The following is a 51,754-nucleotide window of genomic DNA, read 5'->3' as shown; positions in this document are numbered from 1 at the left end:
CCCCCGGTCCCGAACCCCCCGACCTGGTGGATGTGCGCGGCCAGCCCCAGGGCCGCCGCGCCCTGGAGGCGGCCGCCAGTGGCGGACATCACCTGCTGATGATCGGCCCCCCCGGCACCGGCAAGACCCTGCTGGCCAGCCGCCTGCCGGGGCTGCTGCCCCCCATGGCGGAGACGGAGGCCCTGGAGACGGCGGCCCTGCACGCCATCGGCGGCCAGGGGGTCGACCCCGAGCGCTGGCGCATGCGTCCCTTCCGCGCCCCGCACCACACCGCCTCCGGGGTGGCCCTGGTGGGCGGGGGGGCCCGGCCGCGTCCCGGGGAGATCTCCCTGGCCCACAACGGCGTGCTCTTTCTGGACGAACTGACGGAATTCGACCGCCGTGCCCTGGACGTGCTGCGCGAGCCCCTGGAGACCGGACGCATCAGCATCTCCCGGGCGGCCCACCAGGCGGAATTCCCCGCCCGGTTCCAGCTGGTGGCGGCCATGAACCCCTGCCCCCAGGGCTACGACTGCGATCTCGGGCCCCGCTGCACCTGCACACCGGAACAGCGCCGGCGCCACCGGGGGCGGATCTCGGCCCCGCTGCTGGACCGCATCGACCTGTGCATCGAGATGCCGCGGCTGCCCCGGGAGGTCCTCATGGGCGATGCCCCGGCCCCGGAATCCAGCGCGGCGGTGCGGGAACGGGTGGCCCGCTGCCGCGCCCTGCAGATGGAACGCCAGGGAGACCTCAACGCCGCCCTTCCGGGCCGGGAGCTGGAACGGCTGGCCCCCCTGGCACCGGCACAGCGGGGCCTGCTGGAGGCCGCCATGGACCGCTTCCGGCTCTCCGCCCGCTCCTACCACCGCATCCTGCGGGTGGCCCGCACCCTGGCGGACATGGCCGGGCGCGAGGCCATCGCCCGGGAAGACCTCATGGAAGCCCTGGGCTATCGCGCCATGGACCGCTGGCGGGAGCGGGACGGCGGCTGACCCGGGCTTGCACCCCGTGCCCCGGAGCCCGAAACTGGCGCCCCCATCCACCCGGTCGCCGAATCCCCATGCGCATCCCCCGCTGCTTCCTGCCCCATCCCCTGACCCCGGGCGAAGAGATCCCCCTGGACGAGCGCGCCCACCGCCACGTGATCCAGGTGCTGCGGCTCCGGCCCGGTGCCCCCCTGGTGCTGTTCAACGGCGGGGGCGGGGAATACGAGGCCACCCTCTGTGCGGCCGGACGCCGGGACTCCCGCGTGCGGGTGGAACGTTACCACCCCAGGGACACCCGCCCCGCCCTGCCGGTGACCCTGGTGCAGGGGGTGGCCAAGGGGGACCGCATGGACTACAGCCTGCAAAAGGCCACGGAACTGGGGGTGACGCGGATCCAGCCGGTGATCACCCGGCGCAGCGTCACCAGTGACGACCCCCGGCGCCTGGAGAAACGCACGGCCCACTGGCGCGGCGTGGTCCTCAGCGCCTGTGAACAGAGCGGGCGCAACGACCTGCCGACCGTGGAAGAGCCGATGCCCCTGACCCAGTGGCTGGAAGGACAGACCGCGCCCTCGGGGGATACCCTGCATATCGTCCTCTCCCCCGAGGCCCCCAGCGGCCTGCGGGGACTGGACCCACGGCCCACGGCAGTGACCCTGCTCATCGGCCCGGAAGGGGGGCTGGAAGCGGCGGAGATCGGCCAGGCGGTGCATACCGGCTTCATGCCCATACGCCTGGGCCCCCGGGTGCTGCGCACGGAAACCGCTGGCGTGGCCGCCCTGGCCGTGATCCAGGCCCTGTGGGGGGACCTGGGGAATTAGGGGGAGGGTTCTCACGGCGGCCGCTGGGGGAACGACCGCAATCAGTCCCGGGGCGGTCTTCCCTCCAGCGGCCGCCGTGAATCCCTCCCTGGAGGCTTGCGGGAAGACCGCCCCGGGCCTACCTACCCCACATCACAGCCTCTCCAGCACCTCCCGCAGCCGGCCCTCGATGCGCTCGAAGGCGGGGATGATGCACAGCACACCGCTGGCGCGCACCCGCACGGCCACCTCCGGCGGATCCTCCTCCCGCAGGGGCTCGGTCTCCAGATCCCCGGGGGTGAGATGCACCGGATGGGGGATGCCCCGCACCTGCAGCCCGTAGTATTCCAGGCCGGTATGCCGCTCCACGCCGTGCATCACCACAAAACGGTTGACCCGGGTCTGACGCTCCGCAGGCACCCCCAGCAGGGTGTCCAGGGAGACGATGGGCACCTGCGCCTGCCGCCACTCGAACACCCCGCGCATCCAGTCCGGGGCCCCCGGCACCTCCCGCACCACCTGCTGCGTCACCACCTCCACGGCGGCGGACTGGGGCAACAGCAGATTCTGTTCCTGCAGGGCGATGATGAAGGCGTTGACGCTGCGCACCTGCTCAGTCACGGGCCCCCTCCAGCAGGTCATGGATATGGGCCAGCAGATCCGCCTCCTGATAGGGCTTGCCGATGTAGCGGTCCACGCCGATCTCCTCGGCCCGGCGGCGGTGTTTCTCCCCGCTGCGGGAGGTGATCATGATGATGGGTACGGCCTGCAACCGCAGATCGTTACGCACATGGGCCGCCAGCTCGAAGCCGTCCATGCGCGGCATCTCGATATCCAGCAGGATCAGATCCGGCACCGTTTCCTGCAACAGGGCCAGGGCATCGAGCCCGTCCTTGGCCGTCAGGGCATGGAAGTGATGGCGCTCCAGCAAGCGGGCGGTCACCTTGCGGATGGTGATGGAATCATCCACCACCAGGACCGTGGCGCGGTCGGCCTCCGCCCCGCCGGCCTCCTCCCCGCCGGCATGGTAGGCCAGTTGCACCCCGGCCCCCGCCCGCACCAGGGCGGGGATATCCAGGATCATCACCACCCGGCCATCGCCGAGGATGGTGGCCCCGGAGATCCCCTTCACCTTCGCCACCTGCGGCCCCACGGACTTGATGACCACCTCGCGGCTGCCCATGAGGGCATCCACCTGCAGGGCGATGCGGGCGTTCCCGGAACGCACCAGCAGAACGGGGAACATGGCATCGGGGACCTCCAGGCGGGGCTGGGCCACATCCAGCAGGGCCCCCAGGTGCTTCACCTCGTAGTCGTTGCCGGCATAGGCATAATGGGGATCCCCGTCGGCATACATGCGCGCCAGCTCGCCGGCGCGCACCCGCACGATCCCCTCGATGCTGGACAGGGGCACGGCATAGAGCTCCTCCCCCGTCTGCACCAGCAGGGCCTGGCTGATGGCCAGGGTGAACGGCAGACGCACCGTGAAGGTGGTCCCCCGGCCGTGGGTGCTGTCGATGGAGAGGACGCCCCCCAGCTGCTTGATCTCGCTGTTGACCACATCCATGCCCACACCCCGGCCGGAGATCTGGTTCACCCGGTCGGCGGTGGAGAACCCGGACTCCAGGATGTACTGCATGAGTTCGTGGTCGGTGAGGGCCTCGGTATCCGGGACCAGCCCCAGGCGGGCCACCTTCTCCCGCACCCGTTCCAGGGGGATACCGGCCCCGTCGTCGGCCACCTGCAGCACCACCTCCGCCCCCTCGCGGGCGATGCGCATGCGGATTCGGCCGGTTTCCGGCTTGTCCGCCGCCAGGCGCTGCGGCGGGGGCTCGATGCCATGGGCGATGGCATTGCGCAGCATGTGCTCCAGGGGGGGCAGCATGCGCTCCAGCACCGAGCGGTCCAGCTCGCTCTCCTCCCCCTCCATCTCCAGTTCCACCCGCCGGTCCAGTTCCGTGGCGGTCTGGCGCACCACCCGCCGCAGCCGCGGCACCATGGTGGCGAACTGCACCATGCGGGTGTGCATGAGCCCCTCCTGGAGCTCGGTGGAGACCCGGCTCTGCTGCTGCAGCAGGGTCTCGGCATCCCGCACCTGGTTGTAGAGCAGTTCATGGATGCTGGCCAGGTCATTGACGCTTTCGGCCAGGGCGCGGGAGTACTGCTGGATGTTGGAATAGCGGTCCAGTTCCAGCGGATCGAATTCCTCCTCCCGGTCCCGGCCATCCTGGGGGGCCTGGCGCTCATCCTGGTGGCGATGGATGATCTGCGCCTCGGTCTCCATCTCCAGCCGGCGCAGCTGATCCCGCAGGCGGGCGATGGTCTGCTCCAGCTCCCCCAGGTTGAAGCCAAAGCCGGTGATCTCCTGCTCCATGCGGGCGTGGTAGATGTTCACCTCGCCGGCGTGGTTCACCAGATCGTCCAGCACATCCGAGCGCACCCGCACCATCTCCTGGGGCGCGGGGCGCGCCGCCGGTTGCACCTCTTCCACGGTGCGTGAGGGCGGGGGCGATGCAACGCCCGGGGTGGATGGCGCCTCCGGCTCCGCTTCGGCCTGGGCGGTGTCCGCCGGAGCCGCTTGCGCGGGGGGGGTATCCGGCCGCTCCGGCTCCGGCGAGGGGACGGCGGCGGACACGGGTCCGGGAATCGCGGAACCCCCGCCGTCCCCGCTGCGGATCGCATGCAGATGGCGCACCAGGTCCGGATCGGCAGGGATAGCCGCACCGCGGCGGGCACAATCCACCATCTGGGTGAGCCGGTCCAGACCCGCCTGCACCGGGGTGAGCATCTCCTTGTGGGGACGCTTCTGCCCCTCGGAGAGGGCGATCATCAGGCTCTCCAGGGCGTGGCTCAGGTCGGCGATGGGGGTGAGGGCGGCCATGCGCGCCCCCCCCTTGAGGGTGTGCAGCTGACGCTGGAAGGCATGGACCACCTCCCGGTCGTCCAGGTCCTCCCCCCAGGACTGCAGGCTGGCGTCCATCGCGTCCAGCAGATCGCTGGCCTCCTCCAGGAAGATCTCCAGCAGTTCCGGATCCGGCGCCTCCGCCGGTTCCCCGGCTTCTGCCGCCGCTGCGGTCTCCCCCTCCGGCTCCGGCGGTTCCCCTGGTTGCGTTGCCGGCGCGGCGGCCTCCTCCGTCCCCGGCCCCTGCTCTGCCCCCGGGGTGGCCTCTTCCTCCAGCACCGGCGCGGACCCTTCCCCTACCGCCGACACGGCCTCTTCCTGGCCCGGGGGTGCGGCCCCGATCTGCTGCTGCGTCCCGGACTCCACCGCCTCCCGCAACCCCTGGAAACGGTTCTCCAGTTCCGGGGCCTGGGGCACTTCGCTCCCCGGTGCCTCCAGGGCGGCCAGCACGGCCCGGACATGGATGGCCAGATCCTCCAGGGCGGCGATTCCCGGGGCATCGGCCCGGGGCGGATGGTGTTCGGCGCAGGCCTGCAGATAGCCCTCGCAGGCCTTGCAGACCTGCGCCGTCTCCGGGACACCCGCAGTGCGGGCGCTGCCGTTGAGGGTGTGCACGGCGCGCTGGAGTTCCGGGTTGACCCGAAGCCCCCCGGGGTCCTCCCGGGCCACGGCCAGGGCCGCCTCCAGCACCTGCAGGTGCTGGAGGGTCTCACCGCGATAGATGTCCAGCAGCACCGGATCCAGCCGGCCCCGGGCCGCCCCGCCCGCAGGGGGCTCGCCGGTGGCCCCCTGCGGGGATGAAGGCGGGGCCACCTCCGGTGCCGGTTCTGCGGCAGGGGACTCCCCCCCGCCGCGGGCCAGATCCCGGGCCCGCTGCATCAGGGCGGGGATGTCCATGGGCGGCGCGTCGCCGCCCCGGATCTGCGCCACCAGGTGCGGCAGGGCCTCCAGGGCCTCCCGCGCCAGGGCCTGTACCCGGGCATCGGCGGCCACGGTGCCGTCGAGGACCCGGTTGAGCAGATCCTCATTGACCCAGGCGAACTCCCCCAGCAGCTCGGCCCCCACCAGGCGACCGCTGCCCTTGAGGGTGTGGTAGGCGCGGCGCACCGTGGTCAGGGCATCGCCGTCTTGCGCATCATCCAGCCAGCAGGGAAGGTGTTCGCGGATGCGTTCCAGTTCCTCGTCGGCCTCCTCCAGGAAGACCTCCAGGATATCCGGATCGGCCTCCCCGGCGAGTACGGCCCAGGGGGTCTGTGGTGCGGCGGGCGGCGCCTCCTCCGGGACAACCTCCGATGCCGCCGCACCATCGTCTGCGGGCGGGGGCTCGCCATCGCCGGTGGTGTCGAAGGACGCGGGCCAGGCCCCCTCCCCCTCCTCCGGCAACCGCTCGGGGGTGACCAGGATCCGTGCCTGCGCATCGGCGACGGTGGCCCCGGCCTCCGGCATGGGGGGGTGGAGTGTGCTCTCCCCGGCAAAAGGGGGCTCTTCGGCAGTGGATCCTTCCGGGGCCGGGGCCGCATCGGGAGATGCCGCCTCCGGCATGGGGAAGCCCAGGCGTTGCAGGGCCCCGGCGCCAATATCCAGCAGGGTCTGTGCATCCCCGACGCCGGAATCCAGGGCCTCCAGATAACACTCCGCCGCGGTGATGGCCTCCGCCAGATCCGCCAGGGTCGCGGGATCCGCCCGTTCCCCCCGGGGCAGGATCGCCCCCAGGGCCTGTCCGATCCCCTCCATGAGGGCCGTCCCCCGGCTCAGTTCCAGCATGGCGAGTCCACCACGGATGGCCTCCACCCGTGCGGGGATATCCCCGGGATCGCCGCCCCCCTCGCCGGCGCCGGTGGCCTCCAGCACGGCCCCCTTGATGCGCTGCATGTCCTCCAGGGCGGCATGGAAGAGGGCCTTCAGGACGGCCCGGGATTCCCCCGGCGCCAGACCAGCCAGGGTGGCGGGCAGGCCGGTATCCCCTTCCCCTTGCGGGCCCGGTCCGGCGACGGCGGCGTCCAGGGCCGATTCCACATGCAGCAGTTCCGCCGCCGCCTGCATGAGCCGCTGCTCATCCGCCGCCTGCTGCCCCCCGGCCATGGCCTCCAGGAGCCCGGCCTCCTTCAGGGCGGTCTCCCGGGCCTCGCCCATGCCCAGCATGGAGAGGGTGTCGGCCATGCCCCGCAGCCGCTCCACCAGGGGGGAGAGTTCCTCCGGGTTGCGGCCGCCGGTGTGCATGAACACATCCAGGCGGTCCTTGATCTCCGCCAGTTCCTCCCGCAGGGCCTTGCTGACGCTGCCCATGAGTGCGGAATCGGGGGCACCCAGTGTCTCCCGGGCCGTGTCCGCGTCCTCCCCGGCGGGCAGGAGCCGGTCCAGGTGAAAGGCCCGGCGCACCTCATCGACCCGGGGATCCCCCCCGCGGGCGCGACCCACGTAGTACAGGAGATTGCGCACCAGTTCCTCGGGGATGCCCCCGGCCAGGTCCGTCTCCCCGGCGTCGACGAGGCGGCGGATCTGCCGGTCCAGCTGGCCCAGGAGCTGCTTCACGGCGGCCCCCGCCTCCAGACCGCCCCCGGCCAGGGCCCGGGTGAGGGCGGAGGCGATCCAGAACAGGCGGCGCAGCCGCGGTTCCCGGGTGCGGCGGTAGAGTCCGTCCATCACCCGGTCCATGCGCCGCAGGGCGTTGCCGGGGTCCTGCCCCCGCAACACCCCCAGCAGGCCGAGTTGATAGTGCTGGCGATGGGCACGGGCCCAGGTGCGCACATCCTCCGCCGCACCGGAAGGGGCCTCCGGGGGCAGCGGGGCCCGTTCCAGATCGGGCAGGAAGAGGACACTCTCGCTCAGCAGGTCCGCCTGGCGCATGGTGCGCAGGTCGTTGAGCAGGGGCAGGAGGACGATGGGGAAATCCCCGTGACCGGTACGCACATGCTCCAGGTAGTCCGGCAGTTGCAGGATAGCCCGCATGAGGACCTCCGCCGCTTCCTCGGTTTCCGTGACCTGGCCGTCCCGCAGGGCATCCACCAGGGCGGCGGATTCCTGCAGGAGCAGGACGGCGCCGTGCAGCTCCACCATCTCCAGGGTCCACCGGGCCTGGTCCAGGTGCTGGCGCAGGGTCTCCAGGTGCGCGGGATCGCGGCCTTCCTCCAGATAGGCCTCCAGGGCGATGCGGGCCTCCCCCAGCAGGGCCTCCAGCCCCTGCCGGAGCCAGCGCAGGGCGTTGTAATCGCGATGCTCTTGTCTCATGACACACCCTGTCCCCATGGCGCCCGCACTTCGGGACCGGCCGCGGCCACCGGCAGGCAGGGGTTCGGCCAACGGGAGCGATGGGCCCGCCGGGACGGCCGCGTCACTTCAGGCCCCGGTGCCATCATCCCGTTCCTCCTTGCCGTCCGCAGCGGCCAGTGGCCGTTCCGCCTCCCCGGCAGGGGCCGGGTCCACCACATCCGCCCCTTCGGGCAGCTTGAAACCGGAGACCGAGCGGCGCAGTTCCGAGGCCAGGCTGGCCAGGTTGCCGATGGAGACCGCCGTCTCGTTGGTGCCGTCGGAGGTCTGCATGGTGATCTCCTGGATCACGTTCATGGTACTGGAGATATTCTGGGCCACTTCCGACTGCTGGCGGGCCGCCGTGGAGATGGTGTCGATGAGCTCCGCCAGCTGGTGGGAGACCCCCTCGATCTCCGCCAGGGCATCGCCGGCATCGAAGGCCAGGCGGGCACCGCTGACCACATTGGCCGTGGACTGTTCCATGGAGGCCACCGCCTCGCGGGTATCCGCCTGGATGGTCTTCACCAGGGCCTCGATGCGCTTGCTGGCATTGGAGGAACGTTCCGCCAGGCGCTGCACCTCGTCGGCCACCACGGCGAAACCGCGCCCGGCCTCGCCGGCGGAGGAGGCCTGGATGGCGGCGTTGAGGGCCAGGATGTTGGTCTGGTCGGCGATGTCGGTGATGAGGCTGACGATGTCACCGATCTCCTGGGAGGATTCCCCCAGGCGCTTGATGCGCTTGGAGGTCTCCTGGATCTGCTCACGGATGGTGTCCATGCCGTCGATGGTCTTGCGCACGGTGAGGGCCCCCTTGGAGGCGATCTGCACCGATTTCTGCGCCACCTCGGCGGAGGTGTCGGCGGAGCGGGACACCTGCTCGATGGAATCGGCCATGTCGATGACCGCGGAGGAGGCGGAGGTGATCTCGCTGGCCTGGCGGTTGGAGGCATCCGCCAGGCGCAGTGCCGTGGCCTGGGTCTTCACCGCGGCGTTGGAGATCTGCAGGGCCGTCTGGTTGATGGTGGTCACCAGGCTCCTGAGGGCGTCGATGGCATAGTTGACCGCGTCGGCGATGGCCCCGGTGATGTCCTCGGTGACGGTGGCGTGGACCGTGAGATCCCCCTCCGCCAGGTTGGTCATCTCGTCCAGCAGGCGCAGGATGGCCCGCTGGTTGCGCCGGTTCTGCTCCCCGGTGACCGCCAGGCGACGCTGGGCGTCCCGGTGGAAGAGATAGGCCAGCAGGCCCACGGTGGCCACGGCCAGGGCGGCCAGGACATAACCCAGGATCACCCAGAGGTTAAGGCCCGCGGCGCGGGCGTCCACGGCCTCGCGCAAGGCATCCACCGCATCCAGCAGCCCTTCGCCCCCCGCCTCCAGACGTTCCTGTGCCGCCCCCACCGGGGTGAGGCGCGGCGCCAGTTCCAGGATCCCCTCCAGCGGCGGGGTCAGGGCCTGCATGCGCCCCTGAATGCGCTCCAGACCCTGGCCTGCGGCCGAATCCCCCCCACGGCGCGCCGGGGGCACGACCTGCAGCAGGGTATCCAGGTCCTCCGTGGCGTTCTCCAGACCGCCGCGCAGGCGGCGCGCCGCCTCCGGCATCCCCTCCCCCGCCGTCACCAGGGACAGGTCCCGGCGCAGATCCCGGGCCGTGAGGGCCAGCCGGCTGGCGCGGTGGACGGCCGTGGAGCCGGCATTGGCGTCGGCCAGGGCCCGGGCGGTGGCCGAGGCGGCCTCTTCCAGGTCCCGCAGGTCCTCCTGGGCCGGCACGGCCAGACGGCGGGCCTCTTCCAGCCAGGCACCGGCATCGACGATCTCGTCCAGGGCCGGACGCATCCCCTGCCAGGTGGCCTCCACCGAGGCCAGGGGCCTGCGCAGCTTCGCCGGGACCCCGGCGTCCAGACGCTGCAGGGCGGCGTCGAACCGGTCCCTCAGGGTGCGCATCCGCTGCGGGGAGGCACCCGCCTCCAGCAGCGCCAGTTCCTGGGCCACCCGGGTCTGCTCCCCCACCAGGGCGGCATGACGGCGGGTTTCCCCCACCTGCAGGGTGTAGTAGATCAGGGTGGTGACCGTAAGCAGGATGAACACCCCCAGGAGGGCGGTGAGGATCCCGGTTCCGCGACCCAGCCCCCGCTGGACGGCCCCTTCGCTGGAAGGCGGATTCATCGTCTCTCCTCGATGCCTCTGCGTCGTCAACTCGGCCCGCCTTGGCCGGCCCGCCCGGGGCCGCAATGCCTCAGGCGGAGATGTTCATGAAGGTCTCGTCATCCACCAGTTCGTGCAGGCTGAACACCGGCAGGTACTCCTCCCCGCGCCGGTAGGCCCCGATGACATGGGGCTGGAGGGGGGGCTCCACGGGGGGCGGCTGATCCATCCACTCCTCCCGCCAGAAGTGCTTCATGCCCACCACCGACTCCACCAGGAGCCCGGCGTGAACCCCCCGGTGGTTCATCACCAGCACCCGCCGCCGGCGCGGATCGAAGGCCTGGTTCTCGCCGAACAGCCACCCCTGCAGGTCCATGAGGGGCAGGAGATTGCCGCGCATGTTGGCCATGCCCAGGGCCCAGGGCTTGACCCCGGGGATGCGGGTGCAGGGGGGCGGGGTGATGATCTCCGCCACCTGGTCCATGGGGGCCAGCAGGGGCTGTCCGCGCAGGTGGAACAGCACGCCCTTCCAGGCACCACGCAGTTCGTCCTGGAGGGGCATCTGCCCCCCCAGGGCCCGGCCCCGGCGCTCCACCGAGACCAGATAGGCGAACGGATCGCTGACGGCCTGGTGGTGTGCCCGCGTCGCCGCCATTCATCGCCCCAGCACGTCGTCCAGCCGCGCCAGCAGGTCCCGCTCCGAGACCGGCTTGACGATGTAGTCCCGGGCCCCCTGACGCAGGGCCCAGACCCGGTCCGTCTCCTGGTCCTTGGTGGTGACGACGATGACGGGTATGGCGGCGGTGGCCTCGTCCTGGGCCAGCTGGCGCGTGGCCTGGAAGCCGTTCAGGCCCGGCATGACCACGTCCATGAGGATCACGTCGGGCCGTCCCGAGCGCGCCTGGGCCAGGCCCTCCTCGCCGCTGGTGGCGGTGAGGACCTCGTGGCCGTGCCGCTCCAGCAGGGTCTTGAGGACGTGCACCTCGGTGGGTGAATCATCAACCACCAGGATACGGCTCATGGGCGGATCCCCCTTGGCAGGCATGATCCCGCGGCCGGGGCCGCGGCGAGGATGGCGTCAGTCCCGGTGCACGTGGGCACGGATGGCCCCCAGCAGGTCGTCCCGGGTGAACGGTTTGGTCAGGTACTGCTCCGAGCCCACGATGCGCCCCCGGGCCTTGTCGAAGATGCTGTCCTTGCTGGAGAGCATGATCACCGGGGTGGAGCGGAACAGGCGGTTGTGCTTGATCAGGGCGCAGGTCTGGTAGCCGTCCAGGCGGGGCATCATGATGTCCACGAAGATGATCTCCGGCCGGTGCTCGGCGATCTTGGCCAGGGCCTCGAAACCGTCGGTGGCGGTGATCACCTGGCAGCCATGGCGCTTGAGCAGTGTCTCGGCGGTGCGCCGGATGGTCTTGCTGTCATCGATGACCATCACCTTGAGGCCGTCCAGGCCCTCGGCGTCAACGGCATCCGTGGTGTCTGCATCCCGGGTGTCTTCGCTCACGGCGCCCCCATCGGGCCCGGGAATCGGTAGGGCCCTGGAATCTGTGGACAGAGTCTCGAATCTACTGCAAGCTCCCGCAGCCCGCAAACGCCGGTGCCACGGTGTGTGAAATCGTCGACAGTGGGTTATCTTGTGGTGATGTCCGATCCAATCTACCCATTTCCCCTGCTGTCATGCGCGAGGACCCGATGAACGGCCCGCGAATCCGCCTCGGCGTGGTCATGGACCCGATCCGGGATATCCACTTCGCCAAGGACTCCACCCTGGCCCTGCTCCTGGCCGCCCAGGCCCGGGGCTGGTCCCTGCACTACATGGAACAGGGGGACCTGTTCCTGGAGGACGGCCGGGCCCGGGCCCGTTCCCGCCCCCTGGAGGTGCGCAACGACCCGGACGACTGGTTCACCCTGGGTCCCCCCGGGACCCATCCCCTGGCGGAACTGCAGGTGATCCTCATGCGCAAGGACCCGCCCTTCGACATGGAATACGTCTACAGCACCTATCTGCTGGAACAGGCCATGGCGGAGGGCTGCCTTGTGGTGAACCACCCCGCCGCCCTGCGGGACGCCAACGAGAAGCTGTTCACCGCCTGGTTCCCCCAGTGCTGCCCGCCGACCCTGGTGACCCGCGACCCGGCGCGGATCCGGGCGTTCCTGGCCCGGGAACGGGACCTGGTGGTCAAGCCCCTGGACGGCATGGGCGGAGCCTCGGTGTTCCGCCTGGCCCCCGGGGACAGCAACACCGGCGTCATCCTGGAGACGGTGACCGACCGCGGCCGGCGCACGGTCATGGCGCAGCGCTTCCTGCCCGAATTCACCCAGGGGGACAAGCGCATCCTGCTCATCGACGGGGAACCCGTGCCCTACGCCCTGGCGCGCATCCCCGCCGCCGGGGAGGGCCGGGCCAACCTGGCCGCCGGCGGCCGGGGCGAGGGGGTGGAACTGACCGATCATGACCGCTGGATCTGCACCCAGGTGGGCCCCAGACTCAAGGAAAAAGGTCTCCTGTTCGTGGGGTTGGACGTCATCGGCCGGTATCTCACCGAGATCAACGTCACCAGCCCCACCTGCATCCGCGAACTGGACACCCTCTACGGCCTGGACATCGGAGGGGAACTGATGGCCGCCATCGCCCGGCGCCTGGGGGAACCGGCATGACGGGGATCCGCCGCGGACGGCCATGGACCGCGGTGCTGCTGCTGGCCGCCCTGCTTCTGCTGGCGGGCTGTGACCGTCCGGAGATCCATCGCGAGCGCTTCTTCGCCTTCGGCACCCTGGTGGAGCTGAACGTCTACACCCGGGACGCGGCCCTGGCCCGGGCCGGGGCCGATGCAGTGCGCGCGGACCTGACCCGCATGCACCGAAACTGGCACGCCTGGGAACCCGGTCCCCTGCAGGAGGTCAACCAGGCCCTGGCCCGGGGCGAGGCCATCCGGCCGGACCCCGCGGTACTGGCCCCGATCCTGGAGGCCCGGGCCCTGTCGCAACGCACCGAGGGGCTGTTCAACCCGGCCATGGGCCGGCTCTTCGCCCTGTGGGGCTTCCAGTCGGACCAGGCGGCAGGTCCGCCCCCACCCCCGGAGGCGGTGGCGGCCCTGCTGGCCCGGGACCCGGACATGGCGGACCTGCAGCTGGAGGACGGGCGTCTGTCCACGCAGAACCCGGCGGTACAGCTGGACCTGGGGGCCTTCGCCAAGGGCTACGGGGTGCACCGGGCGGTGGATCACCTGCAGGCCCTGGGGATCGAGAACGCCATCCTCAACGCCGGCGGCGACCTGCGGGCCATCGGCCGCCCCGGCGACCGCCCCTGGCGCATCGGCATCCGCGACCCGGACGGCCAGGGGGTGCTGGCGGGGATCGAGATCCGGGGGGACGAGGCGGTGTTCACCTCCGGCGACTATGAACGCTATTTCACCCACAAGGAGACGCGCTATCACCACATCCTGGACCCGCGCACCGGCTATCCCGCCCGGGGCAGCCGCTCCGTGACCGTGATCCACGAGGACGCCGGGCTGGCGGATGCCGCCAGCACCGCCCTGTTCATCGCCGGCCCCGGACACTGGCCGCGCATCGCCGCCCGCCTGGGGGTGGACAAGGTCCTGCTGCTGGACGCGAAGGGGGTGGCCCACATGACCCCGGCCATGGCGGAGCGGGTGGCCTTCCGGGAGGCCCCGGCCGGGCAGCGCATCCATCCCCTGCCCGGCACACCGGCTGCGGTGGGAGGGCCATGACCCGCGGGGACGCCCTGGTGATCCTGCTGGCGGCGGCCCTGGTGGGCGGGGCCTACGTCCTGCTCTGGTCCCCCGCCGCCCCCGCCACCCAGGTGCGCATCGTCTCCGGCGAACGCGAGATCGCACGCCTGCCCCTGGACGAGCCCCGGCGCCTGGAGGTGCCCGGCCCGGCCGGGATCACTGTGGTGGAGATCCGCGACGGCGCCGCCCGCTGCGCCGCCTCCCCCGGCTCCCGCGGCATCTGCCAGCGGGCGGGCTGGCTGCGCCAGGCCGGGGACATGGCGGTGAGCCTGCCCAACCACGTCCTCATCGAGGTGCTGGGGGATAGCGGACGCTTCGACAGCATCAACTACTGACGCCCCCGGCGACATGGACCCCACCCCCCTGACCCCCACCCGGGAGGATCACCGCATCGCCTGGCTCTCGGCCCTGGCCATCGCCGTGCACCTCCTGGAGACCGCCCTGCCCAGCCCCCTGCCCGGGGTGAAGCCGGGCATGGCCAACGTGATCACCGTGCTGGTGCTGGTGTGGCTGGGCTGGCGCGCGGCCCTGTGGGTCACGGCCCTGCGGGTGCTGGCGGGCAGCCTGGTCCTCGGCACCTTCCTCAGCCCCACCTTCTGGCTCAGCGCCGCCGGCGCCACCTGCGGCCTGCTGGTCCTGGGGGCGGCCCACCGCCTGGCGGGCCGCTTCCTGAGCCCCTTGGGGCTCTCCGTCCTCGCCGCCCTGGCGCACATGCAGGGCCAGTTCCTCCTGGCCTGGTGGCTGTTCATCCCCCATCCGGCCCTGCTCACCCTGCTGCCGGTGTTGCTCTCCTTCGCCCTGGCCTTCGGCCTGCTAAGCGGTACAATGGCGACCATGATGCATCGACGGCTTCTGCCTGCCCGGTGAGCGCCCCGCCCCCACCCCACCCTGCAAGCCCCGGCGACCGCCTGGGTGTGACCCTCCTGCTGGCGGCGGCCGTGCACGGCCTGCTGATCTTTGGCCTGGGCTTTGACCTGCTGCCGGAACGCCCCGATGACTCCACTGCCGGGGTGGAGGTGGTGCTGGTGCAGATGCACTCCGAGACCCCGCCGCAGCACGCCGAGCGCATCGCCCAGGTGGACCAGGCCGCCGTCGGCCAGGGCCCCGAGGACGCCCGCCCCGGCAGCCCGGTGACCGGTCCGGAACCGGGCCGGGGGCAGGCCCCGCGGGACCTGCCCGAGCGCCGCCTCGGGGCTGCTGAGCACCTTCGCCGCCCCCCGATACCTCGACGCTGGTGCAGCGCAGCCTGCGCATGGCCCGCCTCAGCCCCCAGATCACGGCCCGGGACAGCCTCCGGGCCCCGCGGGCCGACACCCTCTACCTGGATGCCCTGAGCGCCCGCTCCGCCGTGGAGGCCGCCTATCTGGAGGCCTGGGTGCGCAAGGTGGAGCGGGTGGGCAACCTCAACTACCCGGACGAGGCCCGCCGCCGCCGGCTCACGGGCTCGCTGGTGCTGAGCGTGCTGCTGGACCGGGAGGGCCGGGTCCTGGAGATGGAACTGGCGGCCAGTTCCGGGGAACGGGTCCTGGACGACGCCGCCCGGCGCATCGTGGAACTGGCCGCCCCCTTCGCCCCCTTCCCGCCGGAACTGCGCCGGGAGCACGACCGGATCATGATCACGCGCACCTGGGTCTTCAAGGGGGACCAGGCCCTGCATACCCGCTGATCCCCCGGCGGATGCGGCGGCATGAAGCAAGCGTGTAAACTGGGACTCACCACCCTGATGCATGCCCGGGACCGATGGAAAACGCCAACTTCACAGATCAGTTCCTGATCGCGATGCCCTCCCTGGAGGATCCGAACTTCTTCCATTCGGTGGCCTACGTCTGCGAACACAGCGACGAGGGCGCCATGGGGATCGTCATCAACCACCCCACCGAACTCACCCTGGGATCAGTGCTGGAGCACATGGGCATCACCGCCGAGGCGCCGGTGGAGCAGGTGCCCGTTTACAACGGCGGCCCGGTGCAATCCGACCGCGGCTTCATCCTCCACAGCAGCGGGCAGCGCTGGACCTCCACCATGCAGGTAAGCGAGGCCATTGCGGTGACCACCTCCCGGGATATCCTGGAGGCCATGGCCGCCGGCGAGGGACCGGAGCTCTACCTCATCGCCCTGGGCTACGCCGGCTGGGGGCCGGGGCAACTGGAGCAGGAGATCGGCGACAACGCCTGGCTCACCTGCGACGCGGATACCGACATCCTCTTTCACCAGCCGGCGGAGCGACGCTGGCAGGCGGCCGCCGGACGCCTGGGGGTGGACCTGTCCCTGCTCAGCGGCCAGAGCGGCCATGCCTGAGGCGACGGCCATGGCCGCGGGTCAAACGGTGGAGACCGTCCTCGGGCTGGACTACGGGGAGCGGCGCATCGGCGTGGCCGTGGGCAACGTCTTCACCGGCACCAGCACCCCCCTGGAGACCCTGCCCGCCCACCACGGCAAACCCCGCTGGGCGCCTCTGGACCGCCTCATGGAGGAATGGCGGCCGCAACTGCTGGTGGTGGGCCAGCCGCAGACGGACGACGGCACGGAACATCCCCTGGCACGGCGCATCCAGGCCTTCTCCGACCGTCTGCGGGCGCGTTACGGCCTGCCGGTGCGCTGGGTGGACGAGCAGTTCACCTCCGCCGAGGCCGAGGCCCACCTGCGGGCGGCGCGACAGGAAGGCCGGCGCGGCCGCATCCGCAAGGAGGATATCGACGCCCTGGCGGCGGCCGTGCTGCTGGAACAATGGCTCACCAAGGGAGATCCCGCATGAGCGCACACGTGAACACCCTGCTGGACCGCATGGCCGAGGCGCTGCACCAACAGCCCGCCCTGCAGCGGGGGGAACCCGCCCTGGTGGGCATCCACACCGGCGGCGTCTGGGTGGCCCAGAGGCTGCAGCAGCGCCTGGGGCTGGAAACCCCGCTGGGCCAGCTGGACATCTCCTTCTACCGGGATGACTTCAGCCGCATCGGCGTGCACCCGGAGGTGAAGCCCTCCAGCATCCCCTTCACCGTGGAGGACCGCCCCATCATCCTGGTGGACGATGTCCTGTTCACCGGGCGCACCATCCGCGCCGCCATGAACGAGATCTTCGATTACGGCCGCCCCGCCTCCATCACCCTGGCGGTGCTGGTGGAGCGGGCGGGGCGGGAACTGCCCATCCAGGCGCAGGTGGTGGGGGAACACCTGGAGCTGGCCCCGAAGCAACGGGTGAAGCTGCGCGGCCCCGACCCGCTGCGCCTGGAGATCATGCAACTGGAGGGCAACCGATGACCGCACCGGAAACCGCTGCGACGGCTGCGGAGCGCCCCTCGGGGCCCCTGCCCCCCTCCATGCAGTTCACCCCCGAGGGCCGGCTGCGCCATCTGCTCACCATCGAGGGGCTCTCCCCCGAACGGATCACGGAGATCCTGGACACCGCCGAGTCCTTCGTGGGCACCAATGCACAGACGGTGAAGAAGGTGCCGCTGCTGCGGGGCAAGACGGTGATGAACCTCTTCTTCGAGGCCAGCACCCGCACCCGCACCACCTTCGAACTGGCGGCCAAGCGCCTCTCCGCCGACGTGCTCAACATCAACATCAGCACCTCCTCCACGGTGAAGGGGGAGAGCCTGCTGGACACCCTGCGCAACCTGCAGGCCATGTACGTGGACATGTTCGTGGTACGCCATGCCGACAGCGGCGCCGCCCACTTCATCGCCCGCCACGTGGCCCCCCATGTGAGCGTGCTCAACGCCGGTGACGGCCGCCACGCCCACCCCACCCAGGCGCTTTTGGACATGTTCACCATCCGCCGCCACAAGGGGGACTTCTCCCGCCTGAAGGTGGCCATCGTCGGCGACATCCTCCATTCCCGGGTGGCCCGCTCGCAGATCCAGGCCCTGAACCTGCTGGGCACCGGCGAGGTGCGGGTGATCGGCCCCAAGACACTGCTGCCGGCCCACGTGGAGGACCTGGGGGTGCGCCCCTTCCACGACATCCGCACCGGGCTCAAGGACGTGGACGTGATCATCATGCTGCGCCTGCAGCGCGAGCGCATGGACAGCGGCCTGCTCCCCTCCGAGCACGAATTCTTCCAGCTCTGGGGGCTGAACGAGGAGCGCCTGGCGCTGGCGGCCCCCGACGCCATCGTCATGCACCCGGGGCCGGCCAACCGCGGCGTGGAGATCGACTCGAGGGTGGCGGACGGTCCCCGCTCGGTGATCCTGGAGCAGGTGACCTATGGCATCGCCGTGCGCATGGCGGTCATGTCCCTGATCGTCGGGGCCAGCGTCAACCAAGGGGCGGCACAATGAGGCTATTGATCGAACAGGGCCGGGTGGTGGACCCGGCCCAGGGGCTGGACCGGGTGACGGACCTGTTCATCCAGGGGGGCGAGGTGGTGGCCCTGGACACGCCCCCCGAGGGATTCACCCCGGACCGGCGCATCGACGCCCGGGGCCATCTGGTCCTGCCGGGGCTGGTGGACCTGGCGGCGCGCCTGCGTGAGCCCGGTGACGAGAACAAGGCCACCATCGCCTCGGAGACCCGGGCGGCGGCCAGCGGCGGCATCACCACCCTGGTCTGCCCCCCGGACACCCACCCCCCGGTGGACTCCCCGGCCCAGATCGAGCTCATCCACCGCCGCGCCAAACAGGCCTGCGGCGTGCGCGTGCATCCCCTGGGGGCCCTCACCGCCGGGCTCGAAGGTCGCCAGCTCTCGGACATGGCCGCCCTGAAGCGGGCCGGGGCCGTGGGCATGAGCCAGGCCCTGCACCCGGTGGAGAGCCCCATGCTCCTGCGCCGGGCCCTGGAATACGCCGCCAGCCACGACCTCACCGTATTCCTGCACCCCATCGACCACGCCCTGGCGGGTGCCGGCTGCGTGCACGAGGGACGCGTCGCCACCCGCCTGGGTCTGCCGGGCATCCCGGAGGCGGCGGAGACCGCTGCCCTGGGGCTGCTCCTCGCCCTGGCGGCCCAGACCGGGGCCCGTATCCACCTCTGCCGCCTGTCCACGGCCCGGGGCGCCGCCCTGGTGGCCCGGGCCGCCGCGGACGGCCTGGCGGTGACCGCCGATGTCTGCGCCCATCAGCTGTTCCTGACCGAGGCGGATGTGGAGGACTTCAACGCCCTGTGCCACGTGCTGCCGCCGCTGCGCACCCGGGCGGACCGGGACGGACTGCGCCGGGCCGTGGCCGAGGGGCACATCCAGGCCATCTGCTCGGACCACCAGCCCCACGAGGCGGACGCCAAGCTGGCCCCCTTCCCCGCCACCGAGGCGGGCCTCTCCGCCCTGGAGACCCTGCTGCCCCTGACCCTGCGCCTGGTGGAGGAAGGGGTGCTGCCGCTGCTGGAGGCAGTGCGCCGCATCACCCGGGGCCCCGCGGACATCCTGGGCATGCCCCTGGGCACCCTGGCCCCCGGGACCCGGGCGGACCTGATCCTGGTGGACCCGCAGCGCCCCTACGCCCCGGCGGCGGAACGCTGGTACAGCGCGGGGCACAACAGCCCCTTCCTGCACTGGCGCTTCCAGGGACGTGTGACCCACACCCTCTCCGGCGGACGCGTCATCCACGAAACCGCCGGCCGGGAATAGCCCCGGACCGGCCAAGCACCCGCCGCCCCCATCCCAGAACGCCTGCAAAGACAACCATCACCATGCACAAGCCCCATCGCGGCACCATCTTCTCTGAAGAGGCCCCGGTCCTGGCCCACACGGCCCATCCGGGGGATCAGTACATCCTGCGCCTGCAGGCTCCCCAGTGCGCCGGGCGGGCCCGGCCCGGGCAGTTCGTGCACCTGACCTGCGACCCCCAGCTGCCCCTGCGCCGGCCCATCTCCATCCTGCGCACCGACCCCCGGGCCGGCTGGGTGGAACTGCTCTACAAGGCCGTGGGCCGGGGCACGCGCCTGCTGGCCCGGCGCCGGGAGGGGGACCGGATCGGCCTTTTGGGGCCCATCGGCCGCGCCTTCGACCCACCCCACGGCGACCGTCCCCGGGCCCTGCTGCTGGGGGGCGGGGTGGGCATGCCCCCCATGATCTTCCTGGCCGAGGCCCTGCGCCGGGACCCGGTGGCCGAACCCTTCGTCCTCCTGGGGTCGGAGGTGCCCTTCCCCTTCACCCCCGTACCCTCCCGCATCCTGGTGCCGGGGATACCCGAGGGGGTGATCGCCGCCATGCCCCTGCTGGAGGACTGGGGCGTGCCCTCCCGGCTCACCAGCGGCGCGGGACTGCCCGGCTGCCACGGGGGGTATGTCACCGACCTGGCCCGTCTCTGGCTGGAGGCCCTGCCCCCCGGGGAGCGGGATCGGGTACAGATCTACGCCTGCGGCCCCCACCCCATGCTGGCCGCCAGCGCCGCCCTGGCCCGGGAATACCACCTCCCCTGCCAGGTCTCCCTGGAGGAGTACATGGCCTGCGGCGTGGGGGGCTGTGCCGGCTGCGTGGTGGAGGTGGCCACGGACCGGGGACCGGCCATGCGGCGGGTATGCGTGGACGGCCCCGTGTTCGACGCCCGGGCGGTGTTCGGCGCGCCCCAGGATCGGGCTTCCGGCTGATCCGCCCAGGAAACCGCTCCAGGGGGATCCCCCCGGCCTTCGGCGAAGGCAACCACCGGGCCGGACCCGGCTCAAGCCCGGTTGCGGGGCCCCGGATGGACACCCGCCCCATGGCTCAGGCCGGGGGGATCCCGCGCAGGTGAGCCGTGGGGCGGGCCTCAAAGGTCGGGATAATTGGGGCCATCCCCCCCCTGGGGCACGCACCAGTCGATGTTCTGCCCCGGGTCCTTGATGTCACAGGTCTTGCAGTGGACGCAGTTCTGGGCGTTGATCTGCAGGCGCTGCCCACCGTTGCCGTTGTCCACGTATTCGTAGACCCCCGCGGGGCAATAGCGGGCCTCGGGCCCGTCATACACCGGCAGGTTCAGGGCGGTGGGCTTGGTGGCATCCCGCAGCTTCAGGTGCACCGGCTGGCCCTCTTCGTGGTGGGTATTGGAGAGGAACACCGAGGCGAGGCGGTCAAAGGTGATGCGCCCGTCGGGCCGGGGATAGTCGATGGGCCGGGAGACCGCGGCGGGCCGAAGCTGGGCATGGTCCTCCCGGTGATGCAGGGTCCAGGGGGCCCGTCCCCGCAGCAGGTAGGTGTCCATGGCCGAGAGGGTGATCCCGGGCCACAGTCCACGGCGAAAGGCGGGCCGGATGTTGCGGGCGCGGCGCAGTTCCCGCATCACCCAGGTGGCCTCCAGCCGCTGACGCAGGTCGTCCGCATCCGTCCCCTCGGGGGCCTCGCCACGGAGCCGGTCCAGGATGGCCTCGGCGGCGGTCATGCCCGACTTCATGGCGTTGTGGGTACCCTTGATCTTGGGCACGTTGAGAAAGCCGCTGCTGTCCCCGGCGATGAAGCCCCCGGGGAAACTCAGCCGCGGCAGGCTCTGCCAGCCCCCCTCCACCAGGGCGCGGGCACCGTAGGCGATGCGCCGCCCCCCCTCGAACAGGGGCCGGATGGCCGGATGGGTCTTGAAGCGCTGCATCTCCTCGAAGGGGCTCAGGTAGGGATTGGCATAGTCCAGACCCACGATCAGCCCCACGGCCACCCGGCGCTCGTCCAGGTGATAGAGGAAGGAACCGCCGTAGGTGCCGTTGTCCAGGGGCCAGCCCACGGTGTGCACCACCCGGCCCGGTTCGTGGAGGGGGGAATCCACCTCCCAGAGTTCCTTGATGCCCAGGCCGTAGGTCTGGGGGTCGCAGTCCCGGCGCAGGTCGAAACGGGTCATTAGCTGCTTGGCCAGGGAGCCGTGGCAGCCCTCGCAGAACAGGGTCTGGCGGGCATGCAGTTCCACCCCCGGTTCGAAGCGGAGCCCCTCGCTGCCGTCGGGATTGCGCCCCATGTCCGCCGTGGCCACGCCGCGCACCGCCCCCTGATCGTCATAGAGGATCTCGGCGGCGGGAAAGCCCGGCAGGATTTCCACCCCCAGGGCCTCGGCCTGCCGGGCCAGCCAGCGGCAGAGGTTGCCCAGGCTGACGATGTAATTACCCTTGTTGTGCATCTGCGGCGGGGCCATGAGGGGAATGGCCCGTCGCCGGGTCAGCCACAGGAAACGGTCCTTGCGGGCCGGGGTATTCAGGGGAGCCCCCTGCTCGCGCCAGTCGGGCAGGAGTTCATCCAGGGCACGGGGCTCGACGATGGCCCCGGAGAGGATGTGTGCCCCCACCTCGGAGCCCTTCTCCAGGACACAGACCGACAGGTCTTCCCCCTGCTCCGTGGCCCGTTGCCGAAGCCGGATCGCGGCCGCGAGGCCGGCGGGGCCGGCCCCCACGATGACCACATCGAACGGCATGCTTTCTCGTTCCACGGGCTGCTCCTCCGTCCAGACCGGGGCCGTCAGGCCCCCTTCTCCGCCAGGGCCTTCAGGCCGTCCCGCAGGGCGGGCAGGGCCTGGTTCAGATCCGCCACCAGGGCATAGTCGGCCACCTGCATCAGCGGGGCCTCCTCATCGCGGTTGATGGCCACGATCACCCGGCTGTCCTTCATGCCGGCCCAGTGCTGGATGGCCCCGGAGATGCCGGCGGCGATGTAGAGTTCGGGGGCCACCACCTTGCCCGTCTGCCCCACCTGGCAGTCATTGGGCATGTAACCGGCATCCACGGCGGCGCGGGAAGCCCCCAGGGCGGCATGGAGGGCATCGGCCACCTCCGCCAACAGGGCGAAGCCACCTTCATCCCCCACACCCCGGCCGCCGGAGACCACCACCCGGGCGCTGCCCAGATCCGGCCGCTCCGAACGGGTCATGGTGGCGTCCACGTGGCGGGACAGCCCCGGATCCTCCCCGGCCGGGATGGCCACCACCTCGGCCTGGCCGCCGTCCGCCGCGGGGGCAAAGGCGGTGGGACGCACCGTAAGCACCTTGATCGCCTCCTCGCAGACCACCCGGGCCAGGACGTTGCCGGCGTAGATGGGACGCTGGAAGGTGTCGGGGGCCTCAATGGCGGTGATGTCCGACACCTGGGAGACGTCCAGTCCCGCCGCCACCCGGGGCATGAGATCCTTGCCCTGGGAGGAGGCGGCGGCCACCAGGGCCGTATACTCGCCGGCCCGGGCCAGAACGGCCCGGGCCATGGATTCCGCCAGGGGATGGGCGTAGAGGGGGGCATCACAGACCAGGACCTTCGCCACCCCCGAAAGGGCCGCGGCCTGCTGCGCCGCCGGTGCGCAATCCTGCCCCAGCACCAGCACATGGACGTCCCCGTCCAGGGCGGTGGCGGCGGTCACGGCCCGGCGCGTCACCTCGGCCAGGGTGTGATGATCGTGTTCAGCTATCACCAGGACGGTCATGTCAGATCACCTGTGCTTCGTTCTTGAGCCGGTCCAGCAGTTCCTCGACGCTGGCCACGCGCACACCGGGGCCCCGTTCCGGGGGGGCGGTAACAGCCACCACACGGGTGCGTGCGGTCAGGTCCACTCCCAGCTCCGCCACGGCCCGCCGGTCCAGTGGTTTTTTTTTGGCTTTCATGATGTTGGGCAGTTTCAGGTAGCGCGGTTCGTTGAGCCGCAGGTCGGTGCTCACCACCGCCGGCAGGGATAGGGCCACGGTGCGGGTGCCCCCGTCCACCTCGCGGGTGACCCGGGCCTCGCCGTCTTGCACCTCCAGCCGGCAGGCGAAGGTCCCCTGCCCCCATCCCAGGCGGCCCGCCAGCATCTGGGCCGTCTGATTGCAGTCGTCATCGATGGCCTGCTTGCCCATGATCACCAGATCCGGCGCCTCCTCGGCCACCACGGCGGCCAGGATGCGGCTGATGACCACCGGCTCGAAGTCCGTCGTATCGCTCTCCAGCAGCAGGGCGCGGTCAGCGCCGAAGGCCAGGGCGGAGCGCAGGGTGTCCTGGCAGTCACCGGAACCGATGCTCACGGCCACCACCTCATCCACAACGCCCCCTTCCTTCAGGCGCATGGCCTCTTCCATGGCGATCTCATCGAAGGGGTTCATGGACATCTTGGCATGGGCGGTATCCACCCCCGTGCCATCGGGCCGGGGGCGAACGCGCACGTTGTAGTCCACCACGCGCTTGACCGGTACAAGGACCTTCATGGGTTACTCCTTCTCGAACGATTCGTCGGGGCGCAGCACCAGCACCGGGGAACGGGCGGTGTGCACCACTTCGCGGGCGAAGCTGCCCATGACCACCCGCTGCAGGCCCGTGCGGCCATGGGTGGTCATGGCGATCACCGCCCCCTGGATCAGGGCCGAGTAGTCCACCACGGCCCGGGCCACATCCTTGCCGTGGAGGACATCCCAGTTGGCCTGGACCCCGTACTGCTCGGGCAGGTGATCCGCCAGGCGCCGCAGGTAGACCCATTCCCCGGTATCCCCGCCCTGGCCGAAACGGGGCCTGAGCACCTGGATCAGGCGCAGGTCGGCGCCAATGGAGCGGGCGAAGGTCACCGCCGGCTCCAGCATGGCCTCGGACAGGGGCGAGCCATCGAGACAGACCAGTACCGTGCGGATGGGGCCGCTCCATTCGTCGGCCAGTTCCGGCCCCGCCAGCAGCAGGGGGCGATGGGACTGGCGCAGCAACTGTCCGGCCACGCTGCTCACCACCGCCTCCCCCACCACGCTGCGGGCCTCGGTGGCCATGACCACGGGATCTTCGGGGGCGGCGCGCACCGTCTTGAGGATGCCCTCGGGCACCGTGGGATGGCTGATCACCTCCACGAGACCGTCGTTCAGGCCCCGGGAGGCCAGCAGGCCGCGCAGCACGGTCTCCCGCTCCGCCCGATCCTGGTCGCGTTCCACCACCGAGAGCAGGCGCACCGGCACCCCGAGCTGTCCGGCCAGGGACAATCCGGGGCGCAGGGCCGCCTGGGAGACGGCGGAGGGGTCCATGGGGATGATGACGGTCGCGGACATGGCGGGCTCCTTGTGGGCGGGATCGGGCATCAGGCCAGCCAGCGCTTGCGGCGCCGGTAGTGTTTGACGTTGAGATAGTCCACCTTGCCCGCACCCCCCAGGTAGAACTCCTGCACGTCCGGGTTCTCCCGCATGACGCGGGCCTCACCGCTCATCACCACGTGGCCGTTCTCCAGCAGGTAGGCGTAGTCCACCACCCCCAGGGCGGCGGCGGCGTTCTGCTCCACCAACAGCACACTGGTGCCCTGGTCGCGGTTGATCTCGCGGATGATGCCGAAGATCTCCTGCACCAGCAGCGGCGACAGCCCCAGGCTGGGTTCATCCAGCATGATCAGCTTGGGTTCGGTCATGATGGCCCGGCCGATGGCGAGCATCTGCTGCTCGCCCCCGGAGAGATACCCGGCCTTGGTGCGGGCCCGTTCCTTGAGGCGTGGAAAGTAGGTGAACACCTGTTCCTTGAGCTCCTGATAGCGCTGGCGGCTGCCGCGGGTGGCGTAGGCCGCCATGAGATTATCCTCCGGGGTGAGGTGGCCGAAGATGCGCCGCCCCTCAAGGACGTGCACCAGGCCGCTGGCCACCCGCTGCGGGGGCGGCAGGGGCAGCAGGTCGATGCCGTCGAAGCGGATCTCCCCCCGGGTCACCAGCCCCCGTTCCGGGGCCAGCAGGCCGCTGATGGACTTGAGCGTGGTGCTCTTGCCCGCCCCGTTGCTCCCCAGCAGGGCGACCATCTGGCCCGGCTCGATGCGCAGGGACACCCCCTTGATGGCGAGAAAGACCTTGTCGTACACCACCTCCACATTGCCCAGCTCCAGCAGGGGCCGGGCGGTTTCCGGGGGGATGGCATGGGCTGTATCGTGCATGGTCACGGTCCTGTTGCCGATGGGATCGGAAGGGGCCGCCCCCCAGGGGGGCGGCCAGGGGGCCTCAGCGCCCTTCCCGGAACGCCGCGGCGTCCTGCTCGATCTCCTCCCAGACGATGTCCTGATAGGCGTGGAACCAATCGGTCACCGGCTCCCAGGCCGCGCCGTTCCACTGGGACACACGACCGTAGCCACCCCCCTGGTGATCCTTATGGGTGAGGGTGACGGGGGGCATCAGACCCCGGGCATCGAAGCCGTCGATCATCTCGAAGCCCCGGCGCAGCTTGTCGCCGGTGAGGGGGGCGCCGAACTCGTCCAGGGCCAGCCGGGCCGCCTGCACGGAAACGGCCATGGTGGCCACACCGATGTTGTAATAGCTGGAACCCACGTTCTCCATGGGACCGCTGCCGAGGCCGGGCTCGATCACATACTGGATGATGTCCTGGAGGACATCATGGTCGGTCCCGGTGCCCACCGCCTCGAAGCGCTTGACCCCCTTCATGTAGCGGCTGCCCACATTGCGGGCGTCGGTCTCCGCCAGCCAGACCACCGAGAGGATGTCCTCCTGGCGGATGCCGTTGCGGATGGCCTCCCGCACGGAGACCTGCTGACCGCCGCCGGCACCCCAGATGATGACGTGATCGGGGCGGTAGCGGCGCACGTCGGACCAGGTGGCGGACTGCTCGGTGCCCGGGCTCGGATAGGGGAAGTTGCGCAGCTCAAAGCCCTTGCGCTCGGCCAGGGTCTCCAGCACCGGCAGGGGTTCGCGGCCAAAGGGCGAATCGATGTGCACCAGGGCGATGCGCTTGCCTTCCAGGCCGCCCTGATGCTCCTCGATGTAGTGGGCCAGGACCGCCGCCTGGGACCAGTAGGTGGCCATCATGGGGAAGACATAGGGGAAGGTCTCGCCGTCACTGGCATCGCCACGGCCGTGCAGGGCCGTGATCATGACCATCTCGTCCTCCAGCACCCGGTTCACCGCCGCCCGGGAGACAGGGGTGCTGAAGAAGTCCACCAGCACGGCCCCCTCGCGCCGGGCCCGGTTGTAGGCCTCCAGCCCCCGCTGGGGCTCATTGGCGGTGTCGCGGATGATGGGCTCGATGGGGTGGCCATCGATGCCCCCGGTCTCGTTGATCATGCGCAGGTAGTCCTGCTGTCCCTGATTGTATTCGGTGCTCACGAAGGTGTAGACCGCCGTGAAATCCTGCAACAGGGCAAAGTGGATCGGCTCCTTCTCCTGGGCCTGGGCCATCCCTCCCAGGCCCAGGGCCGCGGCGCCGGCGAGGCCGGCCAGATACTGGGTGAACTGCTTCATCGGAACACTCCTCCAACGGTTGGTCGAGCCCCCGCGGGGGCGATGGCGCCGGACCGGCACGGTTCTGTCTTCCCTGCCCGGGATCTTCCCTGTGGATCTTTCATCTCCCGGCCCGGATGCGTCTGCCTCAGCTCTGGGTGTGGCGGAAAGGCCACACCAGGAAATACTTGCGCAGGTTGTCGTAGATCTTGGCCAGACCCAGGGGCTCGAACAGGATCACCCCGATGATCAGCGCCCCGTACACCATCAGCGGGATATGGGCAATGAGGTTGAACGAGATGGGCAACCAGTCGATCTGGGCGGCCCCGGCCAGCAGGTTGGTGAGCAGGATGGGCAGCAGCAGTACGAACCCCGCACCCAGATAGGCCCCGATGACACTGCCCAGCCCCCCCACCAGCACCATGGCCACCAACTGGATGGAGACGTTGAAGCCGAACTGCTCCGGGGTCACCGCCTGGTAGTAGCAGAAGGCCAGGATGGCGCCGGTGACGCCGCCGAGAAAGGAGCTGACGAAGAAGGCCAGGAGCTTGAAGCGCACCGGGTTCACGCCGATCACCGCGGCGGCGAAGTCCTTGTCCCGTACCGCCACCAGGGCGCGGCCGAAGCTGCTGCGCCGGATGTTGAGCAGCAGCAGGGTCACCACCACGGTCCACAGCAGGGCCATGTAGTAGAGGCTGGCATCGCTTTGCAGCGGCACGAACAGGAAACGCACGTCGGGGGTGTTGAGGGTGGCCTGGGCCCCCCCGGAGATGGCCGGGACGTTGACGATGACCCACTCCACCAGATACTGCATGGACAGGGTGGCCATCACCAGATAGAGCCCCTTCACCCGCAGGGCCGCGGCCCCGAAGGCGCTGCCGATGACGGCGGAGGACAGCCCCGCCCCCAGCAGGGCCAGCTCGAAGGGGACACCGGCGCGGGTCAGATGGATGCTGGTGTAGGCCCCGATGGCGAGCACGGCGGCGAAGCCGAAGTGCAGCTGTCCGGCCATCCCCATGAGCAGGGTCAGGGACAGGGCCGCCGCGGTCCAGATGAGCCAGGGCAGCATATAGCTGGTGAGATAGAGATCGGACAGCAGCACAGGGGCCAGCAGGGCCAGGGCGCCGAGGACGTACAGGATGCGCCGGTCGGCCGGGATGGGCCACAGGGCCCGGGCGGAGACATAACGCGTGTGCTTGATGCCGGACAGTCGGTAGAACATGGCGCTCAGACCCTCTCGATGTCTTCACGGCCGAAGATGCCGTGGGGACGGAACATGATGGTCAGCAGGATGATCAGGGAGGTGACCACGTCGCGGGTACCGCCCCCCACCAGAGGATCCACATAGCCCGGGATGACGCTGCCCAGAACCCCCACGATGAGACCGGCCACCAGCACCCCGTAGATGCTGTCCAGCCCCCCCAGGATGACCACGGCGATGGCGGGGAACAGCAGGGTGGTGAGGGTCCAGTCCACCCCCTGCACCGAGCCCCACATGGCCCCGGCGGCCACCGCCGCGATGCCCGCCAGGCCCCAGGAGATGCCCACGGCCCGTTCCACGGAGATGCCCACGGCCCAGCTGGAGACGTGATCGTCCGAGACCGCCCGCAGCTTGGTCCCCACCCGGGTGCGGAAGAAGAGTAGGGAGAGGACCACCATGACGCCGCCGATGGCCGCACCAACCAGGTACTCCCGGTTGATGAACACCTCCCCGACGATGATGGGCATCATGTTCAGCCCCAGATCCAGGCTCTTGGGTGCGGCCCCGAGAAAGCCCGGGCCGATGCCCCGCAGCAGGCTCTCCAGGCCCAGGGTGAGCATGACCACCATGATGATGGGCTGGCCCACCATGCGCCGCAGCAGCAAGCGCTCGGTGAGCAGCCCGAGGAAGAACATGGCCACCAGGGCCAGCAGCAGGGCCAGGACGATGGGCAGGGCCAGCATGCTGGAGAAGACCCAGACCAGATAGGCGGCGATCATCACCATCGCCCCCTGGGCCAGATTGGGCACGCCGGAGGACTTGTAGATGAGCACGATGCCCAGGGCCACCAGGCTGTACATCCAGCCGGTGAGGGCGCCGTTGACGGTCAATTCGAGCAGGAACTGGAAATCCATGCCTCAGGCCTCCTTCGCTGCATGGGCCAGGGGGATGTCCGCCACCGCCAGATGGCGCTTGAGGGTGCCCGATTCGCCGCTCTCGTAGCTGATGCGGGCCTCGAACTCCAGGGCGGTACGGCCGTCGTAGAGGGCTTCGATGATGGGGGCATAGTGCTGGTCGATAACCTTGCGCCGGAGCTTGCGGGTGCGGGTGACCTCGCCGTCGTCCGGATCGAACTCCTTGTGCAGATTGACGAAGCGGCGGATCTTCAGACCCTGGGGCAGGACGGCATTCACGTGGGCGATCTCGCCGCGCACCAGTTCGTACACCTCCGGTTTCTGGGACAGGTCGGAAAAGGAGGTGTAGGCCACCCCCTGCTCCTCGGCCCAGTGGCCCGTGGCCTCCAGATCGATGACGATCATGGCGGCCAGGTGGTCCCGCCCCTGTCCCAGGATGCAGGCATCCTTGATGTACTGGCTGAACTTCAGGCGGTTCTCCACGTAGGTGGGGATGAACCGCTCGCCGGCGGCGGTGTACACCACCTCGGATACCCGGCCCAGGACCACCAGCTGGCCATCGTCCTCCAGATAGCCCGCATCCCCGGTGTGCATCCAGCCGTCCTGCAGGGTCTCGGCGGTGGCCTTGGGGTTGTCGAAATAGCCATCGAAGACGTTCTCCGAACGCACCAGGATCTCGCCGTCCTCTTGGATCCGTACCTCCACCCCCGGGAAGGGGCGACCGGCGGTGTGCAGGCTGACGGAATCCGGGTCCTGGGCGGCGCATAGGGCGCAGTTCTCCGTCTGGCCGTAGAACTGGCGCAGGTTCAACCCCAGGGCACGGAAGAAGAGGAACACGTCCTCACCCATGGCCTCGCCGGCGGTATAGGCCCGCTGCACCCGGCCCAATCCCAGGTGATCCTTGACGGGGCCGTAGATCATCACCTCCCCCACCCGGCGCCAGAGGCGTTCCAGGGCAGTGGGGGCGCTTCCCTCCAGGCGGCGGCGTTCCAGTTCCACGGCAAAGGGCATGAAGTGTTGATACAGCCGCCGTTTCAGGGGTGAGGATTCGTTGATGCCCACCTGGATGCGGGTGAGCATGTTGGACCAGGCCCGGGGGGAACTGAAATACAGGGTGGGGGCGATCTCCCGCAGGTCGTGGAGGGCCGTCTCCTGCTTTTCGGGGATGTTGACGGTGAAACGCAGGGCCAGGGCCGCGCCGATGGAGAAGATGAAGTCCCCCACCCAGGCCATGGGCAGGTAGGCCATATGCTCCTCCCCCTCCTGGAAATAGCCGGCGGCGGCGGCATTGCGCACCCCGGAGAGGATATGACCGTGCTTGATGGGCACCCCCTTGGGGGCGCCGGTGGTGCCGGAGGAATGCAGCAGCACGGCGGTGTCATGGACCCGGGCGCGGGACTGCAGGTCCGCATCGAGACCGGGGCGATGATACCTGCAGGAGCGCCCACGGGCACGCAGATCCGCCACCGACATCCCCCCCTCCGGCTCCTGCCCCTCCAGGCCCCGGGGATCATCAAAGAGGAGGGTCTTGAGGCCATCGTACCCCTGTGCCCGGATCCCCAGGAGCTTGTCCACCTGCTCCTGGTCCTCCACCAGGGCGCAGCGGATGGCCTCGGCCTCCATCTGCCGCCGGATCTCATCGGGGGGGGTGTCGGGATAGGCGGGGGACGGGATGGCCCGCAGGGCCACCGCCGCCACCATGCCCAGATACAGGGCGGGCCGGTTGTCCCCGATCACCAGGATGCGGTCTCCCGGGGCCACCCCGCAGGCCTCCAGACCGGCGGCCATATCCATCACCTGTTCCAGGTAGTCGCGCCAGGTGTATTCCTTCCAGATGCCCCGGTCCCGCTCCCGCAGGGCCACCTCATCGCCGTGATCCCGGGCGTTGTCCACCAGCAGACGGATGAGGTGATCCTCCTCCCGCCAGCCGGGGTGCAGGTTCTGCTGCGGATCGTCTTGCTGTCGGCGTTCAGGCTGCATCTTGCATCTTCCCGATGTAGGCCGTGACCACGGCGGGATCGTTGATGGCCTCGCGCGTGGGACCCTCGGCGATCTTCTCCCCGTTGTTGAGCACCACCGCCCGGTTGCAGATGGCGGTGACCACGTCCATGTGGTGCTCGATCAGGAGCATGGTGACCCCCATGGCATCCCGGGCATCCAGGATGAAGCGCACCATGTACTCCTTCTCCTCCTGGTTCATGCCCGCCATGGGCTCGTCCAGCACCAAAAAACGGGGCTCGGCGCACAGGGCCCGGGCCAGTTCCACCCGCTTCTGCAGACCCAGGGGGATCACCTCCACGGGCTCGTCCCGCACCCCCTCCAGCTGCAAAAGGTCGATGATCTCCTCCACCCGGAGGCGATGTTTCACCTCCTCCCGCTGCGCCCACCACCAGTAGAACAGGGATGCCAGGCTGCTGGGCCGCATGAAGATGTGCCGCCCCAGCAGGATGTTGTCCAGCACGCTCAGGCCCTTGAACAGGGCCACGTTCTGGAAGGTGCGGGCGATGCCCTGACGGGCGATGCGATGGGGCTTGAGTCCCTGGATGGGCTCCCCCAGGAAGCGGATGCTCCCCTCCTGGGGCGGATAGAACCCGGTGATGGCGTTCACCAGGGTGGTCTTGCCCGAGCCGTTGGGGCCCACCAGCCCCAGGATCTCCCCCTGCCGCACCGACAGGGAGATCCCCTTGAGCGCCTGCAGGCCGCCGAACCAGCGGCAGACCCCGTCGCATTCCAGCACCGTATCCGGGCCGGCGGCTGCCTGTTGCTGCGTCATGCCCTCACTCCTTCCGGAAACCTTGTGATGCCTCGGGGCGCGGTGCCCCTGGATGCCCCCGATGAACCCCGGGACGGTTCAGCCCTGCCCTGCCGTATCCTGCCCCAGCCCCAGTGCCTCCAGGCTCTCGTCCTTGAGCATGAAGCGCAGGGCACGGCCGGTACTGCGGGGAAACCGCTCGTAGAGACGGACATGGGCCGGGATCTTGTAGTGGGCGATCTCACCACGGCAGAAGGCCTGCACCGCCTCCGGGGTGAGGTCGCTCGCGGTCACCCGCACGCAGGCGCAGACCGTCTCACCGAGGCGCGCGTCGGGGACCCCCACCACCACGGCCTCCGCGATCTGCGGATGGGTGGTGAGAAAGTCCTCGATCTCCCGGGGATAGATGTTCTCACCGCCACGGATGATGACGTCCTTGACCCCGCCGACGATGCGGCAGTAGCCGTCCTCATCCAGGCAGGCCAGATCGCCGGTGTGCAGCCATCCCGCCTCATCGATGACCCGGCGGGTGAGCTGGGCATCATTCCAGTAGCCGCGCATGACGCTGTAGCCGCGCACGCACAGCTCCCCCGCCTCCCCCCGGGGCAGGATGCAGCCCTCCCCGTCGATGATCTTGGCCTCCAGGTGGGGCCGCAGGGTGCCCACGGTATTCAGGCGCCGATCCACCGGGTCGTCCACATCGCTCATGAACGACACCGGGGAGGATTCGGTCATGCCATAGGCGATGGTCACCTGGTCCATATGCATGCGCGTCATCACCTGATCCATGGTCTCCGGCGGGCAGGGGGCCCCGGCCATGATGCCGGTGCGCAGGGTGGAGAGATCGAAATCCGCGAAACGCTCCTGCTCCAGCATGGCCTTGAACATGGCGGGCACGCCGTAGAGGGCGGTGCACCCCTCGGCCTGGACGGCCTCCAGGGTCTGGGCGGGATCGAATGCCTCGCCGGGATAGACCATGGTGCTGCCGTGGGCCAGACAGGCCATATTGCCCATGACCATGCCAAAGCAGTGGAACAGGGGCACGGGGATGCAGACCCGGTCCTCCGGCCCCAGGTGCAGGGTGCGCCCCACCATGGCCCCGTTGTTGAGGATATTGTGATGGGTGAGGGTGGTGCCGGCGGCCTCGCCGCCGGTGGCATTGCTGAACTGGATGTTGACGGGGTCATCGAAATCCACCGCCGCGGACAGCGCGTCCACCTGTGCCCGTGCCTGTGGGGAGGCGCTCTCCAGCAGCCCCGCAAAACGGTGCATGCCGGGCACCTCTTCCTCCCCTGCCTGGATGACCTGACGCAGATCCGGCACCGCGGCGGCCTGCAACGCGGCCCCCGCCTGCCGATCCCGATCCGACAGCAGTTCCTGCACCATGGCCAGGTAGTCGCTGGTCTTGAAGGCCGGCTGGATGATCAGGGCCCGGGCCTGCACCTGATTCAGAAAGCGCTGCACCTCCCCCCTGCGGGCCCCGGGGTTGATGTTCACGGCGATCATGCCCACCCGGGCGGCAGCCAGCAGGGACAGGGTCCATTCCGCCCGGTTCATGAGCCACAGGGCCACCCGATCCCCGGGCACCAGCCCCAGATCCAGAAAGGCCGCCGCCAGGACCGAGGCCTGGTGATCCAGGGCCTGCCAGGTCCAGCGCACGCCATGGGCACAGTCCACCAGGGCCAGGCCCTCGGGGCGCTGCCCCGCCAGCTCGCGCAGCCGGTCCCCCAGGGTGCACCCCATGAGCGGAGCCGTCCCCACGCCGTGCAGGTAGCTGTGGCCGTGCTGCTGCATGCAACCTCCTCCCCCTTGCCGGCGTTCATCTGATTGACGCCGTTCTGGTTATTACGTTATGGGGCAATTTAGTTACCGTTTACGTATACGTCAACCTTTTTTTGCCCCCTTCTCCCGGCCCCGCTCAGGATGCCGCAGTGCATCAAACCCCCTTCACGCAGCTCAACTTTTTCGTACAATAGGAAAAGAGGATCTGATATGGTTCCGTAAAGTGACGTGAACGTTAAGGGAAAGCAAGTGATTCCCCTGCGATCCCCCCGATCCACCAGCACGGAGCGTGTGACGGCCATGACCCACCCCCAACCCTTCGTCCTCCGGGACAACGACACCGGTGGCACCACCTACACCATCGGCGAACTGGCCCGGGAATTCGGCATCACCACCAGGGCCATCCGCTTCTACGAGGACGAGGGCCTGCTCTCCCCCCAACGGGTGGGCTCCAAGCGGCTCTACCGGCGCCGGGACCGGGCCCGGCTGAAGCTGATCCTGCGCGGCAAGCGCCTGGGCTTCACCCTGGCGGAGATGCGCGAGGCCTTTGAACTCTATGACGAAGCCCACGGCGAGGCCCGCCAGCTCAAATACTACCTGAGCGTACTGGAAGAGAAGCGGGCCCAGCTGCTGCAGCAGCGCCAGGACCTGGAGGAGACTCTGGAGGAACTGGAGCAGTCCTACAGCCACTGCCGGCAGCTGCTGGAGACCCAGGAACGCCAGGGCAAGGCCACGGAAGAAAAGGACCTCCCCGCCCCCCGATCCTCCACCGGCACCTGAAGCACGGCCTCCCCGCGCCGCCGGGCATCCCGCTTTCCATATCCCCTGCCCACCGCTGGATCCGGCTGCAGTGAAAAATTGACGTTTACGTCAACGTCATTTAATCTCGGCTCAAACCACCCAAAGGACTTCCGTCATGAGCCACTACCCCACTCTGGACTTTGACCTGGGCGACGAGATCAACATGCTGCGGGATGCCGTGGCCGAGTTCGCGGCGGCGGAGATCGCCCCCCGGGCGGCGCAGATCGATCAGGACAATCTCTTCCCGGCGGACCTGTGGCCCAAGCTGGGGGAGATGGGGCTGCTGGGCATCACCGTGGACGAGGCCTACGGCGGCAGCGGAATGGGCTATCTCGCCCACATGGTGGCCGTGGAGGAGATCTCCCGGGCCTCGGCCTCGGTGGGCCTGTCCTACGGCGCCCATTCCAACCTGTGCGTCAACCAGATCAAGCTCAACGGTACCGAGGAGCAGAAACAGAAATACCTGCCGGGGCTCCTCTCCGGGGAACAGGTGGGGGCCCTGGCCATGTCCGAGCCCGGCGCCGGCTCCGACGTGGTGGGCATGCGCCTGCGGGCCCGCCGCGAGGGGGATCATTACATCCTCGACGGCAACAAGATGTGGATCACCAATGGCCCCGAGGCCAGCACCCTGGTGGTCTATGCCAAGACCGACCCGGAGGCGGGCCCCAAGGGCATCACCGCCTTCATCGTGGAACGGGACATGCCCGGTTTCTCCACGGCGCAGAAGCTGGACAAGCTGGGCATGCGCGGCTCCAACACCTGTGAACTGATCTTCGAACAGTGCCGGGTACCGGCAAAGAACATCCTGGGCCGCGAGGGCGAAGGGGTGAAGGTACTCATGTCCGGCCTGGACTACGAGCGTGCCGTGCTGGCCGCCGGCCCCCTGGGCATCATGGCCGCCTGCATGGATGTGGTCCTGCCCTACGTGCATGAGCGCAAGCAGTTCGGTCAGTCCATCGGTGAGTTCCAACTCATGCAGGGCAAGCTGGCGGACATGTACGTCACCCTCAACGCCTGTCGCGCCTATGTCTATGCCGTGGGTCGGGCCTGTGACCGGGGCCAGACCAGCCGCAAGGATGCCGCCGGGGCCATCCTCTACGCCGCAGAGAAGGCCACCTGGATGGCCCTGGAGGCGATCCAGTGCCTGGGGGGCAACGGGTATATCAACGAGTACCCCACCGGGCGCCTACTGCGGGACGCCAAGCTCTACGAGATCGGTGCCGGCACCTCCGAGATCCGCCGCATGCTGATCGGGCGCGAACTGTTCAAGGAGACCCGCTGACCCCGCCGGACCCCCAGCGGGTCCATTCCAGCATCTGCCATCCACCGGGGCAGGGAGACCGATGAGCGTCATCAAAACCAAGATCAATCCGCGTTCGGAGGCATTCGAGGCCAACCGGGCGGCCATGGGTGAACTCGTGGCGGATCTGCGCCAGCGGGTGGCCCGGGTACGGCAGGGGGGCAGCGAAAAGGCCCGGGAACGGCATCTGTCCCGGGGCAAGCTGCTGCCCCGGGAGCGTATCCGTGTGCTGCTGGACCCGGGATCCCCCTTTCTGGAGATCGGCCAGCTGGCGGCCCTGGGGCTCTATGAGGATCAGGTCCCGTCAGCGGGGGTGATCGCCGGCATCGGCCGCGTCTGCGGGCGGGAATGCATGGTGGTGGCCAATGATGCCACGGTGAAGGGGGGGACCTATTACCCCATGACCGTGAAAAAGCACCTGCGGGCCCAGGAGATCGCCCGGCAGAACCGGCTGCCCTGCATCTATCTGGTGGACTCCGGCGGGGCCAATCTGCCCACCCAGGACGAGGTCTTCCCGGACCGGGACCACTTCGGACGCATCTTCTATAACCAGGCGGTGATGTCCTCCGAGGGCATCCCGCAGATCGCCGTGGTGATGGGATCCTGCACAGCGGGCGGGGCCTACATGCCGGCCATGGCCGACGAGAGCATCATCGTGCGCGAACAGGGCACCATCTTCCTGGCCGGTCCGCCCCTGGTGAAGGCGGCCACCGGGGAGGTGGTCAGCGCCGAGGAACTGGGTGGGGCCGATGTCCATTCCCGGGTGTCGGGGGTCACGGACCACTACGCCCTCAATGATGCCCACGCCCTGGGCCTGGCCCGCCGCTGCGTGAGCCATCTCAACGGCCGCAAGCGGGTGGAACTGGACCTGCAACCCCCGCGCCCGCCCCTGTACGACCCGCAGGAGCTGGGGGGCATCATCCCCCGGGACAGCCGCAAGCCCTTCGACGTGCGCGAGATCATCGCCCGCATCGTCGACGCCTCGGAACTGGACGAGTTCAAGGCCCTCTACGGCACCACCCTGGTGTGCGGCTTTGCCCGCATCCACGGCTACCCCGTGGGCATCGTGGCCAACAACGGGGTGCTCTTCTCCGAATCGGCCCTCAAGGGGGCCCATTTCGTGGAACTGTGCAGTCAGCGGGGCATCCCCCTGGTCTTTTTGCAGAACATCACCGGCTTCATGGTGGGGCGCAAGTACGAATCCGGCGGCATCGCCAAGGACGGGGCCAAGATGGTCACGGCCGTGGCCTGTGCCCGGGTACCCAAGCTCACGGTGCTCATCGGCGGCAGTTTCGGCGCCGGCAACTACGGCATGTGCGGCCGGGCCTATTCCCCGCGTTTCCTGTGGATGTGGCCCAACGCCCGCATCTCGGTCATGGGCGGGGAGCAGGCGGCCGGGGTGATGGCCCAGGTGCGGCGGGACACCCTGGAACGCCAGGGCAAGACCTGGTCCGGGGTGGAGGAAGAGGCCTTCAAGGCCCCCATCCGGGAGCAGTACGAACACCAGGGCCACCCCTACTACGCCACCGCCCGGCTCTGGGACGACGGCGTGATCGACCCGGCCCAGACCCGCATGGTGCTGGCCCTGGGACTCTCCGCCAGCCTCAATGCCCCCGTGGAAGACACCCGCTTCGGTGTCTTTCGCATGTGATCCGAGGACTCCCCATGCCCAGCGAACAGCACCTGATCGTACGCATCCGCGAGTCGGTGGCCACCGTCCTTCTGAACCGTCCGGAACGCCACAACGCCTTCGACGACACCCTCATCGAGACCCTCACCCGCACCCTGGAGGACCTGGAACGGGACCACCGGGTCCGGGCCCTGGTGCTCACCGGGGCCGGCAAGAGCTTTTCCGCCGGGGCGGACATCCACTGGATGCAGCGCATGGCCGCCTACACCCGGGAGGAGAACCACCGGGACGCCCTGGGGCTGGCCCGGCTCATGGACACCCTCTACCGCTTCAGCAAACCCACCATCGCCCGGGTCCACGGGGCCGCCGTGGGCGGGGGCGTGGGCCTGGTGGCGGCCTGCGACATCGCCCTGGCCGCCCCTGCGGCCCGCTTCTGCCTCTCCGAGGTGCGCCTGGGACTGATCCCGGCCGCCATCGCCCCCTATGTCATCGCCGCCATGGGCAGTCGCCAGGCACGGCGCTATTTCACCACCGCCGAACGCTTCGACGCCCAAGAGGCGCATCGCATCGGCCTGGTGCATGAGGTGGCCGCGGACGAGACGGACCTGGACAGCCGCATCGAGACCCTCCTGCAGGGGCTGCGCCGCAACGGCCCGCAGGCCATGCAGGCCGCCAAGGCGCTGGTGCGGGACGTGGCCGGCCGGCCCATCGACGAACCCCTGATCCGGGACACCGCCGATCGCATCGCCCGGCTGCGGGTGGGGGAGGAGGGACAGGAAGGGCTGACGGCCTTCCTGGAGAAGCGGGACCCCCTGTGGTGCCCCGCCGCGACGGACTGATGCCTCGTCGCGCCCCCACCGCCTTTTTGCTTGCACGCATCACCTGACAGGGACTGGAGCATGTTCGACAAGATCCTCATCGCCAACCGGGGGGAAATCGCCTGCCGGATCAGTCGTACCTGCCGGCACCTGGGCATCCGCACCGTCGCGGTGTATTCGGAACCGGACCGCCAGGCCCTGCACGTGCAGGCCTGTGACGAGGCCTGGCCCATCGGACCGGCCCCGGCCCGGGAGAGCTACCTGAATGCAGAGCGCATCCTGGAGGTGGCCCGGCGCTCCGGGGCCCAGGCCATCCATCCGGGATACGGCTTTCTCTCGGAGAATGCGGATTTCGCCCAGGCCTGCGCCGACGCCGGCATCGTCTTCATCGGTCCCCCGCCCGAAGCCATCCGGACCATGGGTTCCAAGAGCGCGGCCAAGGCCATCATGGAGCGGGCCGGGGTGCCGCTGGTGCCGGGGGATCACGGCGAGGAGCAGTCGGTGGCGCATCTGGCCCGGGTGGCGCAGGAGATCGGCTACCCGGTGCTCATCAAGGCCTCCGCCGGGGGCGGCGGCAAGGGCATGCGGCGGGTGGACCATCCCGGGGACTTCAGCGCGGCGCTGGAGGCGGCCCGGCGTGAATCCGCTGCCGCCTTCGGCGACGATCGGGTGCTCATCGAGAAATACCTGATCCAGCCCCGCCACGTGGAGGTGCAGGTCTTTGCCGACACCCACGGTCATGTGGTGCACCTGTTCGAGCGGGACTGTTCCGTGCAACGCCGTCACCAGAAGGTAATCGAGGAGGCCCCGGCCCCGGGCCTGGACGCCGTCCAGCGCCGGCAGCTGGGGGAGACCGCCGTGGCGGCGGCCCGGGCCATCGGCTACGTGGGGGCCGGCACCGTGGAATTCATCATGGATGGCCGCGGGGCGTTCTACTTCATGGAGATGAACACCCGGCTGCAGGTGGAACATCCGGTCACGGAGATGATCACCGGTCTGGATCTGGTGGCCTGGCAGCTGCAGGTGGCCTGTGGCGAACCCCTGCCCCGGAACCAGGAGGGCATCGGTTTCACCGGCCATGCCTTCGAGGCACGCATCTATGCCGAGGACCCGGACCGGGACTTCCTGCCGGCCACGGGGGTGATCCGCCACCTGCGCACCCCGGAGGCCTCGCCCCATGTGCGCATCGACACCGGCGTGGGCGAGGGAGATGAGATCTCGGTGCACTACGACCCCATGATCGCCAAGCTGGTGGTCTGGGACCAGGACCGGGAGCGGGCCCTCAACCGCCTGCGCCATGCCCTGCGGGCCTTCATCGTGGTGGGCACCACCACCAACGTGGACTTTCTGGCCCGGGTGGCGGTGCATCCGGACTTCCGCGGGGCCCGCATCGACACCGGCTTCATCGAGGCCCACCGGGATGCCCTGTGTCCCCGGCCCGGGACGCTCGGGTCCGCCCCGGTGGCGGCAGCGGCCCTGCACGAGTTGCTGCGGGTGGAGCAGGACAGCCGGGACCAGGCGCAGCGTTCCGGGGACCCCTTCTCCCCCTGGCACGCCACCCATGGCTGGCAGCTCAACGGCGATGGCTACCGGGCCCTGCACTTCATGGACCCGAGCCGGGACCGGGAACTGCAGGTGGAGGTGCACGGTCGTGGGGAGGAATACCGGCTCACCTGGGAGGGAGGCACCCACCGGACCCGGGGTGAACTCCAGGGCGATGGCCATCTGCACCTGCAGCTGGACGGGATCCACCTGGATGCCTGGGTGCTGGAGGATGGCCCCCGGCTGACGGTGGTCCTGGACACCGAGACCCATACCCTGGTGCGCCACGATCCCCTGGCGGCGGGCATGGACGACGAGGTGAAGGACGGCACCCTGGTGGCGCCCATGCCGGGCATGGTGGTGACGGTGCACGTGGCCCCCGGCGACCGGGTGGAGGAAGGGGATCCGCTGATGGTCCTGGAGGCCATGAAGATGGAATACGTGATCCACGCCTTCGCCCCCGGAGAGGTGGAAGCGGTGTATTACGGGGAAGGAGATCAGGTGGCCGAGGGGGCCACCCTGCTGGCCCTGCACACGGAGGAGGCGCAATGACCCCCCCACCCTATTACCTGGAAGACCTCACCCCGGGGATGCGTTTCACTACCCCCCCCACCCTCATGACCGAGGAGGCCATCATCCGCTTCGGTCGGGAGTTCGATCCCCAGCCCTATCACGTGGACCCGGAGGCGGCCCGGGAGACCTTCTTTGGCGGACTGGTGGCCAGCGGCTGGCACACCGTGGCGGTGATGACGGCCATGAACATCCGCTCCCAGCTGCAGCTGGCGGAGGGACAGATCGGCATGGGGGTGGAGTCGGTCCGCTTCCTTCAGGCCGTACGCCCCGGGGACCGGATCCACCTGGAGATGGAGATCCTGGAGGTGAAGCCCTCCGAATCCCGCCGCGGATGGGGCATCATCAAGGTGCTCTGGACCGGTATGAACCAGCACGGCGAGGCGGTGCTGACGCTGCAGCCCAGCATCCTGGTGCGGGGGCGGAACTGCCCGGACCCCGTGACCCCCGACCCACAAGACCCAGAAGCGGCATAAGGAGACCAGGCCATGGCCCTGCCCCGATCCGTACGCATCGTGGAAGTCGGCCCCCGGGATGGACTGCAGAACGAGCCCGGGCACATCGACACCGACACCAAGGTGGAACTGATCCGGCGCCTGGTGGGGGCCGGGCTGACCTGGGTGGAGGCCACCGCCTTTGTCTCCCCCCGCTGGGTCCCCCAGATGGCGGATCATGCCCAGGTGATGGCCCGCCTGCCCGTGGCCCCCGGGGTACGCCACCCGGTGCTCACCCCCAACCTGCAGGGTCTGGAGAACGCCGTGGCGGCGGGGGCCCGGGACGTGGCGGTGTTCGCCGCCGCCTCGGAGACCTTCTCGCGCAAGAACATCAACTGCAGCATCGACGAGAGCCTGGCCCGCTTTGCGCCGGTACTGGAGCGGGCACGGGACCTGGGGATCCCGGTGCGGGGCTACGTCTCCTGTACCCTGGGCTGCCCCTACGAGGGGGCCGTCGATCCCCGCGCCGTGGCCCGGGTGGCCCGCAGCCTGCACCAGATGGGCTGCGGCGAGATCTCCCTGGGGGACACCATCGGCACCGGCACGCCGCTCCAGGCCCGGCACATGGTAGAGACGGTGGCGGAACAGGTCCCCATGGCGCAGCTGGCGGCCCATTTCCACGACACCTACGGCCAGGCCCTGGCCAATCTCTACGCCGTGATGGAACTGGGCATCGCCACCATCGACACCGCCATTGCCGGCCTGGGGGGCTGCCCCTATGCCCGGGGCGCCGCGGGCAACGTGGCCACCGAGGATGTGGTGTACATGCTCCAGGGCATGGGCATCGAGACGGGGATCCGGCTGCCGGCCCTGGTGGACACGGCCCACTGGATCTGCCACCTGCTGCAGCGCCCCGTGAATGCCAAGGTCTCCCGGGCCATGGGCCCGGGCCATGCGGTCGGGGCCGAAGGGCACTGATCCTGCGCAGTTCCCGCAGGCTCAGGCCGGAGCCAACGACCGGTCGTCGCCGCGCCGGAGGATGGCCTGCACGATGCGGATACGATCCGCCTTCAGGTTTTCCATGACATTGCGCCCCATGTCCAGGAATCGGGGGCCGAAGATGAGCACCGGGGACAACCGGATGCCGCCGCCGGCCGCCTCCCGGCGGGTGTGCTTGCTGCGCCAGGCCAGGGCATCCTGGCTGATATCCTCGAAGACCAGGGTCTGCAAGCCCGCGGCCCGCAGACGGGCCTCCAGGGCCTCCCGGGTCAGGAGATGGCTGTGCCGGGCCTCATCCGCCCAGGGCACGGGCAGGGACAGGGGGCCATCCCCCTCCCCGCGGATCACCTCGTGCAGCCACAAGTACCCTCCGGGCCGGAGCACCCGCACCGCCTCGGCCAGGGCCCGGTCCATGTCGGGCACGTTCATGAAGGTGTGCTGCACCCAGATGCCATCGAAAGAGGCCGCCCCGAAGGGCAGATGGCTGGCATCGGCCCGCATCAGGGCGCATGCCCCTGCCAGACCGGTGGCCCGGTTCAGCCACCGGGCCACCGCCAGATAGTCCGGGGTGATATCCACCCCCACCACCCGGGCCCCGTATTCCTGCATGAGCAGGCGGCTGCTGCCGCCGGTGCCGCAACCCAGGTCCAGCACCCGGGCCCCGGGCCGCAGGTCGGCCCGGTCGGCCAGCTGCCGGCTGGCCCGGCGCCCCCCCACATGCAGCTGATCGATGGCGGCCACCGCTTCGCAGCTGAGCCGTTCCGGATCCAGTCCGGCCTCGTCCAGGGCCGTGCGCAGGCGCTGGAGGAGATGGGGCTCGGCATAGCGCCGGGCCAGTGCATCGCGTTCGCGGACAGGGGGCATGACGAAATAGCCTGAGGGAGGAGACAGGCCCGGGGGACCCAGGGGTCCCCCGGGGAAGGACATCAGAACTGGGTGCGCAGGTTCACGCTGAAGGCGTTGAGGCTGTCCCGCGCCACCAGATCGGCGGTATCGGCGTACCCGTAGGTGGCCCAGACCCGGGTGGAGGGGGTCACCTGGTAGTGCATCTGCAGATCCCCGAAGGTGACATCCTCCTCCTGATCCAGATCCCCGGCGACGCCGTCGTAGCGCACCCAGCCGGCGGCCAGCTTCAGCGACCAGTCGTCACTGAGGCGGTAGGTGCCGCGGGTAGCCACCAGGTGGCGATCGAAGTCCTGGTCGGCAACACCGTCATCCTGGAACTCCCGGGACACCTTGCCCAGACCGCTCAGGCTGAGGGCGGGCATGTAGGTGGCGGTGGCGTTATGCCGCGGATTGCTGTGGATCAGGCTGGAGAAGGTGTCAAACCCGGTCTCGATGAGGGAGCCCCCCAGGCTGAAGAAGTACTGTGCCTCCAGCTTCAGGTCTTCGCTGGCCTCCAGCCCCCCCCGCAGGAAACCGCCGAAGGTGTCGTTGGTGAACAGGGCGTCGCCTCCCCCCAGGTAGTGACCACCGGCGGTGACCTCCACGGCCCCCAGCTGCCCCTTGGCCCAGGGAGAGACCAGGGTTCCGTCCCGCGGGGCGTAGAAACGATAGCGCTCATAGGTGCCGTCGGGCAGGGTCTCGTCATCCCCCATGTAGTGTCCCAGCAGGGCCCCCCAGGACCAGCCGCTGGTCTTGCCCACGAAGCCGGCGAACACCAGATAACCGTCGTCCTTGTTGTCGTCCAGGGTGCCCTTCTGACGCTGGTCGCCCCCCATGAGGAAGGTGACCCCCTCCCCGGCGGGACGCATGAGCAGGATGCGGTCGCGGCGATCGTCCCCCACGGTCATGCCGAAGTTCCAGTTGGCGATCTGGCGGCCGGCCCGCAGGGTCCAGTCCCCCAGAGGGACCTGCACGTAGCCGTAGTCCAGGGTCACGGTGCGGTGATCCCGCCCCCAGGTGAAGGGCTGGGTCTGGGCCAGGGCACTCACGTCCCCGGAGGCATCCCCCCGCCAGGTGTCATTGATCAGGTTCACCCCGGCGTGGAGGCTGACCCCATCGTCCAGGGCGATATCGGTGCGCAGGCGGATGCGCTGTTCGAAACCGTTCTGGTACCCCCCCTCCGCCTGGGTGCGGCCGAAGCCCCGTACATCCAGATCGCCGCTGAATTCATAGTCGATGGCCTGGGCGGCCGGCGCGGCCAGCAGGCCGGCCAGCGCAAGATGGCTGGGTCTGATCCCCATGTGATGACTCCTCCCGATCTTCTCGTCGTTGTGTGGTGGCTGGATGGGAACGTCTGCCGATCCATTGCGTCGTGCCCCGGTTAAAGCTAGATTACGTTTACGCAAACGTCAATAACAATATAACGCTTGCGTAAATCAATCACCCAGCCCGGCTGACCCCCTCCCCCGGGACACATCCCCACTGCATCCAGGAGATCGGCATGACCACAGAAGCGGCAATCCTCTGGCAGCCCGGAGAACGGGAACGCACCCGAAGCGCCATGGCCCGCTACCGGGACTGGCTGGAGGCGCAGGGATACGGCAGCTTCGGGGATTACCAGGCCCTGCACCGCTGGTCCATCTCCCATCCGGAGGACTTCTGGGCCAGCCTCTGGACCTACACCGGGGTGATCGCCAGCCGGCCCTGGGAAGCGGTGATGACCCACCCGGAGATGCCCGGCACCCGCTGGTTCACCGGCGCCCGCCTCAACTTCGCCGAAAACCTGCTGCGCCATGCCCTGCAGGGGGAGACCACGGAACAGGCGGTGGTGGAGATCACGGAATCCCGGGAGCCGGTGCGCCTGGACCGGGCCACCCTGCTCGGGCAGGTGGCGGCCCTGCAGGCGGGGCTGCGGGAGCTGGGGGTCACCGCCGGGGACCGGGTGGCCGCCGTGGTGGGCAATACCCACGAGGCCCTGGTGGGCATGCTGGCCACCACCGGGCTGGGGGCCATCTGGAGTTCCGCCTCGCCGGACTTCGGGGTGGAGGCCATCCTGGACCGTTTCGGACAGATCGAGCCCAAGGTGCTGCTGGCCGCCAACGGCTATCGCTACAACGGCAAGGCCTTCGACCGCAGCGAGGCGAACCGGATCCTGGCGGACCGCCTCCCCGGGCTGGAACGGGTCATCCACATCCCGCTGCTGCCCGGGGCGGAGCCCCCCGGGGACGATCGCTTCCTCTCCTGGCCCGAGATCCTCAAGGCCCATGCCGGTGCCTCCCCGGTGTTCGAGCAGCTGCCACCGGATCATCCGGTCTACATCCTCTATTCCTCGGGCACCACGGGCCTGCCCAAGTGCATCGTCCACGGGGCTGCGGGGATGCTGCTCAACCACAGCAAGGAGCTGCTGCTGCATGCCGACATCGGCCCCGGGGACCGTTTCATGTACTTCACCACCACGGGCTGGATGATGTGGAACTGGCTGGCCTCCGGGCTGCTCACCGGGGCCTGCCTGGTGCTCTTCGACGGTTCCCCGGGATACCCGGACCTGGACCGGCTCTGGGATCTGCTGGAACAGGAACGGGTGACCCATTTCGGCACCAGCGCCAAATACCTGGGCCAGTGTCGCAAGCAGGACCTGGAGCCGGGCCGGGGCCATGACCTGTCCAGCCTGCGGGCCGTGTTCTCCACCGGATCCCCCCTGTTGCCGGAGGATTTCGACTGGGTCTACCAGCAGGTGGGGCAGGACCTGATGCTCAGCTCCATCTCCGGGGGTACGGACATCTGCGGGTGCTTTGTGGGGGGATGCCCGCTGCTGCCGGTGCGCCGGGGGGAGATCCAGTGCCCCATGCTGGGGGTGGACGTGCGTGCCTACACCCCGGATGGACAGGACGCCGGACAGGAACGGGGGGAACTGGTGTGCCTACAGCCCTTTCCCGCCATGCCCGTGAGCTTCTGGAACGACCCCGATGGGAGCCGCTACCGCAAGGCCTATTTCTCCACCTTCGACGGGGTCTGGGCCCATGGGGATTTCATCCAGTTCACCGCCCACGGCGGCGCCGTGATCCACGGCCGCTCCGATGCCACCCTCAACCCCGGCGGGGTGCGCATCGGCACCGCCGAGATCTATCGCCAGGTGGAGACCGTGGCGGAGATCGCCGACAGCCTGGTGGTGGGCCGTCCCCACCCGGATGGGGACGTGGAGGTGGTCCTGCTGGTGGTGCTGTCCCCGGGGGAGGCGCTGACCCCGGAGTTGGTGCAGACCCTGCGTACCCGCATCCGCACCAAGGCGAGCCCACGGCATGTACCGGCACAGATCGTGGATGTGCCCCAGATCCCCTACACCCGCAGCGGCAAGAAGGTGGAACTGGCAGTGGCCCGCATGCTCCAGGGGCAGGGCCGGCAGGAGAACCGGGACGCCCTGGCCAACCCCGAATCCCTGGACCAGATCGCATCGGCACTGGGGATCTGAGGGCCGGCATCAATCCCCCGGCCGCACCGCCAGGAACAGGGCGCTGCGTCCGCGCAGCACGCGCAGCAGGACATCGCCGCGGACGGCGTCCAGGACGCGGACGGCCTCATCGCGGTCCGCCACGGGGGTGCGCTGGATCTGATCGATGACATCCCCCCGGCGCAGTCCGGCCTCGGCGGCGGGGCTGCCCGGCTCCACCCCGGCCACCAGGATGCCCTCCACGCGGCCCGCCAGGGGATGATCCCCGGGGATGGGGGCGAGCCAGGCGCCGGGCAGGGCCCGGTGCTGCCAGCGGCCGTTGTCCGCTTCCACCACCTCCTGCTCGTCCCCCAGGGCGACACGGACGTGGTGGGATTCGCCGTCGCGCAGATAGACCATGCGCACCCTGGCCCCGGGGGAGAGCAGGCCGATGCGGTTGCGCAGGTCGGCGGCATCCTCCACCGCCCGGTCCTGCACGGAGATCACCACATCCCCCTCTTTCAGACCGGCCTTCTCGGCGGGTGAGCCGGGCATCACGCGGGCGATGAGCGCGCCCCGGGCCTCTTCCAGTTCCAGGGCCTCGGCCAGCCTGGGGGTGACGTCCTGGATGTACACCCCGAGCCGCCCGCGGCGCACCTGGCCGTGCTCGATGATCTGTTGGGAAAGGGCCTTGACCATGTCCACGGGGATGGCGAAGCCAATGCCCACGTTGCCCCCATTGGGGCCGACGATGGCGGTGTTCAGCCCCACCAGGCGCCCCTGCCAGTCGATGAGGGCACCGCCGGAATTGCCGGGATTGATGGAGGCATCGGTCTGGATGAAGTCCTCGTAGCCCTCGATGCCCAGGCCGGTGCGCCCCAGGGCGCTGACGATGCCCGAGGTGACGGTATGGCCGAGACCGAAGGGATTGCCGATGGCGATCACCAGGTCCCCCACCTCCAGGCCGTCCATCTCCCCCAGGGGGAGTTCGGTGAGGTCCGGGGCATCGATGCGCAGCACGGCGATGTCCGTCTCGGGGTCACTGCCCACCTGGCGGGCCTTGAACTGCCGGCCATCCTTGAGGGTGACAGAGACCTCGTCGGCCTGGGCGATGACGTGGTGGTTGGTGAGGATGTAGCCCTTTTCGGCGTCGATGATGACCCCGGAGCCGAGGCTGTTCTGCCGCCGCGGCGGCAGGTCGGGCAGTTCGAAGAAATGACGGAAGAAGGGATCCTGGAAGAGGGGGTGCCGGGCCTGTTCGATCTGTTTGACGGTGGAGATGTTCACCACCGCCGGCAGGGCCTTCTGGACCACGGGGGCCAGGGTGGGCTCCTTCTGCGGCGCGCCCGTGGGCCACGGCGGGGCCGCCGTGGCCGGGGCATGCAGTACCACAAAGGCAAGGATCAGGCACGCCAGCAGGCGGCGCACCGGGGCAATGGGATGCATCATGCGTCGGGTCTCCGGTCGCTTGCGTGAACCTTCGCCGGACCGGCGCCCGGGAACGCAGGGACCCATTCCCGGGGCGCGGGCCACGGCCACTGCCGCAAGGGACCATGATGGGAGAGACAAGTTCCGGCACGGGTGCCGGGTCCGCGGCATCAGCCGCCCGGCGGGGGATCGTCCTTCGGGTCTTCCAGGGGGCGCAGTTCCTCATCGAAGCCTTCACGACCGTCGCTGAAACCGCGGCCGGCGGAGAAATCGCCGCTGGGCAGTTCCAGATCCTCGTCCTTGCGCTGGAGGCTGCGCACGCCGCCGCCGAAGTGGATGCGCCACTCCAGGTCGCCGCGGGAGTCGGCCTTGGCCAGGGCCTCGGGCAGGTTGACCCGGCCGGACTTGTAGAGCTCGAACAGGGACTGATCGAAGGTCTGCATGCCCACGGAGGCCCCCTTCTCCATCACCGCCTTGATCTGGCCGATCTCCCCCTTGCGGATCAGCTCGGAGATGTAGGGGGTGTTCACCAGCACCTCCACGGCGGGCACGCGGCTGCCGTCCTTGCCCAGCACCAGGCGCTGGGAGACGATCCCCCGCAGGTTCAGGGAGAGGTCCATGAGCACCTGCTGCTTGGCCTCCGGCGGGAAGAAATTGATGATGCGGTCCAGGGCCTGGTTGGCATTCACCGCGTGCAGGGTGGTCAGGGCCAGGTGGCCGGTGTCGGCGTAGGCGATGGCGGCCTTCATGGTGTTCAGATCCCGCACCTCGCCGATCATGATCATGTCCGGGGCCTCGCGCATGGCCTCCCGCAGGGCGTTGTCGTAGGAGAGGGTGTCCAGGCCCACCTCCCGCTGCCCGATGATGGACTTCTTGTGGCTGAAGCTGTACTCGATGGGATCCTCGATGGTGAGGATGTGGCCCGTGCGGCAGCCGTTGCGGTGGTCGATCATGGAGGCCAGGGTGGTGGACTTGCCGCAGCCGGTGGAGCCCACCACCAGCACCAGGCCGTTGTCGTGCAGGGCCAGGTCCTTGAGCACGGCAGGCAGGTTCAGCTGCTCCAGGGTGGGGATCTCGCTCTTGATGAAGCGGATCACCATGGAGACCTCGCCGCGCTGCACGTAGACATTGATGCGAAAACGCCCCAGGCCCTCCACGGAAAGCCCCAGGTTCATCTCCTTGTCCCGCTCGAAGGCGGCCACCTGGCGCTCGTCCATGACGTCGTAGGCCAGTTCTTTAGCCCCCCCGGGTTGCAGGGCCTGGCGGCTGATGGGGCGCACCTCCCCCTCGATCTTGACGCAGGCGGGCGCCCCGGTGGTGAAGAACAGGTCCGAGGCGTTCTTCTGGGCCATCAGCTTGAGATAGGGCAGGAGCAGCATGGGGGCCTATCCCTTGAGCCCGGATTCCTCCGGGGTCTCCTCCATCTTCAGTTCGGCGGCGTCGTCCATGAGTCCGGGGGTCTCCCCGCGGCGGCTGTCCAGCTTGATGCGCAGGCGCAGGTCGTTGACCGAATCGGCATGGCGCAGGGCATCCTCGTAGGTGATCTCCCCGGCCTCATAGAGCTTGAACAGGGCCTGGTCGAAGGTCTGCATGCCGGCCTCGTTGGACTTGGACATGAGCTCCTTCATCTGGTGGATCTCCCCCTTGAAGATCAGGTCCGACATGAGCGGGGTGTTGATCATGATCTCCACCGCCGGGACACGACCCTTGCCGTCGGCGCGGGGGATGAGGCGCTGGGAGACCACCGCCTTGAGGTTCAGGGACAGGTCCATGAGCAGCTGCTGGCGCCGCTCCTCGGGGAAGAAGTTGATGATGCGGTCCAGGGCCTGGTTGGTGCTGTTGGCGTGCAGGGTGCTCAGGCAGAGGTGCCCCGTCTCGGCGAAGGCGATGGCATAGTCCATGGTCTCCCGGTCACGGATCTCGCCGATGAGGATCACGTCCGGGGCCTGGCGCAGGGTATTCTTCAGCGCCACATCGTAGCTCTCCGTGTCCACCCCCACCTCGCGCTGGGTCACCAGGCAGTGGCCGTGGCTGTGGACGAACTCGATGGGGTCCTCGATGGTGACGATGTGGCCGTAACTGTTGTGGTTGCGGTGGCCCACCATGGCCGCCAGGGAGGTGGATTTGCCCGAGCCGGTGCCCCCCACGAAGATCACCAGCCCGCGGCTGGTCATGGCCACCTCCTCCAGTTGCGGCGGCAGGCCCAGATCCCCCATGGCGGGGATCTCGGAGGTGATCACCCGCAGCACCATGCCGGCGCTGCCCCGCTGGGTGAAGGCGTTGACGCGGAAACGGGAGATGCCGGGCAGGCTGATGGCGAAGTTGCACTCCTGGGCGCGCTCGAACTCCGCCGCCTGGCGGTCGTTCATGATGGAGCGCACCAGCACCTGGGTGTGGGCCGGGGACAGGGGCTGGTTGGTCAGGGGGGTCATCCTGCCGTCCACCTTCATGGAGGGGGGCGCCCCCACGGTGATGAACAGGTCCGACCCCTTCTTGCTCAGCATGGTCCTGAGCAGGTCGTGCATGAAGCGTATGGCCTTGTCGCGATCCATGGGCTTTCTCTCGAGGGGGGAACCAAAGGGGCCGAACCGATATGCCGGGACCGGCCTTAGAGTGCGTCCGGATTGGCCGCCTTGCGCCGGGCCTCCTCCCGGCTCACCAGGCCCCGCTGGAGCATCTCCTTGAGCCCCTGGTCCAGGGTCTGCATGCCCACGCCCTGGCTGGTCTGGATGGCGGAATACATCTGCGCGATCTTGTTCTCGCGGATCAGGTTGCGCACGGCCGGGGTGCCCAGCATGATCTCGTGGGCGGCGCAGCGGCCGCCGCCGATGCGCTTGAGCAGGGTCTGGGCGATGACCGCCCGCAGGGACTCCGACAGCATGGCGCGGACCATGTCCTTCTCCGCCGCCGGGAACACGTCCACGATGCGGTCGATGGTCTTGGCGGCGGAGCTGGTGTGCAGGGTGCCGAAGACCAGGTGCCCCGTCTCGGCGGCGGTGAGGGCCAGGCGGATGGTCTCCAGATCCCGCATCTCCCCCACCAGGATGGTGTCCGGGTCCTCACGCAGGGCCGAGCGCAGGGCCTCGTTGAAGCCCAGGGTGTCGCGGTGCACCTCGCGCTGGTTCACCAGGCACTTCTTGGACTCGTGCACGAACTCGATGGGGTCCTCCACGGTGAGGATGTGGCCGTACTCGGTGTTGTTCTTGTGGTCGATCATGGCGGCCAGGGTGGTGGACTTGCCCGAGCCCGTGGGGCCCGTGACCAGGACGATGCCCCGGGGATATTCGGCGATCTTCTCGAAGATGCCGGGGCAGTCCAGATCCTCCAGGGTGAGGATCTTGCTGGGGATGGTGCGAAACACCGCCCCCGCTCCCCGGTTGTGGTTGAAGGCGTTGACACGAAAGCGCGCAAGGCCCGGGATCTCGAAGGAGAAGTCCGTCTCCAGGAACTCCTCGAAATCCTTGCGCTGCTTGTCGTTCATGATGTCGTAGACCATCCCATGGACCTGCTTGTGCTCCATGGGCGGCACGTTGATGCGGCGCACGTCCCCGTCCACCCGGATCATGGGGGGAAGCCCCGCCGACAGGTGCAGGTCCGAGGCACCGTTCTTCACGCTGAACGCCAGCAGCTGGGTGATGTCCATCCGTCCCCCTCGAAAGGCCCCGGGTGTTGCGTCCACCGGGACGGGGTCCCGGGTGACTTCGACTGTCGTCGACTATAGCATAGGGCTATGAACCCAATGTGCGACCGAATCCAGGCCGTTCTGGACCGCATCGCCGAGGCCGCCCGGCGTCACGGGCGGGACCCGGGCGAGGTGCGGTTGCTGGCGGTGAGCAAGACCCGTCCCGCCGAGGACATCCGGGCGGCCCTGGCCTGCGGACAGCGGGCCTTTGGCGAGAACTACGCCTCGGAGCTGGAGGAGAAATCCACCCCCCTGGCCGATGCCGGACCCGAATGGCACTTCATCGGCCCGGTGCAGGGCAACAAGACCCGGCTCATCGCCGGGGTGGCGGACTGGGTCCACTCCCTGGACCGGGAGCGCATCGCCCGCCGCCTGGACGCGCAGCGCCCGGCGCAGCGCGGTCCCCTCCAGGTCTGCCTGCAGGTGAACATCAGCGGCGAGGACAGCAAGTCCGGGGTGGACCCGGCGGACCTCCCCGCCCTGGCGGAACAGGTGGCCGGTCTCGGGCAACTGCGCCTGCGGGGGCTCATGGCCATCCCCGCCCCCAGCGACGACTTCGACCAGCAGCGCCGCACCTTCGCCCGCCTGCGCACCCTGCAGGAGGATCTGATGCGTCGCGGCCATCCCCTGGACACCCTGTCCATGGGCATGAGCGCCGACCTGGAGGCGGCGGTGGCCGAGGGGGCCACCATCGTGCGCATCGGCACGGCCCTGTTCGGCCCCCGCCGCCTCCAGGTCGGCGAGGGGG

At 69.4% G+C, this 51,754-nt stretch carries 44 protein-coding genes and 1 pseudogene; 22 read left to right on the top strand and 23 right to left on the bottom strand.

Annotated features, from left to right (window positions below):
* Positions 1-974: YifB family Mg chelatase-like AAA ATPase (locus CKO33_RS09390; RefSeq protein WP_200181823.1), on the top strand; the 974-nt coding region annotated here is incomplete at its 5' end.
* Between the two features lie 68 nt (positions 975-1,042).
* Entirely contained in the window at positions 1,043-1,789 is a 747-nt protein-coding gene (locus tag CKO33_RS09385; RefSeq protein ID WP_200181821.1) for a 16S rRNA (uracil(1498)-N(3))-methyltransferase, read from the top strand.
* 132 nt (positions 1,790-1,921) lie between these two features.
* On the opposite strand, the gene CKO33_RS09380 is transcribed toward CKO33_RS09385, so the two are convergent.
* The 6 genes from CKO33_RS09380 to CKO33_RS09355 form a co-directional block, all read right to left on the bottom strand.
* Positions 1,922-2,389 carry a chemotaxis protein CheW gene (locus tag CKO33_RS09380; protein WP_200181819.1) on the bottom strand — a complete coding sequence of 156 codons (468 nt, stop codon included), beginning with the start codon at positions 2,387-2,389 and terminating at the stop codon, positions 1,922-1,924.
* On the bottom strand, positions 2,382-7,898 hold the full coding sequence (locus CKO33_RS09375; RefSeq protein ID WP_200181817.1) for a FimL-related protein: 5,517 nt from the start codon (positions 7,896-7,898) through the stop codon (positions 2,382-2,384). The genes CKO33_RS09380 and CKO33_RS09375 overlap by 8 nt, the downstream gene beginning before the upstream one ends.
* Positions 7,899-8,006: 108 nt before the next feature.
* Positions 8,007-10,082, bottom strand: coding sequence for a methyl-accepting chemotaxis protein (locus CKO33_RS09370; RefSeq protein WP_200181815.1), 2,076 nt, complete (start codon positions 10,080-10,082; stop codon positions 8,007-8,009).
* A gap of 70 nt (positions 10,083-10,152) precedes the next feature.
* Positions 10,153-10,716 carry a chemotaxis protein CheW gene (locus CKO33_RS09365; RefSeq protein ID WP_200181813.1) on the bottom strand — a complete coding sequence of 188 codons (564 nt, stop codon included), beginning with the start codon at positions 10,714-10,716 and terminating at the stop codon, positions 10,153-10,155.
* Entirely contained in the window at positions 10,717-11,082 is a 366-nt protein-coding gene (locus tag CKO33_RS09360; RefSeq protein WP_200181812.1) for a response regulator, read from the bottom strand. It abuts the gene before it with no gap.
* Between the two features lie 57 nt (positions 11,083-11,139).
* A complete protein-coding gene (locus CKO33_RS09355; RefSeq protein ID WP_177217653.1) occupies positions 11,140-11,496 on the bottom strand; it encodes a response regulator in 357 nt (118 codons plus the stop codon).
* A gap of 260 nt (positions 11,497-11,756) precedes the next feature.
* On the opposite strand from CKO33_RS09355, the gene gshB reads away from it, so the two are divergent.
* From gshB to CKO33_RS09300, 11 genes and pseudogenes are all read left to right on the top strand, one after another.
* Positions 11,757-12,722 carry a glutathione synthase gene (gene gshB / locus CKO33_RS09350; protein ID WP_200181810.1) on the top strand — a complete coding sequence of 322 codons (966 nt, stop codon included), beginning with the start codon at positions 11,757-11,759 and terminating at the stop codon, positions 12,720-12,722.
* Positions 12,719-13,795: an FAD:protein FMN transferase gene (locus CKO33_RS09345; protein ID WP_200181808.1), complete on the top strand. Its 1,077-nt coding sequence runs from the start codon at positions 12,719-12,721 to the stop codon at positions 13,793-13,795. The genes gshB and CKO33_RS09345 overlap by 4 nt, the downstream gene beginning before the upstream one ends.
* Positions 13,792-14,151, top strand: a complete 360-nt coding sequence (locus CKO33_RS09340; RefSeq protein ID WP_200181806.1) for a NusG domain II-containing protein — start codon at positions 13,792-13,794, stop codon at positions 14,149-14,151. The genes CKO33_RS09345 and CKO33_RS09340 overlap by 4 nt, the downstream gene beginning before the upstream one ends.
* 13 nt (positions 14,152-14,164) lie before the next feature.
* Positions 14,165-14,683 carry a Gx transporter family protein gene (locus tag CKO33_RS09335; protein ID WP_200181804.1) on the top strand — a complete coding sequence of 173 codons (519 nt, stop codon included), beginning with the start codon at positions 14,165-14,167 and terminating at the stop codon, positions 14,681-14,683.
* Positions 14,680-15,482 (top strand): annotated as a pseudogene (locus tag CKO33_RS14015) (energy transducer TonB). Before CKO33_RS09335 ends, CKO33_RS14015 begins: the two are co-directional and overlap by 4 nt.
* Before the next feature lie 74 nt (positions 15,483-15,556).
* Positions 15,557-16,114 (top strand): YqgE/AlgH family protein, encoded by a 558-nt coding sequence (locus tag CKO33_RS09325; protein ID WP_200181802.1) that lies wholly within the window; start codon positions 15,557-15,559, stop codon positions 16,112-16,114.
* Positions 16,107-16,571, top strand: a complete 465-nt coding sequence (ruvX, locus tag CKO33_RS09320; RefSeq protein WP_242472571.1) for a Holliday junction resolvase RuvX — start codon at positions 16,107-16,109, stop codon at positions 16,569-16,571. Before CKO33_RS09325 ends, ruvX begins: the two co-directional genes overlap by 8 nt.
* Complete coding sequence (gene pyrR / locus CKO33_RS09315) at positions 16,568-17,074, top strand: bifunctional pyr operon transcriptional regulator/uracil phosphoribosyltransferase PyrR (protein ID WP_200181800.1); 507 nt, start codon at positions 16,568-16,570, stop codon at positions 17,072-17,074. Before ruvX ends, pyrR begins: the two co-directional genes overlap by 4 nt.
* Positions 17,071-18,096 (top strand): aspartate carbamoyltransferase catalytic subunit, encoded by a 1,026-nt coding sequence (locus CKO33_RS09310; RefSeq protein WP_200181798.1) that lies wholly within the window; start codon positions 17,071-17,073, stop codon positions 18,094-18,096. Before pyrR ends, CKO33_RS09310 begins: the two co-directional genes overlap by 4 nt.
* Positions 18,093-19,379: a dihydroorotase gene (locus CKO33_RS09305; protein WP_200181796.1), complete on the top strand. Its 1,287-nt coding sequence runs from the start codon at positions 18,093-18,095 to the stop codon at positions 19,377-19,379. The genes CKO33_RS09310 and CKO33_RS09305 overlap by 4 nt, the downstream gene beginning before the upstream one ends.
* Before the next feature lie 62 nt (positions 19,380-19,441).
* Complete coding sequence (locus CKO33_RS09300; RefSeq protein ID WP_200181795.1) at positions 19,442-20,341, top strand: dihydroorotate dehydrogenase electron transfer subunit; 900 nt, start codon at positions 19,442-19,444, stop codon at positions 20,339-20,341.
* A gap of 158 nt (positions 20,342-20,499) precedes the next feature.
* Here the strand turns inward: CKO33_RS09300 and CKO33_RS09295 are convergent, their stop codons facing one another.
* The 11 genes from CKO33_RS09295 to CKO33_RS09245 form a co-directional block, all read right to left on the bottom strand.
* Positions 20,500-22,134, bottom strand: a complete 1,635-nt coding sequence (locus CKO33_RS09295) for an electron transfer flavoprotein-ubiquinone oxidoreductase (protein ID WP_200181793.1) — start codon at positions 22,132-22,134, stop codon at positions 20,500-20,502.
* Between the two features lie 29 nt (positions 22,135-22,163).
* Complete coding sequence (locus CKO33_RS09290) at positions 22,164-23,114, bottom strand: electron transfer flavoprotein subunit alpha/FixB family protein (RefSeq protein ID WP_200181791.1); 951 nt, start codon at positions 23,112-23,114, stop codon at positions 22,164-22,166.
* Position 23,115: 1 nt separating this feature from the next.
* On the bottom strand, positions 23,116-23,868 hold the full coding sequence (locus CKO33_RS09285; RefSeq protein ID WP_200181789.1) for an electron transfer flavoprotein subunit beta/FixA family protein: 753 nt from the start codon (positions 23,866-23,868) through the stop codon (positions 23,116-23,118).
* 3 nt (positions 23,869-23,871) lie between these two features.
* A complete protein-coding gene (locus CKO33_RS09280) occupies positions 23,872-24,687 on the bottom strand; it encodes a universal stress protein (RefSeq protein WP_200181787.1) in 816 nt (271 codons plus the stop codon).
* Between the two features lie 29 nt (positions 24,688-24,716).
* Positions 24,717-25,547 carry an ABC transporter ATP-binding protein gene (locus CKO33_RS09275; protein WP_200181785.1) on the bottom strand — a complete coding sequence of 277 codons (831 nt, stop codon included), beginning with the start codon at positions 25,545-25,547 and terminating at the stop codon, positions 24,717-24,719.
* Between the two features lie 64 nt (positions 25,548-25,611).
* Positions 25,612-26,862: an ABC transporter substrate-binding protein gene (locus CKO33_RS09270; RefSeq protein WP_200181783.1), complete on the bottom strand. Its 1,251-nt coding sequence runs from the start codon at positions 26,860-26,862 to the stop codon at positions 25,612-25,614.
* 127 nt (positions 26,863-26,989) lie between these two features.
* Positions 26,990-28,063 (bottom strand): branched-chain amino acid ABC transporter permease, encoded by a 1,074-nt coding sequence (locus CKO33_RS09265; RefSeq protein ID WP_200181781.1) that lies wholly within the window; start codon positions 28,061-28,063, stop codon positions 26,990-26,992.
* 5 nt (positions 28,064-28,068) lie between these two features.
* Positions 28,069-28,956 (bottom strand): branched-chain amino acid ABC transporter permease, encoded by an 888-nt coding sequence (locus tag CKO33_RS09260; RefSeq protein WP_200181780.1) that lies wholly within the window; start codon positions 28,954-28,956, stop codon positions 28,069-28,071.
* A 3-nt stretch (positions 28,957-28,959) separates the two neighbouring features.
* Positions 28,960-30,936 (bottom strand): AMP-dependent synthetase/ligase, encoded by a 1,977-nt coding sequence (locus CKO33_RS09255; protein ID WP_200181778.1) that lies wholly within the window; start codon positions 30,934-30,936, stop codon positions 28,960-28,962.
* Positions 30,926-31,729, bottom strand: coding sequence for an ABC transporter ATP-binding protein (locus tag CKO33_RS09250; RefSeq protein ID WP_200181771.1), 804 nt, complete (start codon positions 31,727-31,729; stop codon positions 30,926-30,928). The genes CKO33_RS09255 and CKO33_RS09250 overlap by 11 nt, the downstream gene beginning before the upstream one ends.
* A gap of 78 nt (positions 31,730-31,807) precedes the next feature.
* On the bottom strand, positions 31,808-33,502 hold the full coding sequence (locus CKO33_RS09245) for an AMP-binding protein (protein WP_200181769.1): 1,695 nt from the start codon (positions 33,500-33,502) through the stop codon (positions 31,808-31,810).
* A gap of 288 nt (positions 33,503-33,790) precedes the next feature.
* Here CKO33_RS09245 and CKO33_RS09240 point away from each other — a divergent pair, with 288 nt between their 5' ends.
* From CKO33_RS09240 to CKO33_RS09210, 7 genes are all read left to right on the top strand, one after another.
* Positions 33,791-34,270 carry a MerR family transcriptional regulator gene (locus CKO33_RS09240; RefSeq protein WP_200181767.1) on the top strand — a complete coding sequence of 160 codons (480 nt, stop codon included), beginning with the start codon at positions 33,791-33,793 and terminating at the stop codon, positions 34,268-34,270.
* 136 nt (positions 34,271-34,406) lie between these two features.
* A complete protein-coding gene (locus CKO33_RS09235; protein WP_200181765.1) occupies positions 34,407-35,573 on the top strand; it encodes an isovaleryl-CoA dehydrogenase in 1,167 nt (388 codons plus the stop codon).
* A 61-nt stretch (positions 35,574-35,634) separates the two neighbouring features.
* The gene (locus CKO33_RS09230) at positions 35,635-37,242 is read left to right on the top strand and encodes a carboxyl transferase domain-containing protein (RefSeq protein WP_200181763.1); all 1,608 of its coding nucleotides are present in this window, start codon (positions 35,635-35,637) and stop codon (positions 37,240-37,242) included.
* Between the two features lie 14 nt (positions 37,243-37,256).
* Positions 37,257-38,060 carry an enoyl-CoA hydratase/isomerase family protein gene (locus tag CKO33_RS09225; protein ID WP_200181762.1) on the top strand — a complete coding sequence of 268 codons (804 nt, stop codon included), beginning with the start codon at positions 37,257-37,259 and terminating at the stop codon, positions 38,058-38,060.
* 60 nt (positions 38,061-38,120) lie between these two features.
* Positions 38,121-40,133, top strand: coding sequence for an acetyl-CoA carboxylase biotin carboxylase subunit (locus CKO33_RS09220; RefSeq protein WP_200181759.1), 2,013 nt, complete (start codon positions 38,121-38,123; stop codon positions 40,131-40,133).
* Complete coding sequence (locus tag CKO33_RS09215; protein WP_200181758.1) at positions 40,130-40,627, top strand: MaoC family dehydratase; 498 nt, start codon at positions 40,130-40,132, stop codon at positions 40,625-40,627. The genes CKO33_RS09220 and CKO33_RS09215 overlap by 4 nt, the downstream gene beginning before the upstream one ends.
* A gap of 12 nt (positions 40,628-40,639) precedes the next feature.
* A complete protein-coding gene (locus tag CKO33_RS09210; RefSeq protein WP_200181756.1) occupies positions 40,640-41,563 on the top strand; it encodes a hydroxymethylglutaryl-CoA lyase in 924 nt (307 codons plus the stop codon).
* A gap of 21 nt (positions 41,564-41,584) precedes the next feature.
* Here the strand turns inward: CKO33_RS09210 and CKO33_RS09205 are convergent, their stop codons facing one another.
* On the bottom strand, positions 41,585-42,448 hold the full coding sequence (locus CKO33_RS09205; protein ID WP_200181754.1) for a class I SAM-dependent methyltransferase: 864 nt from the start codon (positions 42,446-42,448) through the stop codon (positions 41,585-41,587).
* A gap of 62 nt (positions 42,449-42,510) precedes the next feature.
* Positions 42,511-43,770, bottom strand: a complete 1,260-nt coding sequence (locus CKO33_RS09200) for a hypothetical protein (protein WP_200181752.1) — start codon at positions 43,768-43,770, stop codon at positions 42,511-42,513.
* Between the two features lie 200 nt (positions 43,771-43,970).
* On the opposite strand from CKO33_RS09200, the gene CKO33_RS09195 reads away from it, so the two are divergent.
* Positions 43,971-45,938: an acetoacetate--CoA ligase gene (locus CKO33_RS09195; RefSeq protein WP_200181750.1), complete on the top strand. Its 1,968-nt coding sequence runs from the start codon at positions 43,971-43,973 to the stop codon at positions 45,936-45,938.
* Positions 45,939-45,947: 9 nt separating this feature from the next.
* Here the strand turns inward: CKO33_RS09195 and CKO33_RS09190 are convergent, their stop codons facing one another.
* The 4 genes from CKO33_RS09190 to CKO33_RS09175 all read right to left on the bottom strand — a co-directional run bounded on the left by CKO33_RS09190 (position 45,948) and on the right by CKO33_RS09175 (position 50,967).
* On the bottom strand, positions 45,948-47,324 hold the full coding sequence (locus CKO33_RS09190) for a DegQ family serine endoprotease (RefSeq protein WP_200181825.1): 1,377 nt from the start codon (positions 47,322-47,324) through the stop codon (positions 45,948-45,950).
* Between the two features lie 170 nt (positions 47,325-47,494).
* Positions 47,495-48,703 carry a PilT/PilU family type 4a pilus ATPase gene (locus CKO33_RS09185; protein ID WP_200181749.1) on the bottom strand — a complete coding sequence of 403 codons (1,209 nt, stop codon included), beginning with the start codon at positions 48,701-48,703 and terminating at the stop codon, positions 47,495-47,497.
* Positions 48,704-48,709: 6 nt separating this feature from the next.
* Entirely contained in the window at positions 48,710-49,876 is a 1,167-nt protein-coding gene (locus CKO33_RS09180) for a PilT/PilU family type 4a pilus ATPase (protein ID WP_200181747.1), read from the bottom strand.
* Between the two features lie 56 nt (positions 49,877-49,932).
* Positions 49,933-50,967, bottom strand: coding sequence for a type IV pilus twitching motility protein PilT (locus CKO33_RS09175; RefSeq protein ID WP_200181745.1), 1,035 nt, complete (start codon positions 50,965-50,967; stop codon positions 49,933-49,935).
* An 87-nt stretch (positions 50,968-51,054) separates the two neighbouring features.
* On the opposite strand from CKO33_RS09175, the gene CKO33_RS09170 reads away from it, so the two are divergent.
* A partial coding sequence (locus tag CKO33_RS09170) for a YggS family pyridoxal phosphate-dependent enzyme (protein ID WP_200181743.1) occupies positions 51,055-51,754 on the top strand: 700 nt, incomplete at its 3' end.

The sequence above is a fragment of the Ectothiorhodospira mobilis genome (genome assembly GCF_016584115.1).
Classification (GTDB): domain Bacteria; phylum Pseudomonadota; class Gammaproteobacteria; order Ectothiorhodospirales; family Ectothiorhodospiraceae; genus Ectothiorhodospira; species Ectothiorhodospira mobilis.
The sequence above is the reverse complement of the archived record's forward strand: the minus strand, read 5'-3'. Positions and strand labels throughout refer to the sequence as shown.

Excerpts from the sequence above, each read along its gene's own strand:
- CKO33_RS09385 (WP_200181821.1), top strand. The coding sequence starts at position 1,043 with ATGCGCATCCCCCGCTGCTTCCTGCCCCATCCCCTGACCCCGGGCGAA.
- CKO33_RS09375 (WP_200181817.1), bottom strand. The coding sequence starts at position 7,898 with ATGAGACAAGAGCATCGCGATTACAACGCCCTGCGCTGGCTCCGGCAG.
- CKO33_RS09370 (WP_200181815.1), bottom strand. The coding sequence starts at position 10,082 with ATGAATCCGCCTTCCAGCGAAGGGGCCGTCCAGCGGGGGCTGGGTCGC.
- CKO33_RS09365 (WP_200181813.1), bottom strand. The coding sequence starts at position 10,716 with ATGGCGGCGACGCGGGCACACCACCAGGCCGTCAGCGATCCGTTCGCC.
- CKO33_RS09360 (WP_200181812.1), bottom strand. The coding sequence starts at position 11,082 with ATGAGCCGTATCCTGGTGGTTGATGATTCACCCACCGAGGTGCACGTC.
- CKO33_RS09355 (WP_177217653.1), bottom strand. The coding sequence starts at position 11,496 with ATGGTCATCGATGACAGCAAGACCATCCGGCGCACCGCCGAGACACTG.
- gshB (WP_200181810.1), top strand. The coding sequence starts at position 11,757 with ATGAACGGCCCGCGAATCCGCCTCGGCGTGGTCATGGACCCGATCCGG.
- CKO33_RS09345 (WP_200181808.1), top strand. The coding sequence starts at position 12,719 with ATGACGGGGATCCGCCGCGGACGGCCATGGACCGCGGTGCTGCTGCTG.
- CKO33_RS09340 (WP_200181806.1), top strand. The coding sequence starts at position 13,792 with ATGACCCGCGGGGACGCCCTGGTGATCCTGCTGGCGGCGGCCCTGGTG.
- CKO33_RS09335 (WP_200181804.1), top strand. The coding sequence starts at position 14,165 with ATGGACCCCACCCCCCTGACCCCCACCCGGGAGGATCACCGCATCGCC.
- CKO33_RS09325 (WP_200181802.1), top strand. The coding sequence starts at position 15,557 with ATGGAAAACGCCAACTTCACAGATCAGTTCCTGATCGCGATGCCCTCC.
- ruvX (WP_242472571.1), top strand. The coding sequence starts at position 16,107 with ATGCCTGAGGCGACGGCCATGGCCGCGGGTCAAACGGTGGAGACCGTC.
- pyrR (WP_200181800.1), top strand. The coding sequence starts at position 16,568 with ATGAGCGCACACGTGAACACCCTGCTGGACCGCATGGCCGAGGCGCTG.
- CKO33_RS09310 (WP_200181798.1), top strand. The coding sequence starts at position 17,071 with ATGACCGCACCGGAAACCGCTGCGACGGCTGCGGAGCGCCCCTCGGGG.
- CKO33_RS09305 (WP_200181796.1), top strand. The coding sequence starts at position 18,093 with ATGAGGCTATTGATCGAACAGGGCCGGGTGGTGGACCCGGCCCAGGGG.
- CKO33_RS09300 (WP_200181795.1), top strand. The coding sequence starts at position 19,442 with ATGCACAAGCCCCATCGCGGCACCATCTTCTCTGAAGAGGCCCCGGTC.
- CKO33_RS09290 (WP_200181791.1), bottom strand. The coding sequence starts at position 23,114 with ATGACCGTCCTGGTGATAGCTGAACACGATCATCACACCCTGGCCGAG.
- CKO33_RS09285 (WP_200181789.1), bottom strand. The coding sequence starts at position 23,868 with ATGAAGGTCCTTGTACCGGTCAAGCGCGTGGTGGACTACAACGTGCGC.
- CKO33_RS09280 (WP_200181787.1), bottom strand. The coding sequence starts at position 24,687 with ATGTCCGCGACCGTCATCATCCCCATGGACCCCTCCGCCGTCTCCCAG.
- CKO33_RS09275 (WP_200181785.1), bottom strand. The coding sequence starts at position 25,547 with ATGCACGATACAGCCCATGCCATCCCCCCGGAAACCGCCCGGCCCCTG.
- CKO33_RS09270 (WP_200181783.1), bottom strand. The coding sequence starts at position 26,862 with ATGAAGCAGTTCACCCAGTATCTGGCCGGCCTCGCCGGCGCCGCGGCC.
- CKO33_RS09265 (WP_200181781.1), bottom strand. The coding sequence starts at position 28,063 with ATGTTCTACCGACTGTCCGGCATCAAGCACACGCGTTATGTCTCCGCC.
- CKO33_RS09260 (WP_200181780.1), bottom strand. The coding sequence starts at position 28,956 with ATGGATTTCCAGTTCCTGCTCGAATTGACCGTCAACGGCGCCCTCACC.
- CKO33_RS09255 (WP_200181778.1), bottom strand. The coding sequence starts at position 30,936 with ATGCAGCCTGAACGCCGACAGCAAGACGATCCGCAGCAGAACCTGCAC.
- CKO33_RS09250 (WP_200181771.1), bottom strand. The coding sequence starts at position 31,729 with ATGACGCAGCAACAGGCAGCCGCCGGCCCGGATACGGTGCTGGAATGC.
- CKO33_RS09245 (WP_200181769.1), bottom strand. The coding sequence starts at position 33,502 with ATGCAGCAGCACGGCCACAGCTACCTGCACGGCGTGGGGACGGCTCCG.
- CKO33_RS09240 (WP_200181767.1), top strand. The coding sequence starts at position 33,791 with ATGACCCACCCCCAACCCTTCGTCCTCCGGGACAACGACACCGGTGGC.
- CKO33_RS09235 (WP_200181765.1), top strand. The coding sequence starts at position 34,407 with ATGAGCCACTACCCCACTCTGGACTTTGACCTGGGCGACGAGATCAAC.
- CKO33_RS09230 (WP_200181763.1), top strand. The coding sequence starts at position 35,635 with ATGAGCGTCATCAAAACCAAGATCAATCCGCGTTCGGAGGCATTCGAG.
- CKO33_RS09225 (WP_200181762.1), top strand. The coding sequence starts at position 37,257 with ATGCCCAGCGAACAGCACCTGATCGTACGCATCCGCGAGTCGGTGGCC.
- CKO33_RS09220 (WP_200181759.1), top strand. The coding sequence starts at position 38,121 with ATGTTCGACAAGATCCTCATCGCCAACCGGGGGGAAATCGCCTGCCGG.
- CKO33_RS09215 (WP_200181758.1), top strand. The coding sequence starts at position 40,130 with ATGACCCCCCCACCCTATTACCTGGAAGACCTCACCCCGGGGATGCGT.
- CKO33_RS09210 (WP_200181756.1), top strand. The coding sequence starts at position 40,640 with ATGGCCCTGCCCCGATCCGTACGCATCGTGGAAGTCGGCCCCCGGGAT.
- CKO33_RS09205 (WP_200181754.1), bottom strand. The coding sequence starts at position 42,448 with ATGCCCCCTGTCCGCGAACGCGATGCACTGGCCCGGCGCTATGCCGAG.
- CKO33_RS09200 (WP_200181752.1), bottom strand. The coding sequence starts at position 43,770 with ATGGGGATCAGACCCAGCCATCTTGCGCTGGCCGGCCTGCTGGCCGCG.
- CKO33_RS09195 (WP_200181750.1), top strand. The coding sequence starts at position 43,971 with ATGACCACAGAAGCGGCAATCCTCTGGCAGCCCGGAGAACGGGAACGC.
- CKO33_RS09185 (WP_200181749.1), bottom strand. The coding sequence starts at position 48,703 with ATGCTGCTCCTGCCCTATCTCAAGCTGATGGCCCAGAAGAACGCCTCG.
- CKO33_RS09180 (WP_200181747.1), bottom strand. The coding sequence starts at position 49,876 with ATGGATCGCGACAAGGCCATACGCTTCATGCACGACCTGCTCAGGACC.
- CKO33_RS09175 (WP_200181745.1), bottom strand. The coding sequence starts at position 50,967 with ATGGACATCACCCAGCTGCTGGCGTTCAGCGTGAAGAACGGTGCCTCG.